The following is a 57671-nucleotide window of genomic DNA, read 5'->3' as shown; positions in this document are numbered from 1 at the left end:
TTCAAAATCACCAATATCGAAAACTTGAATAGGAATTTCAGCTTCAATGATTCGTTGTATGAATTCAAGCTGATCCGTCAGAACAGGAGCGTTCTCCCGCTTTGAGATTAGTACCATTTCGGTCTCGATGGGATCAAGAAATTCACCATACAGCTCATTATCCAAGGAGTTGACTACAGTCAGAGTAACTGCCTTTCCCAGTAAGATAGATGGGCTCTTGGACCACGGAACATTCAAGGCGCGTTCAAGCTTTTTCCGGTTAAGAGGCTCTTCAAGATAAGATATTAATTCAGCAATTTTATTTACTACATGCTGGTTGTCAGCCGGATCGCTCATGATCGGCTCCGGGCTGCCCTGAAATTCATAAAGCTCCATGACGGTTTTATAAGGTACAATATATTCTACAGGTGCTGATGGCACCAGCAATTCACCATAAATCGCCACCATCACGGCTTCTATGACAAAACGTCGTGACATGGTTATCCTCCTAGTATGACACATTCTGGCAGTAGCGTGATAATAAGGAGTATATCATTATTGTGTTTACAAATACAGCATTGGGCCGGAAAATGAATTAGTAGATAAGAAGTGGGGGGATGATTGTGGGATATGCTGACCTTAATCGCTAATCGATTGGATGAATATGCCGAGAGCCTGCTGTACAGATGATTATAATTAAGGAAGTGCACACATATTGAGACACTGGAAAGCTTATTTTAAATTTGTAAAGCCTTATACGAAATGGATTCTTTTAACTCTGGCGATCGGGATGGTTAAATTTGGTATTCCATCACTTTTGCCGCTGGTGCAAAAATACGTAGTAGATGATATTTTGCTGAATCAGACTCTTATCGTTAGCGACAAAATATCACATTTAATAGTTCTGCTCGGCATTTGCTTCGTACTGTTCGTTATCATTAGAGGGCCGATTGAATATGCGCGGCAATATTTTGCCCAGTTAATTACTGCTAGAATTTTGTTTGATCTGCGGAACAAGCTCTACAGTCACTTGCAGCGCTTATCGCTGAAATACTATCAGAATACGAAGGTGGGAGAAGTAATCTCTCGCTTTATTAATGACGCAGAGCAGACCAAAAATATCGTGGAAGTCGGTATGATGAATGTATGGCTTGATACATTCACGCTAGTGTTTGTGCTGGGTTTTATGTTCTATTTGAACCCGCTGCTTACACTTGTTGCGATTTCGATTTTTCCGCTGTATGCTCTGGCAGTGAAAATTTTATACAAACGTTTAAAAAAGCTGACGAAGGATCGTTCCGCTGCGCTCGCGGGGATTCAGGCTTATTTGCATGAAAGAATTCAGGGGATTTCCGTGATTCGCAGCTTTGCCTTGGAGCGTCATGAAGGTCGGCGGTTTCAAGGAATTAATGGTCGCTATCTGGACAAGGCTCTAGCACATAGTAGGTGGAATGCTTGGACTTTTGCTGTGATTAACACTTTGACGGATATTGCACCATTGCTTGTTCTCGGGTATGGCGGCTATGAGGTGATCAAGGGGAATCTTACGCTGGGGACCTTTGTTGCCTTCTTTGGATACTTGGATCGATTGTATGCCCCGTTAAAACGTCTCATTAACTCATCTACTATTCTGACTCAGGCTTCTGCGTCTTGGGAACGGGTACAGGAGCTGCTTGAAGAGCCTTATGACATGACCGACGCCAGGGATGCGGCGATTATGTCGCCTGGCAAGCATGGTATTGAGTTCAAGGATGTATGGTTCAAATATTCGGAGCAAGGTGATTGGGTGCTAAAAGATATCTCTCTACAGGTTAGCTCGGGACAAACCGTTGCTTTTGTTGGTATGAGCGGCGGAGGGAAATCGTCGCTGGTAGGACTTATTCCTAGATTTTATGATATTCAGAAAGGAACGCTTATTGTCGGAGGTAAGGACGTACGGGATTGGACGATGGAGAGTCTGAGAAATCAAGTCGGTATGGTGTTGCAGGACAATTTTCTGTTCAGCGGCAGTGTGCAGGATAACATACTTTTCGGAAAACCGGATGCGAGTGTAGATGAAGTGATTGCTGCGGCACAAGCGGCCAATGCTCATGAGTTTATTTTGAGCTTGCCGCAGGGCTATGATACAGAAGTTGGGGAGAGAGGCGTCAAGCTGTCCGGTGGACAAAAGCAGCGGATCGCTATCGCACGTGTTTTTTTGAAGGACCCATCAGTCCTTATTCTTGATGAAGCGACTTCGGCGCTTGATTTAGAGTCCGAGCATCTCATTCAGCAGTCGCTGCAGCATTTGTCACAGAGCCGTACGACTCTGATCGTAGCTCATCGTCTGTCAACGATTACCCATGCGGATCTCATTATTGTAATGAAAAACGGCATGATCGCAGAGCGTGGAACCCACGAAGAGCTGATGCAAATAGAAGATGGAGTATATTCTCAGCTTTATAATATTCAGAATTTGAATGTGTAGAGAAGATTGGGAGAAAGAAACCGGGATTATAAGAGGATGAAAGGACGAAGATCCCAATACACAAGTAACGGGATGCTGAATAGAGCATATTATTTTTTTGCGAAAAAGTGAAAGTTTGACATTGGCAATAAGTGAGCATTATACTGACAGATAAATAAGGACGAAGAACGTCCCGTGCCCTTTAATGAATCGAGGGTACGGGACTTTTTTATGCGAAGGAGGAGAAAAGGATGGGTTTCAAAGAGGAGCACAGTAAGTGGTTGGCAGAACATTTAAGCCGAAGGAATGGGGAACGGAAAGGGAGACTGGAGCGCGGACACGCCCATGGTGAGAAAATGTTTATGGAAAAGATCTGGTGGCCGATGTTTGGTAACTTTGATGGTTTACATCCAGAGTATGAAGTAACTCGTTGTTCCACCTAGCATTGTGCTACATCTTTCCAATCAACAGGGATAAGATCCCGGCGGCGATCAGCGGACCGACTGGTACACCGCGGAAGAAGGCGACGCCAAGCACGGTACCGATGAGGAGTCCGGCTACTACGGTTGGCTGGCTGCTCATCAGGCTTGCTCCGCGCCCGCCAAGCCAAGCGACGAGAATGCCTACGCCGATGGCAAGCAGTGATTTCCAGTGGAGGAACGACGACCATAAGGTCTGGATTGAAATTTTCCCGCTTGCTACGGGGGTCATTACACCGATTGTTAGTACGATAATGCCGATTGTTAGACCGTATTTCTCAAGCCACGGGAACATGTAATGCATATGCAGTACTCGGAGCAAAAGAAGTACGATCATAGCAAGGGTGATAGGCATGTTATTGCTGAATATACCTAGTGCGGCAAGCAGTAATAGTAGAAATGACGTAATGTCAATCTGGTTCATGTGAGTTCTCCTTACTTTGCCTAAGAGCTAAATGTAATTGTAATTGCAATTTTTTGAGACAGCTTAAGCTTATTGTCGTAAAGCTAGGATATGTTCCGCAATCATTTTTCCATGACCACGTCCGGTTTCTATAAATACTTCATTGGCGTTACGGCCTGATGCAATGACGCCAGCCACATATAGACCGGGAACATTTGACTCCATCGTATCAGGGTTGAATACAGGCTTCTCCATTTCATCTGTCATCTCAACACCAGCTTCGAACAGCAGCTTGCGATCTGGCCGAAATCCGGTTAGGGCGAGCACAAAATCGTTAGCAATAACGGTAACGTTACGATTCTCCAAGTATTCAACGGTGACTTCTGTTGGTTTGATATCAATAACACGCGAGGACAACATAAGCTTGATTCGCCCTCTATTCACCATACTATCGAAAATCGGTCTTACCCAAGGCTTGATATTATCAGACAAATCCTTGCCACGATATACAACCGTTACATCAGCCCCGACTCGAATTAGCTCCAAAGCTGCGTCTACTGCCGAATTGCTACCGCCGATTACAGTGACCTTCATTCCGGCATAAGGATGCGCTTCCTGAAAATAATGCGTTACCTTCTCACTATCTTCTCCAGGAATGCCTAACATATTTGGATGATCAAAATATCCGGTTGAAATCACGACATGATGAGTAGCATATTCCCATTGTTCCCCAGATCGGGTCTTTGAGTATACGATAAATGTTCCATCCGGCTGACGCTCGATTTTAGTCGCTTCCTCATATGCAGCGATTTGAACCCCATAATGATCACTTACCCGGCGATAGTAGGCAAGAGCCTCATGGCGAAACGGCTTCTCATTAGGTGATACAAAAGGGATATTTCCGATTTCCAGCATTTCAGGTGTACTAAAAAATTGCATATGGGTTGGATATGAATAAATGGAATGCACGATACAGTTTTTTTCAATTACGAGTGTATGTAAACCTCGACGCTGGCATTCAATAGCCGCTGATAGCCCACATGGGCCAGCTCCAATAATAATAACGTCTTGCATGTGAGTCCTCCTATAATGTCAAATTACATCTTCATTATGTTATTCAAACATTATCATCCTACAGCAAATGCACAAGAATATCCAGACGTGCACCTTGCCTTGTGCTCTGCTTCATGTCAGAGTTTGACAGACTACTATACAATAGAGGAAAGAGATAAGAGAAAAAATAGGAGAGAGATTAGGATGGAATGTAAAGCGATTTTGTTTGATTTGGATAATACGCTTATGGATCGGGATTGGACATTTCGGGAATTTGCCAAGCAACTGGTCAAGGAGTGTCTGAATGTACATGAACTAGAGGAACAGGAACGCATTGTTTCCTATATGGTTGAGCGGGATGCGGACGGTTATCGTCCTAAAGAAGGTTTTTTTCAGGAAATGATCGATCATCTTCCATGGTCCAGAAAGCTGGATATGGGCGAGCTTAAAGGGTTTTATGATAAAAACTATATGTCTCATGCAAAAGTGATGAACTACTCTCTTGAGACGCTTGAAGCATGCAAGAGCCATGGATATAAGCTCGGCATTATTACGAATGGATACAGTCATCTGCAGCATCGGAAAATAGATTTGCTTGAGCTTCGTCATTTTTTTGACGAAATTACCGTATCGGGCGACCTAGGCATAAAAAAGCCGGATGAACGCATTTATCGGACTGCACTTGAACGCCTAGGCGTATCGGCAGAGGAAGCGATTATCGTTGGAGACCATCCTGTAAACGACATTTGGGGAGCAGCGCAGGTCGGAATCCGCGGGGTATGGCTGCATCGTAATCATAAATGGAGCGATGATCTGCAAGGCGGAAAACCATGGAACGAAATAAACGAGCTGAATGAGCTGCTCCCACTGCTAAAAGGCCAGGTTCGGCAGGACATTTAGTTCAGTATGAAATTTGAAATGGTTGCAGCTCAGCTTGGCAACATGTTTGGTACTATGAGACAAGTATGCTTATTTGGTAGGAGAACGAGTTTAAAGAAGAAAGAGGCTCTCTAGCAGTCAGTTGACTGGTCGCTAGAAGAGCCTCTTTCTCATATTTTGTAAGGGGAGTTATTCTACAATTTAATTAATACAGGGAAAGCGCCAGAGAATCGAACTCGCTCTTACTGTGCAGGATCGCTTCAGAACCGTCAATTTCGATGCTAATCAGTGTACTAAGGCACTTTTTCAATGCTTGTTTGCCAGTGTGTAATTTATTTTCCAATGCACTGGTTAGCAGCTTCAAAGTACGCTGAACAGGTTGCTTGCTCTCAAGATCGAAATAGACAGGAACTTGATTGTTTTGAAAGTTAATTAGAATTCTCATCATAATCACCTCTATACAGTGGTCTCATGCTACTTATTGTAAAGTAGAATCCTTAAAAAAAGATTAAGATAACATTATAATTATATAAATGTTTTGTTACAGCTAAGAGAGAGGGGATCTCTCTTTTTATTATTTGTGAGTAATACGAATGGGAGCTAAAAAAAGTTTCACTTACTAGAAAAAAATATGCTTCAATTCCTAATTGATTGGGTATATTGTTACAAGTTACCATATTTTGTATCGATACAGAATAGGAAAACAGTGGTATGATGAAAACCGTCCGCAATATGGAGGAGCTAGCTGATTCAAAGATGAATAAATAGGTTTACAACAAGTAGTACTAGTTGAAACCAGAGCCAATGCCATTTATTGGAGGAGGTAAGCGGATGATCATGGCAAATACTGTGGAAAATGAATCGATGATGCTTGATTCAAAAGAATTGTATTTTCTGGCAAGCCTGCTGGAAACCGACCGCTTGCTGGGTGTGGATGACCCTTTCCGCGACTTTTTGATCGATACGGATTTGGGAGAATGGGAAGATGTTCGAAAGTCACTGATTTCAAAGGGATACCTCATTATCAATGACAACGAGGAAGGATGGGGGATGCCCCTGCATTTGTCCTCCAGTTTGAAAACAGCATGTAATGCAGAAAAGGCGTGCTGGCTGAAGTTTAGAACGGCAACTGAAACAATCGAACAATTTATGCATATTACAGATGAACGAATCGTAAATATGGAGCGATCCAATCGGGAGCCTTCGCTACATAGGATTGATGAAATTAGCGAGGTATGCAACGCGAGTGGAATGGTCGCAGGGAAAATTCAATGGAATAAGCAGACACCGGATAAGTTGCCTGCGCTGATGCTGTCTAAACGGCAGTTTGAGGAGGTTGCCAGCCACTCTGATGAGCTGGATGTGGAACAAATCCTGTCGGAATTGTCTAATGTACCGGATGATCAAGAAGCTATAATGGCGCTGGCGAAATGTCTTAAAACATGCTTATCACAGGGAGATCTTAGATTCTACGCCTGGAATGGAAGCAAATGGGACACTCAGAGTGCAAGATTTCTTATTAATCACCATATGAATTGGTTGATTCGAACGAGTACTAAGGAAGATGAAGACTGGTTAATTGCAACTCCTACACCAATGGAGCGATTTCTCGAAATACTACAGACTTGGTTCCATGTGACACCGGGATCAAGGCATCCCGATAGTGCCGGAGTGGTGAGCTAATTTATAATGATAATAGTGATGATTCCTGAAATGGGAGTCATCTTTTTTTATGCTCAAATACTTGCATAGTTTGATCAAAGTGTATATATTGTATATATACATTAAAAACAAAGTTTACACATGTAAAGGTGAGGGAAATTATGAATATTTTATTATCTCCGTCTTCCGGTGAACCCATATACCTACAAATTGTAAGGCAAGTTCGCGGAAGTATTTTGCAGGGAGAATTAACTCCGGGAACGCCATTACCCTCGATTCGGCAGCTCGCCAAAGATTTGCAAATTAGCGTCATTACAACAAAAAGAGCTTATAACGAGCTGGAGCAGGAGGGGCTAATCGATTCTGTGGTAGGTAAAGGTTCCTTTGTATCTGGAGGGAATCAAGAGTTTATTCGGGAGCAGAGGCTTCGTCTACTGGAGGACAAAATCAGGGAATTGCTGGAGGAATGCCGTAATATACCTATCGATGTTGAAGAGCTGGTTGAATGGATCAGGTTGGTGGAAAAAGAGGGAGGTCATAACAGATGAACGCTGTGGAAATTCGCAATGTGAGCAAAAGCTATAAGAACTACAAGTTATCCAATGTTTCTTTTCAAGTGCCGAATGGCTATATTACGGGCTTAATTGGTCCTAATGGGGCAGGAAAAAGCACGATTATTAAATCGATTATGGGGATGGTCATTCCTGATCAGGGAGATATTTCTGTTTTAGGCCAGCCTATTGATTCTGAGAGGGCGGATTATAAAGAGCAAATCGGGTATATTTCAGACGAAAATATCTACTATGACTATTTAACTTTGGCAGAGATGAAAAAAATCGTAGCACCATTCTACTCCAATTGGGATGAGGATCTTTATTTAAAGTACATGGATATATTCGAGCTTCCGGCTCGCAAAAAAATAAAAGAATGCTCTAAAGGGATGAAAACCAAGTTCTCCATCGCACTAGCGTTATCCCACCATCCTAAGTTGTTAATTATGGATGAACCGACTGCTGGACTTGACCCGGTGTTTCGTAGAGAATTGCTGGAGCTGCTTGCGGATTATATTTTAGATGAGCGAAATACGATTCTGTTCTCAACTCATTTGACGACGGATCTGGATCGAGTAGCTGACTACGTTACCTTTGTAAATAGAGGGCAACTCGTTTTTTCAGAAGCTAAAGATGAGGTTTTGGATCGGTATTTGATTGTAAAAGGTGGTCGTGAGCTGTTAGACGGGGATATTCGCAAGGAGTTTGTAGGTCTGCGTGAGACAGGAGTTGGTTTTGAGGGTCTTAGTAGGGATCGCGACCGGGTTGTATCACTGTTTGGAAATGATGTTATGTATCAGACGCCTACGCTGGAGGAAATCATGTATTACACCGCAAAAGGAGGAATAAAGCATGTCTAGCATATCCTTATTGATGCGAAAGGACCTATTGCTATTAAAACGTTATCTGTGGCTAATCGTAATCTATACGATCATTTTCTCGGGTTTCGTGCAAAAGGACAATTTGCTCTTATACAATTTTTTGCCCATGCTTTTGTTGATACTGGTCGTCAATAACGATATGCAGCCTTCGTCACAACAATTTTTGGGGACTCTTCCAGTTCGACGAAAAATATTGGTGTTGTCTAAATATGCATCTGCAGGCTCGCTTCTCATCATAGCTGGTATACTGGGTGGATTAGTGAACAGCTTGGCTCGATATTATTTAGATGGGAATATGTACTTTCATACGTTGCTGGTGGTAGGCAGCATTATATCCGGTTTGCTGTTTATGGCACTGTACATTCCGCTCTTTTACTGGATAGGGCCTAAGGGAGGGCAGTTTTTAAACATTGTATTGATCCTTTTTGTAATGATGGGAAATGGGATAGTAACAGGGATTTTATCAACAGAACAAACCATTATCATCATGGATTGGTTCAATAATCACCCTGTAGAAAGTGGAGTAATTTGTGGCGGTGCCATTATTGTCGCGATACTAACATCTTATGTGATCTCAACAGCTATTTTTAAGAAAAGAGATATCTAAGCAGTTTTTGCTGAAAATAGTCCAATCGAGAATTTACTAAATTATCCTCGACTAAGGGCTATTTTTTTATTTTATTACTGACATCGACATTTCGAGAACGTAATAAATGTAATGTGGATAAGTGAAAAAGCTGATTTTCAGAAAGGGAGTGTATGAAAATTCTTTTGTTGTAAAAATGACATCAATGTCATAAAATAATTATGACATTTATGTCATTTTTCTTAATTGACCTAATAAGTATAAAACTGGGGGTCGTTGTTATGACACAAAAAGCCAAATGGAAGAGGAAGCTTATCCTGCAAGGAGCTGCTAGTGTTTTTATACGTAAAGGCTATAATGCTACTACAATGCAAGATATTGTGGAAGAGTGTGGGATTAGCCGCGGCGGGTTATACCTTTATTTTGATTCGACAGAAACTATATTTTATACACTACTCATGGAGAACTCGCAGAGTATGGAACTGGATTTTATGCATATGATGGCTGAGAGTCAGAGTTTCAGGGAAATAATGGAGTGTTTCTTTGATGAACAGCAGGCAGAATTATTTCATGCAGAACAAAGTATGATGACTGCGACATATGAATTTTTCTTAGCGCATAAGAGCGAGCAGGATAAGCGGTTCCTGCAGGAGCAATATGATCGGTCTGTTACCAGTTTATTAAGAGTATTAGAGTATGGTGTTGCACGCAATGAGGTTCGTTTCCATGATCCGGAGCAAATCGTGAGACATATCATATTATCAATCGAAGGAATTCGGATTTATACAGTATCCGTTGGGGTATCACACAACATGATCGAAGGACAAATAGAGATGTTAAAGTCTCTTGTTATGGGCTTCGAGCATAGATTTGGAATGCGGGGAGACAGCGAATGCTAACCATACTTTCAGTCGATAAGGTGACCAAGCAATTCAGAAAGCATGAGGTTGTATTAAAGAATGTTACTCTCGATATCAAAGAGGGAACATTTACAGCTATGATTGGGGCAAGCGGCTCAGGAAAATCTACCTTGCTGAACATTATGTCAGGTCTTCTTAAGCCTACGAGTGGCAGCGTCTTATATAAGGGCAAAAATTTAACGATGTTTGATGATAATGAAATAGCGAACTTTCTCAGAAATGATGTTGGACTTATTTTTCAAAATTATTATCTGCTTTCCCATCTTACTGTAGAAGAAAATATTAATATTGGAATTTCTAATACTGGAAGACATTATGAACTGAATGAAATCAGTAAGGTATTAGGTATTGAGAATCTGCTCAGACATTTTCCCAGTGAGCTATCAGGGGGGCAACAGCAGCGAGTAGCTATTGCTAGAGCCATAATGAAGAAACCGAGTATTCTGTATTGTGATGAAGCAACGGGAGCGTTGGATGAAGCTAATAGTAAGAAGGTCATCTCTCTATTACACCGGATTCGCCAACAATACGGAATAACCATTATTTTTATTACTCATAATCATGAAATAGCAAAAACTGCGGACCGAGTTATTACGATTAAAGATGGAATGGTCTATCGTGACACGACTTGTACGAATCCAATATCTGTTAAGCAGATGAGTTGGGCGTAATCGTAATCCAGCTGCACTATTTAGGAGAAATGATATGAACCCTATCAGGAAGCAAATATATAAAAATTTATTGGCCAATAAGGGATATATTGCGGTCTTATTCTTAGTGGTGATCTTAACGACATTTATGTATTATTTTGTGGAGTTCTCGATTGATAGAAATGCTAAGAATCTACTGACTTATGTAAATGAACAGCAAAAGGAGCAATTTAGGTTTCAAGTTCGAACTGATATGGATGAAGTGCAGATTATTGAAGGGCTGAGACATGATTATGAGGTGGAGGCCCGAAGTATCAAGAAAATATCTCTGGATAACCGAAGTTATTTTTTTATAAATAGGCCAAATGAAATTGATCTTCCATACATTGTGGCCGGTCGATTGCCATTGATGGAGTCGGAGATTGCCCTCTTGCCGCAATTTATGCAGAGCAACGGTCTTGAGATCGGACAGTCCTTGGTGTTGGGGGATCGTTCGTACATCATTACGGGTTCTTTTTATTTACCGGATTACGAGGTCTTTATCCCATTTGGGGATATTCAGCAGGATGATCATCATGCAACATTTGCTATTGTAACTCCAAAGATCTATGAGCAATATATAGGAAAAGAAGAGCGATATTATGCGGGCAGGGTTAAGGACGGTAATCATTTCGAGGCAAAGATAGCTGATCTAAAAAATAATCCATCCTTCTCATATATAGCGACATCCAACGAAATAAATAGTCATTCGCAAATACTGCTTGGGCTGGACTCGAATAAAATACTTGCGCATACGTTTCTTGTCATATTAGGGTTGATCAGTTTGTTCTTGTATTACATGTTCTATAAACGATTTATGTTGCTTTATAAACAAGAGTTCGGCTGCTTTAAAGCGTTAGGATATACCAAACTGCAAATCAGCGCTATATTAATAAGGTTCTCTTTCGTGATATCTGCTGTAGGAGCGTTAGGGGGGCTTGTATTAGGTTATATTGGTTCATCTGTTTTGCTCCAAATGTATAATAGTAGCTATTCTTTTCCACATTTTGCACGAGGTATTAATATCAGTTCTTTTTGCTATGGCGTGGTAATTGTGATTGCAGCAAACGTTCTGATAACTTATGGCGCTGCGATTCAGTTTATGAAGCAGGATTCCTATACACTATTGAATAACATAGATAAAGCTCAAAACATGAGTGGGGCGAAAATCTTTGCTAATAAGGTGGCTAACCTGTTACCCCAGCGATGGAGACTTCCGGTTCGTGTAGTTCTACGTAAGTGGAACACATTATTTCTTAGCGCACTCACCATTTTAATTGTTAGCACTCTGTTTATTACGAGTTATTCATTATATATGTCTAGTAGTACGATCATTGAGTCACAAACCACTGGTAGAACTTATGAATATGATACTACATATGATAGCTACCAACAGGATGTGGAGAATTTACGGACTACAAGGATGTATTACTTGCATAAGGATGTACATATCTTGCAAGATGACCGTGAAATTCCTTTAGCAATGGTAGGGTTAGATTCACGGGGTTCGTTATTGGAATTGTATAATTTGAAGCATGAAGTGATCGATCTGAAGGATGTAAATGGAGTTGTAATTAGTCAAGGTATCAGCGAAATGTATGGAATAGGCAAGGGAGATAATCTAGAATTTATCATAGATCGGGAGCAATATAGTACCCATATCGCAGAGATCACTTTGAACGGTGACATGAATACGATGTATTTGGACAAAGCCACATTAGCCAAGAGCCTCGGAATTCCAAGTAATATGCATTCAGGTGAACTGAGCAATGAATTAAAGAGTGTCCTGAACAGCAGTGTCGTTACAACAACAGAAAAACGGGCTGTCTTAGAAAGTAATGCTGTTTCCAATCGTTCTAGTGCAGTTATTAATCAACTGGTTGGCGCACTAATTGGCTGCCTTCTGTTATATATCGTCGTATTACTTAATTTTCAGGATCGTACTCAGGATATGTCAATATTACGTCTGTTAGGTTATAAACCAAGTGAAATTAATTCTCTGTTAGTCGATGTATACAGGCCGATATTTCTCATCTTGTACTTGTTAATACTTCCATTCGCCATTAATATTTCTTATCAAATTCACCGATTGATATCGCTTCAAACCAATGATTATATTCCATTCTCCACAAATGGTTGGTTATTGTTGCTAGCCTTTGTTGCTATTATGTTACTGTACAGCTTGGTGGTATTCTTTTTTAAACGGAAGACTTACCGATTGATAAAAAAAGGCTATAACACTATATTGTTATAATTTATCTCAAAAAAATTTGATAATTACGGTAGATGATTATAAGTAGCTCCTTTTTGGGTAATCTTGAAGAAAGGTATAGAGATCTTCATATTTTATCCAATGAAAAAGGAGTGACTGTAATCATGATGGTAAACCAAATTAGCCATGGTCGTTTTTTTGGAAAGACAGCAATTGTTACCGGAGCCGGATCGGGAATTGGAAGAGCAGCGGCGATAAGGCTGGCAAGAGAAGGAGCAAAGGTCGCTCTTTTTGATTTGATTAATGAGAGCACTCAAAAAACGGAGAATTTTATAAATAATGTGTCAAATGGGGTATCCAAAGCTTTTGATGTGGATGTATCAGATCCGGTCAGAATGGAAAAGGCAGTGTCAGAGACGGCGGATTTGTTCGGCGGGATTGATATCGTATTTGCAAACGCGGGGATCAACGGGACATTAGCACCCATAGATGAAATGAGCTTGGAGGAATGGGAAAAAACGCTGCGTATCAACTTGAACGGTACATTTTTGACCGTTAAGCTTACAGTGCCCTACATGAAAGAGCGTGGTGGAGGAAGCATTATCATCACGAGTTCAATCAACGGAAATGATCGATACTCTGGATTCGGGATGTCTGCTTATAGTACAACAAAGGCTGGACAAGTTGCATTTGCAAAAATGACTGCGCTTGAGCTGGCTAAATATAAAATCAGAGTAAATACGATCTGTCCAGGTTCGATTTCCACGAATATTGAATCTAGTACAGAAATTAGCGATGAGCTTGAGGAAATTATTATTCCGGTGGAGTATCCGGAAGGATCACAGCCTCTGGCGGATGGACCAGGACAACCAAGACATGTTGCTGATCTGGTCGCATTTCTTGCCAGTCATGAAGCAGCTCATATTACCGGAGCACGAATCGTTATCGATGGAGCTGAATCATTATTATAAGAGAAAAATCTGCTTGAGGTTCTCAATACCATCCACAAATTTGACGCCATCGTTACCGAGTGAAAAGCGGAGCGATGGCGTTTTATTTAACGACGAGATCGCTGTATACTTTGATTCAATATCTAATAGGTTTTAGTGTGATAAAATATTATAAGTAAATAATTAATGCTATTTGCTGTTCTGATAATAATAACATGGGAGATTATGATGACCAGACCTTTGATGCCCATAGATGAAGTGATTCCTGAATTAAAAGAAGCGCTGAGCACATTCGGTGCAGCTGTGCTGACCGCGGAACCCGGGGCGGGAAAGACAACTCGTGTTCCGCTAGAATTGCTCAATGAACCGTGGATGAAAGGGCAGGGTATGATTCTACTCGAGCCTCGTCGTCTTGCAGCCCGTTCTGCGGCTGCTTATATGGCGAAGCAACTGGGTGAACCTATTGGGGAGACTGTGGGCTACCGAATTAGAACGGAGAGCCGCGTATCACCGAGAACGCGAATTACGGTTGTGACGGAAGGTATTTTAACACGTATGCTGCAGAACGATCCTGCTCTGGTTGGAACAGGATTGTTGCTGTTTGATGAATTCCATGAACGAAGCCTTCATGCTGATTTAGGGCTCGCGTTGTCCTTGCAAAGTCGGGAGCTGCTACGAGAAGACCTGCGGATTGTAGTGATGTCGGCAACGCTGGAATCAGCTCCGATCTCAGCAATGTTAGGAAATGCTCCTGTTATACAAAGCAGGGGGAGAAATTTCCCCGTTGATACCGTTTTTGTCGACGTTTCACAACAGGAAAAGCTGGAATCAGCGGTTGTGAGAACTGTACATAGAGCGCTTGGTGAGCATGAAGGAAGCCTGCTTGTGTTTTTGCCTGGCGTACGTGAAATTCGCCATGTTGAACGAGAGCTGGCTGGACGATTGCCAAGTAATGTACTGTTGACTCCGTTGTACGGAGCTTTGTCACAAAAGGAGCAGCAGCAGGCGATTGAAGCAGCACCGCCGGGAGAACGCAAGGTGGTGCTCGCCACCTCGATTGCGGAGTCGTCCCTGACGGTATCAGACGTGACCGTTGTCATCGATAGCGGTCTTCGGCGGACCGCGCTTTTTTCTCCGCGCACCGGGATGAGCCGACTCGTGACGATGCGGGCTGCTCGCGATTCCGCCGATCAGCGGCGCGGCCGCGCCGGGCGTACTGCAGCAGGCGTATGTTATCGTCTATGGAGCGAAGCCGAGGATCGGCTGCTGTCTGAGCGAACGCCTGCAGAGAAGCTGGAGGCGGACTTGACGCCTCTCGCTCTGGAATTGGCGGCGTGGGGCGTCTCGCAGCCTGAGGAGCTATTATGGCTTGATCTGCCGCCACAAGCACCATACCGTCAAGCTGTGCAATTACTGCAACAGCTGGGGGCGCTGGAATCATCCTTTGTGATCAGCACCCACGGAAAGCAGATGGCAGGTCTTGGCCTGCATCCAAGGCTGGCTCATATGCTGATTCGTGGACGCGAACTGGGACTTGGAACAGCCGCATGCCGATTGGCTGCTCTGCTGGAAGAGCGCGATCTCTTTAAAGGAGGAGCAGCGGGCAGCAATTGTGATTTGCGAAGTCGGCTTGCGATCTTGATGAGCTTGCAGGGTGAGGAAGGAATTCGGGATGGATTCCATTTACCGAATGATATTGATCGAGCTGATGTACAGCGAATGATTAGAGCAAGCCAGCAGTGGGAAAGAGCTTTAAGCTACGTAAATCAAGATGATCAGCATCATGTACAGGGCCAAAGTGACTGGGAGAGCTGCTGCGGGTTACTGGTTTCTTTTGCCTATCCTGATCGAATTGCCCGTCGCAGAGCGGATGGACGTTATTTGCTCAGAAGCGGAAGAGGGGCTGTGTTTGGAATGCAGCAGCATTTAAGCGTTGAGGAGTTTTTGGCGATAGCCGAAGTTGATGATGAGGGAGTGGAAGGACGGATCATGCTGGCTGCTCCACTGGCTGAGAAACAATTAACTACCCATTACCTGCAAGAGATGAAAGAAGAGAAAAGCGCGGTATGGGATGAGGATACGGGAACAGTAAGAGCCAGAGTCAGAGTGAGCCTGGGCGCTATTGTGATGAAGGATCAGCCTGATCCTGCGCCTTCTGATGAGATGATCGTTCAAGCACTTTTGAATAGTGTAAAAGAGTACGGCATGGATGTCTTGCCCTGGAATACGAAATCTCGCCAGCTTCAAGCAAGAATCAGCTTTATGCACACTCTTGATAACAAGTGGCCTAATGTATTAGATGAAGCCTTGGCCGAATCGGTTGAGGAATGGCTAGCTCCATATGTCACAGGTTTTCGTAAGCGGTCTGAATTTAAAAGCTTGTCCTTAACTATGATTCTGGAAAATATGCTGGGTTGGGGCCTTATGCAGGAGCTTAATGAAGAAGCGCCCACCCATCTGCACGTTCCAAGCGGCTCCAAAATACCAGTTCAATATGATGGACCTCAAGCCCCTTATGCAGCAGTTCGTCTACAGGAGGTGTTCGGGATGCTGGAGACACCGAGAATTGGTTATGGCCGTATCTCGATTATTTTACATTTACTCTCGCCAGCAAACAGGCCAGTTCAGGTTACTTCAGATCTAAACAGCTTCTGGAAGAACACATATTTTGATGTCAAGAAGGATTTAAAAGGTAGATACCCTAAGCACTACTGGCCAGATGATCCAATGGAAGCTGTTGCAACCCGAAAGGTTCGGCCGGATGCCAAAAAATCGTGATGGCTAATGGATCAGATGACCCGATTTTGCTTTTTCTACGGATTTAGCCGTGATTCTGTTTACAAATCCCTTTAGTCCAACGCCAAGAATCAATGTAATTGCTACGTAGATCAGAAGAATGGTGAAATCACGGATTACGATGTCCCGGACACTGCCGCCAACGGCTTCACGCATTAAACTTATTGCATATGTGAACGGAAGATACGGGTAAATAGCTTGGAAAAAGGGTGGGGTCACCTGAATCGGAAACGTTCCTCCCGAACCGGCTAACTGAAGGACAAGGAGTACGACAGCCATCGCTTTTCCAACATTGCCGAATACAGAGACGAATGTATAGATCATGAGCATGAACACTGCGCTGTTAAAGAGACCGAATAAGACGAACTGGATCGGATCAGCCGCGTAAGCCCTAAGAAATAGCAAATCGCCTACAGTTACGACCAGTGACTGAAGCAGAGCTATGGTTAAAAATGTAAGATACCTTCCAAAATATACATGGTAGCTTTTCATGCCTTCCTGCAGCCCATAAACCTGTACCGTCAGGAGAGACACAAGCAGAATTCCTCCTACCCAGAGAGATAGCGTGGTGAAGAAGGGGGACATGGCTGACCCGTAATTCGGAATAGGGTACAGTACATTTTCTACGAGCTTGACAGGTTCGGCAAAAAATTCACTCTCCTTGGCAAAGTCAATCGTCAGCAGATTAATCAAATCTTGTAGTGATGCTTCTTTTTCAAATTCGGCAATTCGGTTTGTTACATTTGTCAGCTTGCTCTCGGCTTCAGGTAAATGGCTCCGAACGATTTCGGCTTCATTTACAGCGACCTTTAGCCCTTTAGCAGCATCAACCAGAACCTTGTCTATGGCTGGAAGGTCTGAAATCGCTGATTGAAGAATTGCTCCTGCGTGATCTGCTTCCTTCTTGACAATAGTTAAAGCGGTTTGGATGGCAGGCAATATTTTTGCATCAAAGTTACCGTTGATCTGTTCTAAAGTTTTGGTAACTTGCGCTGACAATTTCGTGAAATCAGATAACGTGGCTTCTGCAGAGGTTTCAGCAGTTTCAATAACCTGTATCGTATTAGACAAAAGAGTCGACATTGTCTTGAAATGCTCACTGACCTGCTTAAGATCTTGTGAGACGTTCGTTAAAGCAGGACTATTGGCGTCACTACCAAGCCTTTGAAAAAGGGATGCAGCAGCAGCTGATGTATTTGAAGCGTTGGCTAATGTTGCTACAGTATTAACCGGCAAATTGGATGCGAGTGGCTTATTCTCATCTTGTTTTGATAAATCAATGGCCGTTAGCAGCAAATTTCCAATTTGATTTGCGGCTTCGGAGGTCACTTGAAGATGCAGCAGCATTTCCTTGATTGCAGGTGCGGTGGAGTCTATCACACCACCGCTTTGGTCTAGAAATTTAGATGTTTGCTGTGCGAATTGCTGGCCTTTTTTTGCTAGTTCGGCAGCATGAGGGAGCTCCTCTTTAACTTTATCTACAATTTTGCGGCTTGCATGAAGATCAGATACTGCTGTATCCGCGGCCTGATTGATTTCTGGAAACAGTTCCTCCAGCCGCAGGATCAAGCTTTTCATCTTAAGCAGCAGCGGCAGCTCTTCCTTTAATTCAACACCCAGTTTGTTAAAAATTCGGAAAATGGTGCCGTTTGCTGTTTTAATAAAATTCTGATTCACTTCGTTAATGATAGAGCTGGCTCCGGTAGACGTAATTTTAGGAGCGATTGCGTTAATTTTTTCGTTTACATAGTATAGGATTTCTGCTTTCTCAGGCTGATGTGTGAGGACGGTTGCGATCCGTTCAGAAAAATTGGAGGGGATGAGGATTACCGCATAGTAATCCCCATGCTTTACTCCTTTTAGAGCTTCGCTCTCGGAAGTAAATACCCAGCCGATTTTATGATTCTCTTTCAGAGAGGTTATGATTTCATCCCCGATTTTAATTTCTTGGCCCTTAACAGCGGCGCCTGTATCCTGATTTGCCACAGCTACCTTGATTCCGGACGTCTGACCGTATGGGTCCCAAGAGGCTTCAATATTGAACCAGGCGTAGAGTGAAGGAAGGATGATTAGCCCTGTAATAAGTATGGCAGCAGCCGAGTTCGTAACAATTCCTCTAATATCCTTTGCATAGATCGACAGTATATTTTTCACGGGATGGGTTCTCCATTTCGTAATAATCATGCTCATAAGCTTTGTCCATGTAGTATCCCGAACGAATTGAAAATATAATCACTGAACATTTGGCCCGCAATTTGAAGCTATTAAGGATGAAATAAAGAAGCTGTTGTAGAAACGTTGATAATGTCTTACAATTAAAACATACTAAATAAATAAGAAATATATTGTATAATTTATGATCATGCAGTAACATGAATATATATTCATAACTGAATAATGTGGGAATAGGTGTTCTAGCTGAGTATGGTTAGAACTTAATAGGGAAGTCCGGTGCAACGCCGGCGCGGTCCCGCCACTGTAACAGAGGAGTCTGATGCAATAGTGTCACTGGTGTATGTTAATACACTGGGAAGGCTGCATGACGACAATGATTCTGAAGCCAGGAGACCTGCCTGTTCTGACAGCACTGATGTACCTACGGGAGATAGGGAGGTGTTAAAGATGCAAGCCGTCGTGAACGATTCCGAAGGTCCTCTTTAGCCTTGCCCGCTAAGAGGACCTTTTTTATTTTGCTTCATAACAAGTCAGATGCAACCAGAAGAAATAAATCATTTACATGGAGGGAAACAAATTGAGCACAAAAATCAGTGGTAATTTGGGATATCCGCGAATCGGCGGAAATCGTGAATGGAAGAAAGCAATCGAAACATTTTGGAAGGGTCAGATTACTGAAGATGAGCTTCATGAGAAATTAACTGAAATCAGATTGAACAACTGGAAACTGCAGCGTGACAAAGGAATTGAATTAATCCCGGTAGGAGATTTTACTTATTATGATCATGTATTGGATACTGCGGTGATGTTTGGTATCGTACCTGAGCGTTTTGAGTATACCGGCGGCCCTGTTCCTTTACAAACCTACTATGCGATTGCGCGTGGTAATAAAGAAGCGGCAGCTAGTGAAATGACAAAATGGTTCAATACAAATTATCATTACATCGTTCCGGAACTAGGCTCAAGAGAACCGCAGCTTACCCGAAACAATCCCCTTGCTGCTTATGTTGAAGCAAAAGAGAAGCTCGGAATTGATGGTCGTCCAGTGATCTTGGGGCTATATACTTTTCTTAAGCTGTCCAAAGGATTTGGAGCTTCGGAATGGGATAGCTGGATTAGCAAGCTGCTGCCTTTATATGTACAAGTTCTACGTGAGCTCAAGGAAGCGGGAGCTAAATGGGTACAAATCGATGAGCCTGCTCTTGTAGCCACTGTATCCACTGAGGACCAAGAACGATTGAATCTGATCTATTCTACAATTGCGAAGGAAGTCCCTGGATTGTCAGTTATGTTACAAACTTATTTTGAATCGGTTGATCTGTATAAAGAGCTTGTAGCTTTGCCTGTACAAGGCTTTGGTTTGGATTTTGTACATGGAAAAGAGGCCAATTTACAATCGCTTCGCGAGTATGGTTTTCCGGCTGGCAAGACGCTTGGAGCAGGTGTGATTGATGGACGCAACATTTGGCGAGCGGATCTTTATCAAGGTAGTCAATTGCTGGATGAGCTCAGTAAGCTTACTGGTGATGCAGATCTTGTTATTCAGTCTTCATGCAGTCTGCTGCATGTTCCTGTCTCCGCACAAGCAGAAGACAAGCTTGAGACCGTACTGAGCAATGCACTTGCTTTCGCTGAAGAGAAGCTGGATGAAATTGTTGCGTTAAGCCGTGTGGCTGCAGGTCAAGAGCAATCGGATTTGTTCGATCAGAACCGTCAGGCTCTTGAAGCACTTGCATCTGATCCAGCGAGAGGCCGTAATCATGTCCGTACAGCTGTAGAGCAAATTACTCAGCAGCCTGCTGAACGGAGCAGTGCATTTGCAACTCGTAAGCTGAAGCAAAAAGAAAAATGGAGCTTGCCGTTCCTTCCAACGACTACGATAGGCAGCTTTCCGCAAACCGCAGAAGTTCGCTCTGCCAGACAGAAATGGCGCAAAGGCGAATGGTCTGAAGCGCAGTATGATGAATTTGTTCGTGAAGAAATCAGCAAATGGATACAAATTCAAGAAGAGATTGGAATCGATGTACTCGTTCATGGAGAATTTGAGCGTACAGATATGGTGGAGTTTTTTGGTGAGAAGCTGCCAGGGTTTGCATTTACAAAAGGCGGTTGGGTACAATCCTATGGTACGCGCTGCGTGAAGCCGCCTGTCATTTATGGAGATGTAGATTTTGATCAGCCTATGACTGTAAAAGAGACAAAATATGCTCAGTCGTTGACGAAGAAACCAGTCAAAGGGATGCTTACAGGGCCAATTACAATTCTGAACTGGTCCTTTGTTCGAAGTGATATTTCCCGTGAAGCAGTTGCATACCAAATCGCCCTTGCGCTTCGCAAAGAGGTTGAGGCATTGGAATCCGCAGGGATTGAAATGATCCAGGTGGATGAGCCTGCACTTCGTGAAGGTCTCCCACTGAAACGGAAAGACTGGGATAACTATTTGGACTGGGCAGTGAAAGCCTTTAAAGTATCTACATCAACAGTAAAAGATACAACACAAATTCATACTCATATGTGCTATTGCGAGTTCCATGATATTATCGATTCCATTGAGGCGTTGGATGCGGACGTTATTTCTATTGAAACCTCACGCAGCCATGGTGAGCTGGTTCACAGCTTCGAGGAGCATACGTATCCGCTCGGTATCGGTCTTGGAGTATATGATATTCATAGTCCACGTGTGCCTTCCGAAGATGAGATGATCGTCATGATCGAACGTGCGCTTAAGGTTCTTGATCCTGAGCTGTTCTGGATTAATCCGGACTGCGGCTTGAAGACGAGAGGCCTTGAAGAGACTGTTGATTCGTTAAAAAATATGGTGTCTGCTGCCAAGCGATACCGGGAGCAAATGAAATAGTAAATCGTTCAATTTGACAAATGGCCTGCTCGTCCTTTACTATATTTAAGAAAGTACTAGAGATAAAGTTAGTCATAGGACATCAGGAGGGAATTATTAATGGCACAAGTATTATTTGTCAAAGGGAACAACCGTCCGGTTGATCAATCGGTTACGGTCAAATTGTATGAAAGTTTCTTGAAAACTTACAAAGAAACTCATCCGGAAGATCAGATCAACGAACTTAACCTGTTCGAGGTTGAACTTCCATATTACGATAACGACATGCTTACTGGTTTGTACAAGCTGGGCAATGGATATCCATTGACTCCAGAAGAGCAAAAAGCAGCTGACATTGCGAATGGCTACCTGGAACAATTCCTTGCAGCTGACAAAGTGGTATTTGCATTCCCGCTTTGGAACTTCACAATTCCAGCTCAACTTCTGACTTACATGTTCTACCTGAACCAAGCAGGTAAAACATTCAAATACACTCCAGAAGGTCCAGTTGGACTTGTTGGCGATAAGAAGGTTGCTCTTCTTCAAGCCCGTGGTGGTGTATATTCTGTAGCACCTATGGATGCTGTTGAAATGTCTATGAAATACATGAAATCTTCGCTTAACTTCTGGGGTATCCAAAATCCTGAAGAAGTTGTCGTTGAAGGACATAACCAGTACCCGGATCGTGCAGAACAAATCGTACAAGACGGCGTAAAACGCGCTGCTGAGCTTGCTGCTAAGTTCTGATTTTGTAAGATTATGAAGTAGCAATTATTACAGGCTACCTGACAGATTATTAATCTGAGGGGTAGCCTTTTTACATAAAAATTATGTATATTCAAGAATGAGCGACAGGAGAGGGTGCAGTTGTTATGACTAAAAACGATCGCATGTTAGCCATTATTCTTGAACTTCAACGCAAAGAATTAACCCGGGCCGAGGATCTCGCTGCTAAGTTTGAAATTAGCAAAAGAACGATTTACCGCGATATTCAAGCACTCAGTGAAGCAGGTGTACCGATCATGGGATCTCCAGGCTATGGATACTCATTGATGGAAGGGTACTTTTTGCCGCCAGTAAGCTTTACTGTTGATGAGGCTGTAGCTTTACTGGTGGGTACTGATTTTGTTAAGCAAAAATTTGATTCAAACTATGTGAGCTATGCAAGCACAGCTCAAGGGAAATTAGAAGGGATTCTCCCGAAATCAATTCGTGATGATGCATTTCTTGTACGCAGGTCAATTAGGCTGCTTAACCCAGAAAATGAACAATTCGTTAGAGAAATGTCTGATTACTTGCAAAAGATACGAATTTCGATATTAGAGAAGAAAAAAGTAAGATTTCAGTATTATAAGTCTATTCCAGGTTCTGATGAAGAACGTAATAGTATACGTACGGTCTCACCACTTGGTATTGTCCTGCTGAATGGCAATTGGGTATTGTCTGCGATTTGTGATTTGCGGCAAGAGCTTCGTCATTTTCGCTTATCAAGGATGTGTGAACTTGAAATTCTGACGGATACATTTACATATCCCAAGGATTTTGATTTGCATAATTTTCATCCAGCGGATGATCGAAATATTAAGGTGCGCATTGCTACAACTAATGATATTGCGCGTAGAATGAAGGAAACAAACTACTACTTTATAAAGGCTACTGACACACTGTTGTCAGCAGGGGTCATGTATATTTAGGCCATAACCATTAATAAGAAAAGGGGAAAGCCAATGAATACGACCCAATCCTTACACCGCCTCGAAGATCTGACACATACTTATCTTGAAGAACTCCAGTTTATTACCTTAGAGCAATTGAACACTAGCCCTAATGAAGCGGAATGGTCGCTAGGGCAGATGTACCAGCATTTGATAAATAGTGCCTTGTATATGCAGATCAGTAACATTAACATTTGTCTAAATCAGGATCAGGATCACAATTTGGATGAGAATAACGAAGGTGAGAAAACTGATGCAGGACATCAGGTGTTCGAGCTTGGAGGATTTCCACCCGTACGAATCCATGTCCCCGCATCTCCTCAATACACACCAGTTAATCCGGAAAACAAGGAGCAGCTTATAGAGGGGATGAATAGAGTCTTGGTCAATATGAAGGAAATTGAACCGCGGCTTCAGCAATTCCCCTCGATGCATACAGTTCCTCATCCTAGTTTAGGATCACTCAATGCGGAGGAATGGTTTAGTCTCGTAGAAATGCATTATCGTCATCATTTGCATCAAAGGGATCGTTTATATGAATTTTTAATAATGTTGAGATAATATGATTATTGGTTAAGTGAGGCGCCAGACATCATGAGTTTAGTAAATTTATCAGCAGCCCATCCTAGAAGGTATGGCATATAGACAGAATAGAAGAAATTTTTAGAGAATATGGAGAAGCAGGCAGGATACTGTACTGCAATATTTAGCTCCGGTACTTATTTCATGTTATATAGCAGTTCATATGAAACGGCTGCCAACCATCAAGGAAGTCATTGCCATAGCAGCAGCGTTGGCAGGAACCTTTCTGCTCCGCGATCCTGGCAGTGGCGAAAGAATAAAATAGAAGAAATATGCAATGAAAGACATTACAGTGGATATGATAACTATATCTCTGAAATGTCTTTTTCTTGTTAGAAAAGGCGTTTTACATTGCGTTAACGAATATAATATAGATTATTATACTGACAGAGGAGAAGATCATCGATGAATTTTAACTTTGAATGGGAAATGGTCATAAAATTGTGCACGGCGTTATTATTTGGACTTTTTATCGGAATCGACCGTCAGCTGAAGCAAAAGCCGCTAGGCATTAAGACCAGCATGGTCATTTGTATAGCAAGCTGTCTTGTCACGATAGTCTCGATTGAAGCATTTGCCAAATTTGCAGGCCCGGATCACCCGAATATGGACCCGATGCGTCTGGCGGCTCAAATCGTAAGCGGGATTGGTTTTCTCGGTGCAGGTGCGATTCTCCGGCGCAGTAATGAAGGAATTTCCGGTCTGACCTCGGCTGCGATGATTTGGGCGGCGTCAGGGATCGGAATTGCGATAGGAACAGGCTTTTATGTAGAAGCATCGCTTGCAGTAATATTGCTTATCATCTCAGTCAATTTTGTTCCATATGTGATCAAATGGATTGGGCCCTATAAACTGAACCAACGCGATGTATCCATTAAAATCGTGATGGAGGATCACGGAGATGTAACCGAACTTATTCGAATCATTGAACGTAAAGATGAACATGGGCGTGAAGCCAAGTATACTCAGCATCGTATACGTCGTCTTAAAATTAAGGACTTGGATGAAGGTCGTCATCGGGTAGATATGGTGATTTCAGCTTCTGATAAAGAATATACGACTGAAATCTATCACTTTCTACGCAAAATCGAGCATGTCAGCAGCGTTGAGGTTGAAAATTTATAGTTGTTCTAAATTGACCCGTTTAACTTCAGTTAATATAACGGGTTTATTCTTTTCCTATATCTTGTGAGAATTAATTTCTATAGATAGAGAGGGGAAGAATGATGATGAAAGATAACGGGCTAAAGGATCAAATCAGGCGTAGTGGAGGTGCTGGTTCCTTCATTCGTTTGCTGAGGGAAGCAAAACCTTCGGTCGCACTGTTTACTACAGCATTGCTGCTTAGCGTCATTTCAACGCTTGTATCCTTAGTGATTCCTATGGTTACAAAAAATATAGTAGATGGATTTTCATTAGCCTCTTTGGATCGTACTCAGATTATTGCACTTGTGGCGGCGTTCACTCTTCAGACGCTTGCAGGGGGGATTTCTATTTTCTTGTTCAATTATATTGGACAGAAAATCGTTGCCGCTCTTCGTGATCGTTTGTGGAAGAAGCTGCTAGTACTTCCGGTTCGTTATTTTGATAATCATCACTCAGGTGAATCTGTAAGTAGAATGACAAATGATACTGGGGTTATCAAAACATTTATTTCAGAGCATTTAGCTAGCTTTTTCAGTGGAATTATTTCGATTATTGGCTCCATTGCAGTACTCTTGTACTTGAATTGGCAAATGACGTTGATTATGTTTATAGTAATCCCGCTATCGGCTTTGATCATAGCTCCACTCGGCAGGAAGATGTACAAAATTTCACTCGGAATGCAGGATGAAACAGCTTCACTAGCTTCAATACTGAATCAGGTTCTGAGCGAAATCAGACTGGTTAAAGCATCTAACGCTGAGGATAAGGAGTATGGCAACGGAAATAGAGGAATCACCAAATTATTATCGTATGGAATCCGTGAAGGACTAGTGATGGCGTGGATTGGGCCGATTGTGTCGGTAGTTCTTATGATGCTGCTCGTTGTAGTAATTGGATATGGCGGGATGCAGGTGTCAACGGGTGCTCTTACGGCGGGAGAACTGGTCGCATTTATTTTGTATTTAGTTCAAATCGTGATGCCAATGACGCAGTTAACGACGTTTTTTACCCAGTTCCAGAAATCTATTGGGGCAACGGAACGGATTATCTCAACGCTCGAGGAGGATGAAGAGAACTTTGGTTCCGGCAAAGCTGTTAAGGATGGCAATCATGCTGTAACCATTGAAAATCTATCCTTTGGATATAAAGATAATGAGCCGGTGTTGCAAAACGTAAGTTTTCGTATGGAGCCAGGTACGATTACGGCTGTAGTCGGTCCGAGCGGCAGTGGAAAAACTACATTATTTTCCCTTTTAGAGCGATTCTATCTTCCACAGGAGGGTCGGGTTGCGTTAGCTGATGAGTCTATCGAAGATTTTTCGCTTCGTTCCTGGCGTGAAAATATCGGATATGTTTCTCAGGATAGCCCGATGATCGCGGGTACGATTCGGGACAATTTATGTTATGGTGCCCAGCGGGAGATAAGTGACGAAGAGCTGCGCAAGGCGGCGGAAATGGCTTATGCTGATGGTTTTATTCAAGATTTGCCCGACGGCTTTGATACTGATGTAGGTGAACGCGGGGTGAAGCTGTCAGGAGGACAAAGGCAACGTATTGCCATTGCACGGGCATTGCTGAGGAATCCTAAAATTTTGATGCTTGATGAAGCTACCTCAAGTCTCGATAGTCACTCAGAGACGGTTGTACAGCAAGCATTGAATAATTTGATGCAAGGACGTACAACTATGGTAATTGCTCACAGACTGTCTACAGTGGTTGGAGCTGATCAAATCGTTTTTATCGAAAAAGGAAAAGTGACCGGAAAAGGAACGCATGAACAATTATTGCAGCATCATGCGATGTACCGCAAATTCGCAACACAGCAGCTTCAGCTTGCTGAGAAGGCTTAACATGAAACAAAGGAATGAATGAAATGGCAAAAATTCTTGTGGTTGATGATGATCCTCATATTAGGGAGCTTGTTAAGGTATTTTTAGTTCAAGCTGGTATGGAAGCTGTAAGTGAAGCAGGTGATGGAATCGAGGCCCTTTCTGTTCTGGAGAAGGAGAAAATAAATCTTGTCATTCTGGACATTATGATGCCCAATATGGATGGCTGGGATTTGTGTGTCGAGATCAGGCGGTTATATGATTTACCATTGCTTATGCTATCGGCAAAAGGCGAAACCAGGCAGATTGTGAAGGGTTTTGATCTTGGAACGGATGATTATTTAGTGAAGCCGTTTGAGCCTGCCGAGCTTGTTGCCAGAGTCAAGGCGCTTCTTAAACGTTATCAGGTGATAGCTTCACAAATTGTTTCTATTGGTGAGCTTCAAATGAATCGGAAAACCTTTGAAGTTACAAAGGGGCGGGACAGCTTTACGCTGCCCCTTAAAGAATTTGAGCTGCTATTCCGGTTAGGGAGCAATTCTGGCAGAACTATGTCTCGGGAGAGCCTGATTGAGGACATATGGGGCTATGATTTCGAAGGGAATGAACGAACGCTCGATGTGCATATTAATCGACTTCGGGAGAGGTTTCCTGAGGATCGGTTTCATTTTAGAATTAGAACGATTCGTGGGCTTGGATATCGACTCGAAGCAGGAGAGAGCTAATGAAAGTTTGGAAAAAAATATGGTTCGTACTTAACAATATCCTGCAGTTCACGATCGTTATACTGATCCTGTCTGCATCATGGACAGGCGCTACCTATATAACCCGTGCGGTATATCAGAGAGTCGGAACACCTTCATGGGATTATATCGTTCAGTTGATCGATGTGATAGTTGGAGTGGTCATATTTTTTATAGTGATGATACTGATCGGGTTATTATATCGGAACAAACAGGTTGCGATCCTCACCTCTATCATAGAAGCGATGCGGAAAATATCTAAAGGGGATTTTTCAGTAAAGCTGGAGGATAAGCCAAGCGTATTCGGAGAATACGAAGAATACAAAAAAATAATTAATAGTGTGAACGAAATGGCCAGAGAGCTGTCCAGAATGGAAACGATGCGACAGGATTTTATTTCTAATGTATCTCATGAAATTCAATCCCCACTAACTTCTATTAGCGGCTTTGCAAGTGCTCTTCGAAGCTCGGAATTGTCTGAAACGCAAAGAACGCATTATTTGGATATCATCGAGGGGGAAAGTCGCAGATTGTCTCAGTTAAGTAATAACCTGTTAAAGCTTTCCTCACTTGAGGTGGATAACATTTCCTTTGCAATGAACCGTTTTCGTCTGGATGGGCAAATTCGATCAGTAGTATTGGCAAGTGAACCTCAGTGGATGAATAAGGGTGTGCAGGTAGATTTGGAGCTGGGGTCTGTGGAAGTAGAGGGAGCAGAGGATCTATTAGTTCAGGTATGGAGTAATCTACTGCATAATAGCATCAAATTTACCCCTAATGAAGGCACAATAACGCTAACCCTGAAAAAAATAGGTCAATTCGCTGTAGTTACTGTAGCAGATAATGGGATCGGTATTTCTCAGAGCGATCAGCTTTACATATTTGAACGCTTCTATAAAGCAGATAAATCCAGAAATCGTAATGAGGGTGGCAGTGGGCTTGGATTATCCATTGTAAAAAAAATCGTCGATATTCATCATGGAACCATTACAGTATCATCCAAGTCAGGTGAAGGAACTGTGTTTACAGTAAGGATACCTCTATAATGATAATTTTGTCATCATTTGGATGATTACTCATGATATCATATTCTCGTGGTATTATGATGTAGAGTAAGTTCATATAAAAGGATGAGTATACGAATGGGTAAACAAATTCTAATCGTAGATGATGATGAGAAAATTGCTAAGCTAATAGAGATTTATTTACTGAACGAAGGTTATACCGTATTTAAGGCTGATGATGGTTATAAAGCACTTGAGATGATGGATATAGAAGCGATCGATCTGGTGGTTCTTGATGTTATGATGCCAGGACTCGATGGCATTACGGTTTGTCTTCGAATAAGAGAGACGAGAACAACTCCGATTCTAATGCTGAGTGCAAAAGATGGAGATATGGATAAAATTACCGGATTGATGACGGGTGCTGATGATTATATGGTCAAGCCCTTTAATCCATTAGAGTTAGTTGCAAGGGTAAAGTCATTGTTAAGAAGAGCTTCCTATGCTGTTTCCGTTCCTCAGCAGCAGCAGGAGCATATTATTAAAATATCCTCACTTCAAGTGGACAAGGAGACGCATACAGCGACAGTTGAAGGGAACGCTCTTAAACTTACGCCGATAGAATTTGGCATCCTCTATTTGCTTGCGAGTCATCCTGGGCGCGTATTTAGCTCGGAGGAAATATTTGAGCTGATTTGGAAGGATAAGTATTTCGAGAGCAATAATTCGGTTACCGTTCATATTAGCCGACTGCGAGACAAGCTGGAGAAAGAAATGGATGGGGAGAAGCTGATCAGGACAGTATGGGGGGTTGGCTATAAAATTGAAGGCTAGCCTACGTTTTGTTACTTGGTTGTTCTGGACTATTGTAACTTCATTAGTTTCCTTGCTGCTGCTTGTATTTCTTGCAAAACTGTTCTATGTTATGTTCCCGGATATTACATTGTATTCTATTCTGACATGGATCAATTACAATATCGGGTTCCCGGAAGTATATTATTATGCAGGAGTTCCGTTATTGCTGCTGTTCGCTTTATATTTCTATAGACGCAGTGCAAGACGGCATGAAAAGAAATATTTGCAACAGCTGATCGAGGAGGTCCATCAGGTTGAGGAGGGCTCTGTTACCAAAATTACGATTGAGAACGTAGGGCAATTAGGACAGCTTGCTACGGATATTAACCGTATGGTGGATCGAATTCGAATCTCGATGGAGGAAGAGCGGCGCGCTGAACAGACCAAAAATGAATTGGTCACGAACGTTTCCCATGATTTGCGAACACCGCTTACCTCAATTACCGGATATCTTGGACTTATTGAGCAGGATAAATACAGAGATGAAGTGGAACTTCGTTACTATGTAAATATGGCTTATGAAGAGTCCATCAGGCTGAAGCAGCTTCTTCAAGACTTGTTCGAATATACGAGATTACAAAATAAAGAGATGCAGCTCGTGAAAAATAGAATTAATCTGGTCGAGATGATGCATCAGATTACGGCTCATTTTGGCTGGGAGCTTCAGGAGCATGGCATGGAATGTCGTGTTTTTATGGGAGGACAGCAGCTGTTTATTATCGCCGATGGGGATAAACTGCGGAGAGTATACGAGAATCTTATAACGAATGCAATTCGCTATGGCAGCGAAGGCAAATATATTGATATTCGTGGACGAGTTGAAGGCCGTGAGGTCATCACGGAGGTCATTAATTACGGTGAGCCTATACCTGAGGCTGACTTGCCGCATTTGTTCGATCGATTCTACCGGGTCGAGAAATCCCGCTCCACGCATACCGGAGGCTCGGGCATTGGGCTTGCTATTGCCAAGCATATCGTGGATCTGCATCATGGCTCCATTACCGTAGAAAGTGATGAGGGCAGGACGATGTTTACGGTTCGACTCAGGTTGGATACGGAAAGCAGCTTGTGATGCGCAACCAAGTGGCTGTTGGCGTGAAATGTAAAAAATCAAGGGGCTGTCCCAAAAGTTATCTAAGATAACTTTGAGTTTGAGGGGCGCTTCTTAGCAATGGAAAGGCAAAATATCAGGAAAAGCTGCAAAAATACAGTTTTATAAAAGTAGCCATGAAAGGATGAACCATATTCCTGCAAAAATGCAGGAATATGGTTCAGAATAGACTAGTTTGAGGAGAATCCTTAGAGAAAGCCTGCACATTTACAGGAATTTCAGGAATTCCGCAGCATGACACTATTACACATGAGATACGGGCATAGAATGTGGCGGGGTCAAGCAGTGCAGGAATCAACTTACTTGCACCGCTATTTCTAGTTTTGACACTAAACCTACTTTTGGGACGGCCCCTTATTATCTTCTAATAACTATGCTTTGGAAAGCTTGCGTTTCTGGTAAAGCATCAATCCTATTGCAAAGTATATTACTGTAAGAATACTAATCATAAAAATATCAAAAAGGATGTCAGTTATGCCTGCTCCATAGTTCAAGATTTGATTGAATGCATTTGCGGTATGGGTTAGCGGCAAAATATCCGGAATCCCTAATGAATGCCCGTTGATGTTAATCATATTCATTTTCGGAAGCGGAAACATACTGCCCGAGAAAAACATTAGAATAAAGAAAGGAAAGCATCCAACGGTCAAGACATCGTAAACTGTATTAAGAAAGCTTGCTACAACAAGGCTTATCGCAACCATAGAAAAGCTTGAAATGATTCCGACGAAAAGTACAGCGCCAAATTCGCCTGCGGGGCTATACCCTAGCCCAAGTGCTGTCCAGTAGGAAAGAACAAGCGCCGCGATAGCCACTACGGCTTGCACAATACATATACCCGATAGAAAATTAAACGCTCCGAGACGACTTAGCTTCAGTCTTGTCAGTGTATTTTTTTCGTTTTCTCTCACAATTGAAGCTGATGCTGTAAAAAGAATCATTAAAACAGCCAGAGATATTAAGCCTGGAACATACCATTCAAATTCGTTCAAAGGCGGTTTTATTTCAACAAAGGTTTCGGAGATGGCTGACGGAAGAGTTATTTTCGCAGAGTTCAGTCCTTGTTTAAGTATGACATCAGAAACCATTACTGCCGCGACCGTATAACGTGTATTTCCCATACTGCCATACAAGTTGATATCAGCTGGATTCGCCATGTTTTTAGCATCGGCTTCAGAAATGATGCTTGAATAATCGTTTGGAATTATAATGCCGATATCTAATGTTTTATCTTTAACTTTTACCCTTAATTCATCTTCATTGCTTATATGGCTTAAATTAAACAGCTCAAGGCCATCTTGACCCGTAGTATTCTCAAGCATTTTTACCAGCTCAGTTGATGATTTGCCCTCATCGAAATTTAAGATTCCGACTTGATATGTAATTGCTGCTCCGCCATAAAATAGCTTTATTAAGAGTATAAAAAAAGGGGAAAACGCCAAGACCATTGCTAACACTTTCCAATCTCTTGTATTTTCCTTAAATGATTTTATTACAGAAGCAATTAGTTTCATTCACGAAGCCCCCTTCCGGTCAATGAGATAAACGCATCTTCGAGCGTGCGCTTTCGAATCGTTATATTCTTTACAGGTATCTTCAATGCTTGTAATGTACTATTTATTATTGGAATCAGCTCAAGCACATGACTTGCCCCGAGCAGCAAAAAACCGTCGGAATACTTTTTCTCGGTAAAACTCGGCGGGATGGAATTGAGCAGCCTGTCGATTTGATCTTTATTTATTTCGTTTATTTCTATCTGAATAATATCTCCCATACCGGATTTTTCTTTGAGCTTTTCGGGCGTATCTATTAAAAGTATCTTTCCGTGATCCATTATAGCTACTCTGTCCGAGAGCCTGTCAGCTTCATCCATGTCATGCGTTGTAAGTATTACAGTTTTTTGTTTTGCCAACTGTCTTATGAAATCACGGACCAGAATTCTGCTTTGAGGATCAAGCCCTGCCTGGGGCTCGTCAAGTATGATAAGCTCCGGATCATGGATCAAGGCCAGCGCAATATTCAGTCTTCTTTGCATTCCTCCGGAAAGAGTCTGGGCAAGCTTATTCTTTTTGCCTTCAAGCCCAAGGCCTTCCAAAAGATGTATCGCCCTTTGACCAGCTTCCCTGGAGGAAAGTCCGTAGGACATCCCGACAAATTTCAATTGCTCAAGACAGGTTAGCCGCTCCCATATAACAATATCCTGAGGGCATAATCCTATCATGCCTTTGATTTGATTGTAGCCTGTTGATATGGGAATTCCGTCAAAAATCAGATTACCGGCATCAGCCCTTAGAAGGCCGCACAGCATTTTGATGGTTGTGGTTTTTCCGGCACCATTTGGCCCGAGCAGCCCGAAAATTTCTCCCTTATACACTGAAAAGCTCACTTTATCTACTGCCTGCAGTTCTCCGTATTCTTTACTCAGTCCTTCTACAGAAAGAAATATCTCATGCTCCATCTTTTCATCGCTCCCTTCGTCTAATAAATTTAACCTGCTAAATACCAAATAGCTTATCTACAAACTCAAAAGCAATTTCTCTATTGTCATGGTCACCTGGAAGCATGAAATTAGTTACCCGAAAGAAGGATAAGCCGTAGATCATAGCCAAAAGGGTGTATGCGGCTCTCTTTTCATCAAGTTCGTTAATTAGATATTCCTTCTTTGCATAGCTGATCAAGGAAGAGATCCCTTCAACATCCTCAAAGTAAACTTCTCTTACAATATTTTTTAAGTCCTCGTCATTCGCCGCTTTTGATATAAATTGCACAAATATCTTTGCAATCTTTTCCTGGGGAAGATGAATCTTTTCGATCCCGTCCAAATCGGAAACATTGATCATATCAGGACTCTCATTATCCATGCGGGGCAGGGAAACATCGACCACGGCTTTAACCATTTGCAGCGGCTGCATATCTTTTGTAATCAAGCTGCTGATTTTCAGCTTATAGGATGCAAGGAAGGCTTTAAGGCTTTCCATCATCAATTGTTTTTTGGATTTAAAATAATAAGCGATAATTCCTTTAGAAAATCCTGCTTTGGCAGCAACCATATCCAGTGTGGTTTTGTCTATGCCAAACTCACATATGCATTCCAGAGCAGCATTAATAGTTTCAGCTCTGCGTATTGGCTCCATTCCTACCTTAGGCATTTGCTCACCCTTGCTTTTTTTATTTTGACCAGTCAGTATAATATATATCTTAATATTATTTTGTTGTCAATTGCAGAGTGTTTTAAGAAAAAAGCATTGAAATCTTAAGGAAATCTTAATAATTTCTTATCCGTAATGCAAACTCTGAACGACATAATTAACTACGGAAGCAAGGCTGAGTGGTTGAAAGAGGGGTTTACATATTGTTTAGAAAAAAAATATTTTTGCTTGTTATCTTGATATTGTGTGTGTTTCTTGTTACCGATAAATTTTCTTGGGCTTCAATAAAGCAGCATTCGGTTTCTTTTTTTGATCAGGTGAAAAGCGCTTCTCAGAGTCGAGCCAAGATCGAGCTTGCAGATTTGGAGGGAGAAGCTGTTCTGATCATGGATCGTGAGACAGGTGAAATTATATATAGTGATCATGAGAAAAAGAAAATGTATCCGGCTAGTACGACAAAAATTTTAACAGCCTTGATATTGCTGGAAAAGGGTAATCCGGATGATTTAGTGACTGTTGGTAATGAGGTAGGGATCCGAACATCTGGAGAAAGCTCCGCAGGATTACAACCAGGCGATGTGTTAACCGTACGCGATTTGGTTGCTGCTATGATGCTGCCATCAGGCAATGATGCGGCCAGAGCTGCTGCTGTATATGTAGCTCGCAAGGATACGGGGGAAAAGCTTGATCCGGAGGAGTCTGTAGCCTATTTTGCCAAACTGATGAATAAAAGAGCTAAAGCTATCGGTGCAAAAAAGAGTCATTTTGTAAATCCACACGGCTTGCACGATCCCGATCATTACACAACGGCTTATGACATGGCTCTCATTGCTAAAAAAGCGATGGCTAATGCAGAGTTTCAATCCATCGTTGGAGAGAAAGTGCATCAATCAGAGGATCAGGGTCAAGGTGGCTTTATTTACGAGAATCGCAACAAATTGTTGAATGATAAAGATGAGTGGTATTTTCAAGGCGCAAATGGCGTGAAAACCGGATATACGGAGAAAGCCGGATATTGCCTGGTCGGCTCAGCAATTCGTGATCAAAAAGAACTGATTACTGTCGTACTTCATTCTACTGAACAAGGCGTCTGGTCAGATACCGTGAGATTGCTGAACTATGGTTTTCAAAAATGATGAGTGGGAGAGGCAAAACATATGAATATTTTATCAATGGACGTGTTATATCGTGAATATAAACAGGATGTATATTGTTATTTGATGTACTTAAGTCGTAATCATCATGATGCCGAGGATTTAATGCAGGAGACGTTTGCTCGGGCATGTAACAAGCTTGAAGTGAACGAGGGTAAGAAGACGAAGTCTTGGTTGCTGCGCGTCGCTCACAACGCTTATATTGACAAGCTCCGCAAGGAGAGCAGATCGTCTGCATATGAAAATGAGTTCTTTTACAATTACCCAAGTGAGGATACTCCAGAGAGTGATATGGTCCGGCAAGAGAATCGAAAAGAATTGTATAAACATTTGTCACTTCTTTCTCCAAATCAGCAGCATGCGGTTCTTTTATATGATATACATGGTTTTTCTTATCAGGAAAGTGCCGATTTGATGGGCGTGTCATTGTCTCATTTTAAAATACTGCTATATCGTGCGAGACAAAGACTACGTAGTGGAAAAGTATCGGCTTAATAGATTTGTATTGTTGAACCGTCCTAAATTGATTGGACGGTTTTTTTGTGCGTTGTCTCGTTTTACGGACGATTTAAAGTCGTTGTCTTTTAATCCTTCAAAACCTAACATGGAAAATGTAAACAGATATTTGATAAGAGATAGATATCATCGATTTGAAGAGGTGAGGAGTATGAGAACGGTAAGTGAATTAGAGGATCGGTTGAGTGGGCCATCTGATAGGCTGGTAAGTGATCTATCCGCGCTGGATGGAGATATTCTGATCCTTGGTGTTGGAGGGAAAATGGGTCCAAGTCTGGCTAAGCTCGCTAAACGGGGAGTGGTGGCAGCAGGTAAAAATGCACGGATTATCGGGGTCTCTCGATTTTCATCAGGCCATTTACAAAAAGAGCTGGAAAAGGCGGGTATAGAAACTGTATCTGCTGATTTGCTTGATGAGAAGGCACTTGATGGTCTTCCTGAAGCCCAAAATATTATATACATGGCGGGTAATAAATTCGGAACGACTGGCAAGGAATATTTTACTTGGGCGATGAATGCGTATTTGCCTGGTCGCGTAGCCGAGAGATACAGTCACTCGCGAATCGTATCCTTTTCCTCCGGTAATATCTATCCTCTTACCCCGATCGAGCTGGGGGGAGCTTCGGAAGAAACTGCTCCTGCTCCAATCGGTGAATATGCTCAGTCATGTCTGGGGCGAGAACGCATTTTTGAATATTTTTCACGTAAAAATAACACACCGATTTTAAATTTTCGCTTAAATTATGCGATTGATATGCGATATGGCATTTTGCTGGAAATCGCTTCAGCTGTAAAAGAAGGCAGACCCATTGATTTGAATATGGGACTCGTAAATGTAATTTGGCAGGGAGATGCCAATGAGATGGCGATTCGATCGTTAGGGTTATGCGGTACACCTGCTGTTACTTTGAACGTAACTGGTCCCGAAACCGTATCGGTCAGATGGTTGGCTGAACGATTTGGCGAAGCCTTTGGCACACGTCCCCAGTTCACTGGAACGGAGCAGCCGACAGCGCTGCTTAATAATGCTTCGACGTCACATCAACTGCTTGGATATCCTAATGTATCGTTAAGACAGATGATGGAGTGGACGATTTCATGGGTTGAAGCCGGAGGAGATACGCTGGGCAAGCCGACACATTTTCAGCAGCGGGAGGGTGTCTTTTAATGGGAGAAGAGAATGTCCATGAATTATTTCAGCGAGGCACTGTCATTCCAGCGCATCCGCTTGCACTAGATGCTTCACGAAATCTGGATGAACGGAGACAAAGAGCATTAACAAAGTATTATCTTGCGTCCGGAGCGGGGGGCATCGCCGTTGGTGTCCATTCCACACAGTTTGAAATCCGTGAACCGGGGATAGATCTTTTGGAGCCTGTGTTAAGGCTGGCTTCTGAGGAAGTAGAGGCGGCGGGTCTGGATACACCTTTCATCAAAGTTGCCGGAATATGCGGACCGACTAAGCAAGCCGTCGCAGAAGCAAAGTTAGCGGTTAGCCTTGGTTATCATTTTGGACTAGTAAGTAATGGCGGGTTGGGCGAGTGGAGCGAAAGTGATCTCCTGCATAGAATGGAAGCGATTGCAGAAGTCATTCCGGTTATAGGCTTTTATTTACAGCCAGCGGTTGGCGGGACACGGCTCAGTTATTCCTTTTGGCAAAGTTTGGCGGAGCTTCCCGGCGTTCAGGGAATCAAAATGGCGCCATTTAATCGTTACCAGACGCTGGATGTCGTTCGAGCCGTTTGTGAATCAAGTCGTAGAGATGACATAGCACTTTATACCGGAAATGACGATAACATCGTTGCTGATTTGCTTACAACCTATCGTTTTAACGTGAATGGAACATCTGTGGAGAAGCGCATTGTTGGCGGACTGCTAGGTCATTGGGCGGTATGGACCTCCAGGGCGGTAGATATGTTTAATGCTATTGTGGAGATGCGCGAGCAAGGAGAACCTATCCCGGTTGAATGGCTGACAAGAGGTCAGGAAATTACCGATGTGAATGCGGCTTTGTTCGATCCGTCGCATGATTTTCACGGAAGCATACCGGGTATTCACGAGATTTTGCGGCGACAAGGATTGCTTGCAGGCCGCTGGTGTCTGAATCGGGATGAGGAACTGTCGCCAGGTCAGTTGGCAGAAATCGATCGGGTATATGAAGCGTATCCGCATTTGAATGATGATGCTTTTGTGCAGCGTCATCTTAAAAAATGGCTGGGGTCATCATGAAATACCGATCTGTCTTCGATATTATCGGTCCGGCGATGATCGGTCCTTCAAGCTCACATACAGCAGGTGCAGCCAGAATTGGCCGAATGGCAAGAAATATGCTAGGGGAAACACCGAAACGTGCGGACATCTTATTTTGCGGTTCCTTTGCACAGACTTATCGAGGTCATGGAACAGATGTAGCTATTGCAGGCGGGCTCATGGGCTTTGATACCTTTGATACGAAAATTAAAGATGCGTTATCGATCGCAAAGGATGTAGGCCTTGAGATTAACATTTCTACCGTTGACCTTCCTGATGAGCACCCAAATACAGCCTGGATTACGATGAGTAACGACAAGGAATGTATAAAGATTAAGGGCATTTCTCTGGGTGGTGGAAAAATAGAAATAGTAGAGTCGGGTGGGTTCGATATGTGCCTGACTGGAGACGCCTGGACGATGCTCGTTTTTCATCGTGATCATTACGGCATGATAGCAGCAATAGCAAGTGTTCTGGCAGATCATCGAATTAATATAGGCAAGATGGAGATGTACCGGACCGCTAGAGGACAGGAAGCTCTGTTGGTAATTGAAACGGACCAAGGAATTGATATGGAGACTTCACACAAAATTAGCAGTATTCAAGATGTTGGACGTGTATCGGTCGTACCACCGCTCTAGTCAGCATAGCAAGATAGTGAGGAGGGTTAACCGATGAATTTCCGTACGATTGAAGAATTGGTGCTGCTCGCGGAGAAGGAAGGCAAGCAGATTTCAGAGATTATGATTCTGGAGGAAGCAGAAGCATCTGATATGACTCCTGAGCAAATTACGAGCAGAATGAGCCTGCATTTGGATACGATGGAAAAGGCGGTCCAACGTGGCCTCTCAGAAGAGGTCATTTCAAGAAGCGGGTTAGTTGGTGGAGATGCACGTAAGCTGCAGGGGTACTTAAAACAGGGAACAAATGTATCAGGCAAAAGGATGCTGGAGGTTGTGAGCCGTGCTATTGCTACAAACGAAGTGAATGCGGCGATGGGAACGATCGTAGCGACGCCAACGGCCGGAGCCAGTGGTGTAATTCCGGGCTGCTTGTTTGGGCTATCCGAAGAAATGAACGTTGACCGAGATCAAATGCTTCGATTTTTGTTCACAGCAGGAGCGATTGGATATGTCATTGCAAATCAATCCTTTATCTCCGGAGCAACTGGTGGTTGTCAAGCTGAGGTAGGCTCGGCATCTGCTATGGCTGCAGGCGCTATTGTAGAAATGGCAGGCGGTACGCCGGGGCAGTTAGCTCAAGCGGTAGCTATTGCGCTCAAAAATACGCTGGGTCTTGTCTGTGACCCTGTAGCAGGACTGGTTGAGGTTCCTTGTGTGATGCGCAATGCAATGGGAGCTGCAAATGCCATGGTGGCAGCAGATTTAGCACTTGCCGGAGTGACAAGTGTGATTCCGGCGGATGAAGTGATCGGAGCCATGTACCGTATCGGTCAGGCGATGCCGGGTACGCTGAAAGAAACAGCGCTTGGCGGGCTAGCTACAACACCGACAGGAGAAGCAATTCGAAAAAAATTGTATAACGAATTCCCTGATGAAGACAAGGAGGACATATAACGCAAAATGACTTCTAAATCAAAAGGAATGAGACGATTTTTTTGGGACACCGGGGACAGGGATTTTATCGTGGAGACCTGTAAGGAACTGTGGCCAGAGGAAGTAGCAGAGGTGCTGCATCGTGCGGATTTAGCTTGTCAGAAGACGTTTGTTTTCACGCATAGATGGGATATGGAGCGTTGTGAGACAGAAGTAGCTTTTGCAGATCATTTAGATTGGAATCACAGGCACAATGGTGACTTGGAATGGCTGGTGATGCTGAATCGGGCCAGATATATGAGTGAATTGGGGCAGGCATACTGGTTAACTGGGGAGGAGAAATACGCAGAAGGATATATATTTTTGCTGCGTGACTGGATGAATCAAAACCCTCTAACTGAGGAGGAGGTAGTCTCAAGCGCTGATCGGGCATACAACGTCAAGGATACCTGGCGTAAGCTGGATAGCGGAATTCGGATTACTAATTGGTTAAAAGGTTATCAATGTGTTTGCAAATCTCATTTATGGGGTGAGGAAGAGGAAGTATTGTTTTTGGAAGCCGTGCAGAGACATGGGATGTATTTGAGCATTGCGTACACTCCGCATGACAGACAGAGCAATTGGGGGTTTCTCGAAAGCAACGGACTGTTTCAGCTTGCTCTGTTGTATCCGGAGCTGGAAGGTTCGGGAGCTTGGCTAGATATAGCTGTCAAGCGTATGCAGGAAATGTGCCATATACAGATATTTGCCGACGGAATGCACAATGAGCAGTGCAGTATGTACCATCATGAGGTGCTGCATTGTTTGTTCGAAACGGTATTGCTGGCGAAAGTGAACGATTACGAACTGCCCCCAATACTAATGGAAACTCTGAATCGAATGTTTGGTGCATCATTGTCTTTTGTTCAACCTGATGGCCATCAGCCCATGCTGGGAGATAGTGACGGGACAGATATTCGTGATGTTCTGACCAGAGGGGCTGTAATGTGCCAGCGTGGTGACTTGAAGAAAATGGGATATGCTTTCCTCGACTACGAAGGGATCTGGTATTTTCAGAATCAGGGCTATGAATTATATGAACAAATGGAAGAGCAGGAGCCTTCCTATTCTTCAATAGAGCTGCCTCAGAGCGGTTACGCCTTTATGCGAAGTGACTGGTCCAAAGATGCACGTTACTTGTGGTTTGATGCCGGGCATATGGATGTCATCCGGGCTCATGGACATGACGATTTATTGCATCTCAGTCTCTTTGGTTATGGAAGAGAGTTTTTGACGGACCCTGGTCGTTATACCTACATGGAGCAGGAGGCGCGTCGATATTTTAAGGAATCATTTCAGCATAATACGTTATCTGTTGATGGGGTATCCATTTCAAGCTATGTAGACTCATGGAAATGGAACGACATGGCTGAACCTTATGACCGCTTCTGGAATACATCGGATGAGTTCGACTATGTGCAGGGGAGTCATGATGGTTACCTAAGATTAAGCGAGCCCGTTCAGGTTCGCCGTCAAATCCTGTTCGTCAAACCGGATTATTGGATTGTGGTTGATACATGCCGTTCAAATGGGCAGCATGATTATACGTTGCCTTTTCATTTTGCCGAAGGTTTGGCGATCAGGGTTGAGCAGGATGGTGGAATCCTCGCGTTCGAGCCCGATAGGGGGCCATCACTTCGGATTATACCCATTGTGGCATGCCAGACGTTAATTGGCTCCGCTTGGGTGTCTCGAAATTATAATGAGAAAACCCCGTCACTTAAGGCAGAGTTCCGTCGACGAGGAAGCGGGTTTACGAAATTTGTGACTGTATTATATCCCTCTCGAACTCTTGACTCGGAGCAAGAGCAGCCGCTGATCTCTGAGGTTGAAGTGTTAAATAGCTACGGTAATAGAGTTCCGTCAAATCTCGCTACTGCTCTATCTATTAGACATGGTCAACGGGTGGATACCGTATTGTTTTCCCATCAAGGACCTCGCGGCTACAGGTTTGCAGGACAGCATATGAGCGGGGAAGTGCTGCTATTGAAGGACAATGCCGTCTTGGGAACCAGTGCCTCCTATACCGTAAAAATCTAGCATAGTGAATGGGACACAGTCATACTCATTAGCAAGTGTAAGGAAATATTAGGTCAATTAACGGACCTTGACCGTTAAAGTGTCGGTACCTTAATTTAGGTATAAGTTCACAAAAAAACCAAAAATACCTATACGTGATGAATAAGAGCAATCTGAATACAGGTGGACAATTCAATGATTAGGGGGACATCTAATGAAGCGTCAGATTAAAACCTGGGGTACTTTATTGCTTGGTTTGGTTATGGTATCGACGTTTGTATTAGCGGCTTGTTCAACCAACAACGGAAATTCAAAAGGTAATGAACAGCCTGGACAAAAGGTAGGACAAAATTCAGAGAAGAAAGATGAACCAAAAACTGAAGAGAAGGTTGAACTCAAGCTGGGGTACTATTCATCCGCCACTACCGATGCCAAAATGCTTGAGCTGATCAATAAATTTCAGGAATCCCATCCTAACATTATGATCAAGACAGAATCCTCCCCATACAATCAATTTTTCCAGAAGCTGGATACGGAAATCGCTGCTGAAAGCGCACCTGATTTATGGCTGTCCGACGGGGTGTTAGTACCGAAATATGCCGAGCGCGGCGTGCTAAAAGATTTGACGGAGCTGATCGAGAAAGACTTGAACAAGGATGATTATTATGGGTTGGAGTTCAATAAAGACGCGAACGGGAAATATTGGGGCGTACCACAAGGGATTCAAATCGCAGTCCTCTACTATAACAAAGATCTGTTTGATGAAGCCAAGGTCGATTATCCGAACGAAAATTGGACCTGGGACGATCTAAAAGCGGCGGCAGAAAAATTAACGAAGGATTCCACTGGAAAATATGCTATCGATCCTGCGTTTGACAAGAAAAAAATCAGCCAGTATGGATTAACATTTTTCAGCATTACTGAAGGCTGGATGACAGTGCTGAAATCGTACGGCGGTGGAGTGCTTGATGGAACGCTTAAGAAGTCAGTTATAAATACACCTGAGAATAAGCAGGCAATGGATTGGATCGTAGACGGGATGCAGCGGGAGTTGCTGCCAACGCCATCCGATCTGAAGAGTTTCCCGTCCAACATGGCGCCATTCCCTAGTAAAGCAGCAGCGATGAGAATCGGGATCTATGTCCGGACGATTGATGCTAATGCAGCAGGGTTGAATTACGATGTAACACTGCTGCCAAAAGGACCAAGCGGTAAACGCTTCTCGCCGGTTATTGCGAACTCTTGGGTGATCAACAAAAATGCAACTGGAGCCAAAGGTGATGCAGCTTGGGAATGGGTGAAGTATTGGGCCACCGTTGATGAAGTGCAGCAGGAATGGGCAGCACTCGGTGAAGCGGTTCCAGTGAAAAAATCCGTTGCGAATTCTGAACAATTTTTAAGCGGCGCACCTGCTAATAAGAAGGCGTTTCTGGACAGCTTTGAGTTTGCAGGAACACTGGACGTGAACGCGGTGTGGAGTGAATGGGTAGGCAAATTCGGCGACAGCATCAATCGGGCATTTGAAGGAGAGATCACGGTAGATGACGCATTGAAGCAAGCTGATACGGATGTTCAGAAGGTACTCGATGAATTTTATAAGAAATAAAATAATATCTGATGGAGGCAGGGTTCTGATCTGTTCAGAGTCCTGCGCTCCAAAACCAATGAATTCAACAATGACAGACTTCCCGGAAGTAATGAACTTATAACACTAACAGAAAGTGTGATACGTATGGTTGAGACTACGGGAACTACAAGTAATAAGAAAGCACGGAAAAAAAGGTTAAATAGTGACGGCAAGTGGGGGCTCATCATGGTAACTCCCTACCTCGTACATTTTATTGTTTTTGTACTTGGTTCTTTGCTGGCATCTCTTTATTTCAGTTTTTCGAATTACGATATTCTGAATCCGCCTAAGTGGACTGGATTAGACAATTACACCAAGCTGTTTAATGAGCCTGTATTTTGGAAGGCATTAAAAAATACTTTGTATTTCACGATATTATTTGTGCCGCTGCAGACTATTCTGTCACTGATCCTGGCTGTTGCTCTGAATCAGAGACTAAAGGGATTGAAAATATTCAGATTGTCGCATTTCCTACCCGTAATTTCTTCATGGACAGTTATTATGTACGTGGCTGACGCCATCTTCAATCCTCGTTTCGGGTTCGCAAATTCGCTACTGGTCAAGCTGGGACTTGATCCGCAAAAATGGCTGCAGGATGAACACCTCGTCATACCTCTTCTTGTCTTGATTGCGGTCTGGAAAGGAATCGGCTACATTATGGTGATTTTCCTTGCTGGTCTACAAAATGTTCCCTCCGAGGTATACGAAGCCGCTGAAATTGATGGAGCAGGGACATTTCGAAAATTCCGGAATATCACTGTACCGCTCATTTCGGGAACTACTTTTCTCGTGTTAATTCTAAGCACCATTTCTACTTTTCAGGCTTTTGAACAAATCTATGTCATGACCGGAGGAGCTATGGATGCTTCGTCCGCAGGTGGTCCGAACAAGGCAAGTCTTGTGCTGATGATTTATTTGTATCAGGAAGGCTTCTCATTTCTTCGTATGGGTTATGCATCTGCGATTGCCTGGGTGCTGTTTGTCATTCTGTTCATTTTGACGGTAATTCAAATGACTCTTCAGAAGAAATGGGTGCATTACGAATGATGAAGCTGGGGTGTGCCGCATTCAAGAGAGGGGAGACCGCGACATGAAACTGAACTCGCTTCGTAAAATCGCAGGATATGTGGTCATCATAATCAGCTCGCTTGTGATGACGATCCCATTTCTTACAACGCTGTTCAATTCTTTAAAGTCATATGTTCAATATACACAAGTTCCACCCAAGTGGTTTCCAGATCCTATTCAGTGGAGCAACTATGCCGAAGTGTGGAAATTGGGGCCTTTTGGACAATATACTCTGAATAGTGGCATCGTAACTGTTCTGTCGGTAGTTGGTGCATTAATATCTTGTTCTATGGTCGGTTATGCATTCGCAAGATTGCAATTTCCTTTTAAAACCACATTATTTCTTGTTGTGCTAGGCACGATGATGATCCCTCCTGTCGTTCTGATCATTCCACAATTTGTCATTTTTAAATATATGCATATGCTCGATACACTCACCCCTTTATGGATTATTGAATGGCTCGCCCAGCCATTTGGCATATTTCTAATGAGGCAGGCGTTTCTCGGAATTCCACGTGATTATGAGGAATCTGCCAAGCTTGATGGATGCAATCCTATGCAAATATACTGGCGAATCTTTTTGCCGATGAGCAAGCCTACCTTTGCCACTCTTGCTGTGTTCACGTTTATGTCCAAGTGGAACGAGATTTTGGCGCCAGCGATATTCGTGACCTCGAAGGAGAATTTTACACTTCCGATCGGTATTCTCTCAATGGCTGGGCAATGGTCCGGTAACGAGCAGTACATGGTTGCCGCCGCGTTAATGAGCTTAGTTCCAATCCTGCTTGTCTTCCTGTTTGCGGAGAAATATTTTGTTCAAGGAAGCAACTCAGCGGGGATTAAGTAAAATCAATGGACAGGGGGAAGGATGGAGTGGCTACTTATCGAGCTGCCCTAATTGGAGCAGGAATTATCGCTAGAAATCACTTGGATGCGTTAGGCCAGCTTCAGGAGCTGACCGCATCAGCGGTGGCAGACACAGATGAACTCAAAGGTCGCCAGGTTGCGAGCGAGTATGGAATCACCCACTATCCTGATTATAAAGAGATGGTAATCAAGGAACGGCCTGATATCGTGATCATTGCGCTCCCGCATCACTTGCATGAAGCTTGCGCTGTATGGTGTGCGGAGCAAGGCTGCCATTTGCTTCTGGAGAAGCCGATGGCCCTGAATGTATCGGAGTGCAATGCGATTCTGGAAGCTGTTGCTTCCTCTCGCGTCAATCTGATGGTCGGACATACCCAGCATTATTGGCCAGCTAATTTGCAAGCAAAAGAATTGATCCGGAGCGGTAAGCTTGGCAAGCTGATCGCGATTCATGATACACGTCATCTATTTTATTACGGAGACAGTCGACCCTCATGGTTTTTTGATAAGGATAAGGCTGGAGGCGGTATTCTGATGAATCTTGGCGCTCATTCCATTGACAAAATACAGTGGCTGACCGGCAGTAGAGTGAAGAGTGTGAAAGCCAGTCTAACCTATGAAGGTCGAATAGGAGATGTTGAGGGCAGCGGCTGTATTTTTCTGCAAACCACAAGCAACGTAACGGCGGTCATCATTCAGTCGGGTTATGAAGGAGTTGCCAAGGATGAGACAGAGCTCATATTTAGCAATGGAATGGCCAAGCTGATATCGGCAAAAGGCTTGTGGGTCAGCAAAGGCGGGCAATATGAGCAGGTTAAGCCTATTGTTAAAGAGGACCCGTTTGTTTTGCAGTTTAAAGATTTGCTTCGTGCTATACAGTGTGATCAAGATCCGGATAGCTCCGGGGTGTACGCCAGATCAGTTATTGCAGCGCTGGAGGCCGTCTATCACTCTGATGAAAAGGGGGTAGAGATTTCTGTTGAGCCTAAGTAAAGACGATGGCATCGGACAGGATTCCAAGATTCGTTACAGCATGTGCTCTACTGGATTAAAACAGCATTCCTTAGAACAGGTTCTGGAAATCGCTAGTGATTGCGGGCTTCAGGGTATAGAAATCTGGAGCGGGCATATCGAGGAATATTTGAGCCGCGGTCACCATCTAATTGAGCTGAAAAGCCAGCTATCAAGCTATCTGCTTGAGGTTCCCGCAATCAGTGGTTATACGTATTTATCCAGAGACGGGGATTATAAAGAGGAACTGAATCAAATTGTCATTGCCGCACAATGGTGTAGAGCACTGGAGTGTCCAAGAATCCGCACTTTTTTAGGTCATACTTCCTCACAGGTTATTCTCGCCAGTGAATGGGAGCAGAGCATCCATCGTCTAGATAAAGCGCTTGACCTGTGTAACAGCTATGATGTGAAGCTTGCGGTAGAAATTCATAACAATACATTTGCTGACACATCAGACAGCCTGACTGCGATGTTCAGAGATATCAAAGCAACTGGTCTTGAATTGATTTTTGACGGATTTAACCTGTTTGTAGATTCTTTGGAGCCGATTCCTGTGCTGGAGCAGTTTTACACCAAGATACATCATGTTCACTTCAAGGATTACAGGTGGAATCATCAGGACTGGGGCCAAAGCGTACCAGTTCCAGTATTGCAAGGAGATGCGAATCACAACGCAATATTAAACAAGCTGCTGGAGCTAGGATATGTAGGGATGATCTCTTTTGAATACTTTGGGGATGATGCTGTCACGAATACTAGGAAATCACTTCTGGAAGTACAGGATTATATAAAAAAATATGATTTCGAAAATAGTAAATAGCGCTGGGGGTGGCGACATGATGGCGAACATGAGAGTAGCGGTCATCGGTCCACAGGATTTGGTAGAGTCGGTGCTAGAGATCGGTTCATACTATGCAGATTTGTCCATGTTTGCGGCGCCTTATGTTCATGAAAGGGATACGCTTGAAGTAGTCGCCAGGGTGATGGATCATGCAGACATTTTATTGTTCACGGGACCAATACCGTATCAAATTGCTCTGTTGGCTGCACCGGATAAACCGATGGTTCATGTACATTATTCCGGGACTGCGCTGTATAAAGTGTTATTCGACTATTACCGTCAGGAAATCAAGCTCTTTAACGATACCCTTCGGATCAGCGTTGATGTATTGCAGTGCAAGGAGGTAGAGGAGCCTTTACAGGAAATTGGATTACCGTTTGGCGAAATGTATGTCAAAACCTATGAAACTGGAATGGGTAACGAGGAATTGGTTCGTTTCCATTATGATCTATGGCGAAAAGGCTGTGTCGACGCTACTGTGACCTGTGTGACTTCCGTGTACAAGAGTCTTCAGCAACTTGATGTACCCGTGTTTCGTGTAGTGCCAACGAGGTCCTCAATGAGAGATTGTCTGAATCGGGCCCTGCTTGAAGGCAAAAGTCTGCGCTATAGCAGCACACAAATTGCAGTAGGCATTATGAATGTTGACAATTTTACGAAGGTAGCAAAGGAAGCCGCCTCTGAATACGAGATTCAACGTAAAAAGATCATTTTGCAGCAAATTGTGATCGACTTCGGCGAGGAGACCCAGTCTCTGATTAAATGGAGCGATTCGGACGAGGTGTCCTTCATTACGACTCGCGGCATTATTGAGCAGGTTACCCACAAATTTCAGGATGCTCCGCTTTTACTTGAAATTATGGAGCGTTTGCAATGGAATGCAAGCATCGGAATCGGGATAGGCCGAACAGCCAATGAAGCAGAGGGAAAAGCCAGAGAGGCTCTTTTGAAGGCCAAATCAGGTGGCGGTGGAAATTGTTATTTGATTATGCAGGACGGCATCGTTTATGGACCGATGGGCTCTGAGCTGACGCTTGAATATTCGGCACGGAGTGAAAATCCCGAGCTGCTCTCACTTGCCAAAAAGATTGGATTAAGCGTTGGAACAATTAATAAGCTCATCTCACTCTGCCGTCGACTCGGAACTTCAACATTAACTGCTTCTCAGCTAGCGGAAGGCTTCGGGATTACACTTCGCAGCGCACGAAGAATTATGGCTGTGCTTGAAAAATACGAAATGGCGCGCATCGTTGGAGAAGAACAGCCTGCAGGACGGGGACGGCCCAGACAGATTTACACCTTGAATCTGGAAGGAGTTACTTATGAATAGAGGAAGCTTTCTCCCGATGAGCGATTCACTAGAAGAAGAAATCGTATCGATCCGTCGTCACCTCCACCAGTATCCTGAGTTAGGCTTTAATGAACATCTCACATCACTTTATGTAGCAGACTATTTACGCAAGCTTGGTCTTCATGTTCGATCTGGCATAGCGGGGACGGGGGTAGTTGCATTATTGGATAGCGGCCGTCCAGGGCCTTGCATCGCTGTTCGTGCGGACATGGATGCCTTGCCATTGCAGGAGTTGACAGGTCTCCCGTATGCTTCACTTCATGAGGGAGTAATGCATGCCTGCGGACATGATGGCCATATGGCAATGGTTCTAGGCGCAGCTCGAATGCTTACGGATGCAAAGGCACAATTAAGCGGTTCCGTTAAGTTTATTTTTCAGCCGGCCGAGGAAATGCTGGGTGGTGCCCGGCATATGATCGATGCCGAGGTGCTGGAATCGCCGCGCGTAGACGGGATCGTCGGCCTTCATTTATGGCCCGACCTTCCAACTGGCGTCTTCGGTGCAAAAAGCGGGACCGTGATGGCAAGCATGGATCATGTGGACATCACGGTCCAAGGCAGAGCCGGGCATGGCGCTGCCCCACATCAGGGCGTCGATGCGATCATCGCCGCTGCCCAACTGCTCACAGCGCTGCAGGTGCTCGTCAGCCGTGAAAGCGATCCGTCTGAGCCCGTTGTGCTCAGCATGGGCTCGATTCACGGCGGAAGCTTGCCTAACATTATCGCGGATACGGTGGAAATGCGCGGCACGGTCCGCGCTATTGATCAGGGTACGCGGGAGAGAATGAAACGCCGCGTGACAGGGCTGGCTGAGATGGTCTCTTCAGGGATGAATGCAAAGGCTGAGGTGAAATACGAATTCGGCTATCCTCCTACAGTTAACGATGCTCATCTCATTGACTTAGCAGAGGAGACATTGTCGTCATTATACGGTAAGACAGCTATTCAGCATCTTCCACACTCCCAGATGACCAGTGAGGATATGGCTTACTACATGGAACAAATACCCGGAGTCTTTTTATTAGTAGGAGCTGGGGGAAAGGTAAGTGGGAAATATCCTCTGCATCATCCACAAATGACCATTGATGAGAAGGCGCTTGGATTAGGTGCGGTATTTTTAGCAAACTTTGTTTCGAATTATCAGGAAAGAAAACAGAACTGTTGAATACAATTTTGTTGTAAGGGCTTAGAGTATCAAATTCGTGATAGGGGGACAAAGATGAATTGCAGCCTGATCCTGCCCATCACGCCTGTTGTGTCCAGGTTGGAGTGCAGTCGAATTGTCCATGATTACGAGCGATTTCGTGATGGACTTCCTTCTGAAATAGAATCGTATTTGCTTGAATCCTACGGCCTTGATGTCTCCTCACGCTACGGTCCTCGTAAAATCACGAATCCGTTCGGCAAGGCGTCGGGCCAATTATCGTTAAATCTGCATCAGGTAAAGGCCGATGTCAACGCTGGTTTAGGTTTCGTAGTACTTAAAACGGTAATCGCTGAAAACGGTTATGGGCAGCGTTCGATGGAAGAGTGGGCGATCAAGGAAACACAGATGATGATTAGCCAAATTATCGGCAAGGAAACAGGCGAAGTCGGCTGGAATGTGACCTGGCAGGGACGAGGCTGGTATGGCTCACTTGAAGAGTACATAACATTCCTGTCAGAAGCGTTACAGCTTGGCAAAAGTTCCAGGACAGTCATTGTTCCCTCTTGTAAATTTCACTTGCCAGGACCCGAGGAATCCCATTTTCATATGGACGAGTATGGCTATACGATAAGGCGTTTTAATGAAGCCTGGAAGGCTTCTGGAATGGAAGATCCGCTGCAATTGGAGAAGGATTTCAGTCCGACTCTGGCCGGATCAGATCGTGCACGGCAGCAGAATACGATACTGCGCTGGCTTGGTGAGGTAGTTCCCTGTATGAGATCAGCGCTGCCAGCTCATGACCTTCGAGTGGGAATCAAAGTGATGAACACGATCTTTAATGACGAGTTTCAGATTGACGCTCTTCATACTTTAATGTCAGGTGTACGACAGCGACCGGATTATATTGTGTATGCTAATCGACTGTATGATCATGGACGAAGCTTCGCCGGGAGGATCGGTGCAGCCTACGGTGGACCAGACCTCAGCATACGAAATTTACGTATTTTACATGAGCTTCGACGTCAGGAGATTGAAGGAGAGCTTGCTTATACTGTCCCGATTTTATCTGGTACGGGGAACATTCATAGCGGAAAAATGGCATTGGAATACGCTTTGCGAGGCGTAGAAAGCATGCAGATGCACACCATGTTCCAAAAGCCGCTTAGTGCCTACAGTATGAGAAGGGGCTCAAAAACGGAGCGTGGACTTCATGATTTATATTTTCATCCGGAGACCGGTCTAGTTGCTTGGATGCTGCATTTGCGACACGCTGAGGAAATTGTAAACGGTGAAGGGATTACTACGTTTCAGGACATTGCCAGATGGTATCGACATCAGGGAAGACGTTTCTTTCAGAAATAGCATTTTGTAATAATATTGTTCGTGGGAGAAGGGATTCGATGTCGAAATCAATGATGGACAAAGTATTGAGGATTAGACAAAAAATAAGTGGGGGCATGGTTCCTGCTGTACCTGTTCCAAGATATAGTGATGGGAGCATTCACCACGATGCTCAGCTTGCATATGCCGATTATTTAAGTAAAATGCAGATTTCAGGCGTTGCCGTGTGGTCTCATACGGGGAGGGGGTTATATTTAAACGCGACCGAGCGTCAAGAGGTGTTGATGTCATGGAGGTCTGCACTAGGTCAGGATAAGGTGATCGTTGCAGGTGCAGGTGCGCGGTTTACCGGATCACTTCCTTTTGCTGAGCAGTTGAAGCAATGGAAGAGAGATGCATTTCGTATGGCCGAGCATGCCGTGGAATTGGGTGGGGATGCCCTGCTTGTATTTCCCCCTGTAATTTACAAAGAGCTCCCGCATAACGAGAGGGACAGAAGCATTGTCGATTACCATCGTGAATTGTCCCGGCTGGGAATTCCGCTTATTTTATTTTATTTGTATGAACAAGGCGGGGGGATGGATTATTCCGATGAGGTACTACATCAGCTGTTGTCACTTCCTTCTACGGCAGGAATAAAAATGGCTACACTAGACCGTGTGATGACGCTGCAGCGTGTATCTTCACTTGTTACCAGGGAGTACCCTGACCGTCTACTTATTTCCGGAGAGGATCGGATGTTTGGGTACTCACTTATGCGCGGTGCAACAAGTACTTTAATGGGGTTAGGTGCTGCTTATCCGAATATTCAAGGCGATTTAATTACTTCATATCAAGAAAAAAAATACGAGTTGTTCATGGAACTGTCTTCCCGAATTGATAGTTATGCTGAAGTGACATTTACAGAGCCGATGGATCAATATATTTTAAGGATGTTATGGAGCCTGGTATGTGCGGGGGTTATCCCCAGGGAGGCGGCTAACGACATTGTCGGATATGTATTGAGTGAAGATGTGATTGATCAACTGTATAGTACCATTCATAAGTGCCGGTTATATTAACTCAAGTTCTTACTTACTGAAGGGCTTTATTTTCTCCGCTAATTTAATATCTTCAGAGTAGTCCTTTTTAACTGAATCAACAGTATAAGTAATTTGCACTTTTAAGATAGTGTCCTCTGTGACAACAGTATCATGAAATAAAGTTCCTTCTCCGATATATTCCGTCAGGTGAGTTTCACGTCGATGAAATGGATCGCCTCCAATTCCAGTATCCAGAATTCTTTTCCCGTGAATCGTACCGGTAATAAGAATCCCATCAAATTGTTGATAAGTTCCTCCGAGTTCTAAATAATAATTAGGAGCAAGGTAAAGTTGGCCGTTAAATGCAACCAGATTGATATCTTTAATACTGAAATCTCCAGTTTCAATATCAAAACTATACTCAATCGGTTTTTGATTTAATTTGGCAAGACTAATTACTAGAAGTGTTGCGAGAGTAATAGTCAGAACGGATAGCATTGCTATGATAGTTGTTTTTCTCACATTCATTTTCACAGCCTCCTGATCATACATTGTTATACCAATTTATAATATGTTTAAAAATATCTCCGTGAAAAAAAATATAGAATTTGCTCTTGCATCCAAAATATTTCTTTCCGGTAAGTTAAATTAATATTAAAATGTCGTAATTCTTGGAAAAATCAGATTTGTGGTTCATAATAGAAATCGTGGAAGTTAACCCATCACAAGGAGGATATCATTCAATGCCTAACAATTTGCAAGATACAGTCACATTAAACAACGGAGTAAATATGCCCTGGTTTGGACTTGGCGTATACAAAGCAAAGGAAGGTAGTGAAGTGATTGATGCGGTTAAGGCCGCGATTCGCGCCGGATACCGCAGTATCGATACTGCAGCAGTATATGGCAACGAAGAAGGCGTAGGACAAGCGGTCAGAGAAGCGATGGAAGAGAATGGCTTGACTAGAGAGCAGTTATTTGTTACTTCCAAGGTGTGGAATAGTGAGCAGGGCTATGAAACAACGCTGCAAGCTTTTGAGAACAGTTTGAAAAAGCTGGATCTGGATTATATTGATTTGTTTTTGGTTCACTGGCCTGTAAAAGGTAAATATAAAGAAACGTGGCGCGCACTTGAAAAAGTGTATAAGGAAGGCAAGGTTCGTGCGATCGGCGTAAGTAACTTCCAGGTTCATCATTTGGAGGATTTGCTCGAAGATGCCGAAGTCGTTCCTACGGTCAATCAGGTGGAATTCCACCCGCAGCTCGCTCAACCGGAAGTGTTGAAATATTGCCAGACCAAGGGCATTCAGCTTGAAGCATGGGCTCCGCTTGGCCAAGGAAGATTTGTAGATCATGATATTATTAAGCCTATTGGGGAAAAATACGGTAAAACACCAGCACAGGTTATTTTGCGTTGGGATTTGCAAATGGGTGTAGTAACCATTCCGAAGTCTGTAACTGAATCCAGAATTATCGAAAATGCTGACATTTTCGACTTTGAATTGAGCGGGGAAGATATGCAAGAGATTGGTGCTTTGAATCAGAACAAACGCTTTGGTTCAGACCCTGACAACTTCAATTTTTAGAGGAAGCTCAAAAAATCAGCTTTTGATCACGAAGCAATTTAGATAGAGAGTTTGGAGAGGATGTAAATGAGCCAATCAGCTACGATCAAGCCTGTATCAACAGCACTTACGGTATACCCGATCCTGTTCGCGATCAGCATCGTACACATGCTGAACGATACGATGCAATCCGCTATTCCTGCGTTGTTTCCCGTGCTGCGTGAATCGTTGAGCTTGACGTATGGCCAGATTGGCTGGATATCGTTTGCTATGAATATCACGGCTTCGGTATTTCAACCGCTAGTTGGTATATATTCGGATGTACGACCCAGGCCTTATATTTTGCCGCTTGGGGTGTGCTTTACTTTGATCGGGATCGTAATGCTTGCGTATGCGCCATTTTACGCCTTCATTTTAGTGGCTGTAACATCGATCGGTTTAGGCTCTGCGGTTTTCCATCCGGAATCTTCTCGTGTAGCGTATTTGGCAGCAGGAGATCGAAGAGGATTAGCTCAGTCAATTTTTCAGGTAGGTGGTAACATTGGTACGTCCTTGGGACCGCTTATGTCGGCGCTTATTTTTATTCCGTTAGGTCAGCATAGCGTCGTCTGGTTTGCTATTGCGGCGATCATCGCGATCCTGATTCAATTTTATGTTGCAAAATGGTACGGATCACAGGATTTGCGACCCCGTCCGAAGCGCCCTGCAGCTAAACCTGTGTCTAGTGAAGCAGGCGTAAATTCAGGGCTAAGCAAACGTAAAGTGGGACTAGCTATTACAGTACTTGTATTACTGCTGTTCTCGAAAAACGTGTATTCCATTAGCATTTCAAGTTTTTACACGTTTTTCCTGATGGATCATTATGGGGTAGCAAAGGATACGGCGCAATGGTACGTATTTGCTTTTTTAGCAGCAGCTGCAGTAGGAACTTTTTTTGGCGGACCAGCCGCGGATAAGTACGGACGCAAAAACATCATTTGGCTGTCCATATTGGGCGCAGCACCTTTCTCGTTGCTGTTACCCTATGCCAATATGTTCTGGTCTGTTGTGCTTGTTATTCTGGCGGGGTTCATTATGTCATCCTCTTTCGCCATCATTGTTGTCTATGCTCAGGAATTGTTGCCTGGCAAAGTTGGACTTGTATCAGGGTTGTTTTTCGGGCTATCCTTCGGATTAGGTGGACTTGGGTCGGCGGTTCTCGGTAATTTTGCTGATCAGGCTGGTATTGCGGCTATCATGCAAATTTGCTCATATTTGCCTCTGATTGGCTTGCTAACTGTATTTTTACCTAAAGATGAAGCATTAAGAAATTGAACTCAACCACAGCACATTAAAGGAGCAGTCCCTAAAAGGGACCACTCCATAAGTTGATTAGTGAACTGTATAGTTGCTTCCATAATTGTTATCCCAATAGGTTGAACCGGCAGAGGAGTAAGCAATGGCATATTTCACTTCAGTTGCTCCTGGTACATTAAAGCTGTAAGTCCATAATTCTACAGTATTAAAATTGTTTGAACTATTGACGTAGGTTGCATATCCTTCATGTGTAGTTGCCCAATTGTCAGTTGTATAAACAATTTTTACAGTTTTAGTCGGGTTAATATTTTTGACATAGACAGCACCACTAAACGTATCGGTGTATAAAAAGTCATATGCTTTTATCACATCTACATTACCTAAAATAGCGGAGTTTGGAAAAACAGTATTAGGCTCATTGTAGTAATTAAGTGAGTTGTTGTTATCCCAATATGTGTTGCCGTTTACAGTGTACTTAATTGCAAATTTAACAAAGTTAAGATTTTTTAATTCTGGATGATTAGTTGTTAAGGAGCTAGTATAAATGGAGAAATTCCATTTTTCATGTGTTGAGCTTGTTGGAGCGACATACTGAGCATCTATGTCATACCACGTAACATCGTCGGTAGTGTAATGAACAGTTACAGATTTTGCATATCCAAGGTTCGCAACTTCAATATTACCTGTAAAGGAGTAAAAACTGAATCTATCCCTAACAATTTGAGAATCAATTAGTTTTACCTCATTTCCTGATGCAGAGGCTGAACCGATAAATGAAACTATAGAGATGATTGCAGACAACATGAATAAGGTTAGTATTCTTCTCATTTTTATCATAGTAATCTCCTCTTTCTTTATAATTTACTCCAACAGTATGTTTCTCCCTTATGACTATGAAGCAATGATGTTGATCAAATAGTAACATTCGCGCCTGCCCACACCTCCTTTTTTGAAACATAATGAAAGTTACATGAAAACTATGAAAATATTTACATGTACAATATATATAATTAGTCAAAATATGTAAATGAGTATAAGGTAATAAAAAAATGAACAATTAGGCATTAATTCATGGGATATAAGTCTGGCTGGTATTTATTCATTCGTGATCGTGATATAATTAGCTCGTGAGAAATTCGTGGAAAAATAGTCAATAAATTGTGTAAGTATATAAATGAGCAGTGAGTGATGAGGGCTGCTCTATTTTGCTAACCGGATTTAAGAAAGTGAATTGAGCTTGTGTTAACAAGATAATATCAGGAGGGACTATGGTATTTGTACGCCAGTTGTTTCGATTCGGTTATATGCAGGCGTTGTGCTGCATTTTTCCGGTCATCATATTTGGAACGTTAGGATTGACCAAGCTAGTAGAAGTTCCAGGATTGCCGAGATATGATCTGATACTAATCATATGTCTGCTAGCTCAGATTGGAATGGTTGCTTTTCTGGAGACGCTGGATGAGCTCAAGGTAATTTGTCTTTTTCATCTAATCGGACTGGCGCTGGAATTGTTTAAGGTACATATGGGTTCATGGTCGTACCCTGGGGAGGGATGGAGCAAGATATTTGGCGTTCCTTTGTATAGCGGTTTTATGTATGCGAGTGTAGCGAGTTATATTTGTCAGGCTTGGCGGAGACTTGATCTGCAAATTACGGGTTGGCCACGATCGATTTGGACAATTCTGATTTGCGCTGCGATTTATGGCAATTTTTTCACGCATCATTTTATCGGAGACTATCGCTGGATATTGACAGCCTTGCTCGCAGTGATATTTTTTCGGACCAAAGTGTACTTTAAGCTGCACGAGAGAACTTATTGGCTGCCCTTAATTTTATCTTTTTTGTTGATCGGATTTTTTATATGGGTCGCGGAAAATATATCAACCTTCCTTGGAGCGTGGAGCTACCCCGATCAGGAGCATGTGTGGCGTATTGTCCATATTGGGAAAATCAGCTCATGGTTTCTGCTTGTCGTGATCAGCGTCATCATAGTTGCTCAGTTAAAGCATGTCAAAAAGGGAATGGACAATACCCGCAAGCTGGAGTCTAACCCCAAAATGGATTCATAGGAGAGTTGATAAGATGAATAAATCCAAAGGTTATGTGTATTATTTGTTATGGATATTAGGTGCTCTTATACTGCTTTATTATGGAAATATGTTCTTGACAATGATGGTGCAAAAGAAAGATGAGCTATTTAAGGTTGAATACAGTTTACTGGGGAACATTCTTTATGCATTTGTCATAGGAATTTACTTGAGTTTATTAAATGGATTGCCGATTCGTCGAAAGTTTTTTAGACCTCTTTTCTTTTTCATATTTTTACCGAGCTTTATACTGATGATCTATCCGGTTATAGCTCTATATCTTGAACTACCCTACTATATGATGTACCTAAAGCTGATACATCATGAGGGATTCTTTTTCTTCTCCATGTTATGCGGGTTAACATTTATGAAAAGTCTGTTTAGCAGCAAATAAAAATGAGGTGAAATGATGGGAAAGGTTCTGATACTGGGGGGTACAAGGTATTTTGGCAAAAGATTGGTGAATCAGCTTCTTAAGAATGGTAATCATCAAGTGACTGTGGCTACGCGCGGCTTAACTAAAGCAGAATTTGATGGCCCGGTAGACCATTTAATCATGGATCGTAACGAAGAGTCGTCATTAGTAGAGGCTGCTCGATCGGGATATTGGGATCTCGTATTTGACAATATTTGTTATTCGCCGGATGAGGCGCTGGCAGCAACTACAGCGTTTGATGGTTATGTTGGAAAATACATTCTGACATCTACGCTAAGTGTATATGACTTTGGGAAATCTCCTCTGGTGGAATCGGATTTTGATCCATATGTGTATGATCTGAAAAGGGGAGGAAGAAGCGATTTTAGTTATGGCGAAGGTAAAAGACAAGCTGAGGCAGCTTTTTTTCAGAAGGCTAATTTCCCGGTAAGTGCGATACGAATACCTATAGTTCTTGGTCCTGATGACTATACACGCAGGCTCCATTTTCATGTGGAGCGAGTAATGCAAGGAACGCCAATTGGCATATCAAATCTTGAGGCTGAAATGTCTTATATTACTTCGGAAGAGGCAGCTGATTTTTTGCTATGGCTTGGCGGCACATCACTTACTGGTCCGATAAACGCCTGCTCAAATGGAAGTATAGCGTTAGGTGGGCTATTAGAAATGATAGAATCTATCGTTGGCAAGAAGGCCATCGTGGCCGAAAACTCTAAACAGGAGGATGAATCACCTTTTGGAGTGCCTACGTCCTGGATAATGGATACAGCAAAAGCTCAAGCAGCAGGCTACAATTTCACAACGTTAAGTGATTGGCTCCCACATTTGATTTCACAAATCGCAG

Annotated in this window: 53 protein-coding genes and 1 riboswitch (2 of these 54 only partly in view); of the genes, 43 read left to right on the top strand and 10 right to left on the bottom strand. The window is 43.2% G+C overall.

Features of this window, described 5'->3' with window-relative positions:
• Positions 1–477, bottom strand: partial view of an ADP-heptose synthase gene (locus BLS49_RS01320; RefSeq protein ID WP_091226061.1) — the 5' portion only. The gene continues 33 nt to the left of window position 1, outside the view; only the first 477 of its 510 coding nucleotides appear in the window; it begins with the start codon at positions 475–477; its stop codon lies off the left edge, out of view.
• 217 nt (positions 478–694) lie between these two features.
• Between BLS49_RS01320 and BLS49_RS01315 the strand changes: the two genes are divergently transcribed.
• Positions 695–2446, top strand: coding sequence for an ABC transporter ATP-binding protein (locus tag BLS49_RS01315; RefSeq protein ID WP_091226059.1), 1752 nt, complete (start codon positions 695–697; stop codon positions 2444–2446).
• A gap of 230 nt (positions 2447–2676) precedes the next feature.
• Positions 2677–2868 (top strand): hypothetical protein, encoded by a 192-nt coding sequence (locus BLS49_RS01310; protein ID WP_091226057.1) that lies wholly within the window; start codon positions 2677–2679, stop codon positions 2866–2868.
• 7 nt (positions 2869–2875) lie between these two features.
• On the opposite strand, the gene BLS49_RS01305 is transcribed toward BLS49_RS01310, so the two are convergent.
• Positions 2876–3328 (bottom strand): DUF441 domain-containing protein, encoded by a 453-nt coding sequence (locus BLS49_RS01305; RefSeq protein ID WP_091226056.1) that lies wholly within the window; start codon positions 3326–3328, stop codon positions 2876–2878.
• 69 nt (positions 3329–3397) lie between these two features.
• Positions 3398–4381, bottom strand: coding sequence for a YpdA family putative bacillithiol disulfide reductase (locus tag BLS49_RS01300; RefSeq protein WP_091226052.1), 984 nt, complete (start codon positions 4379–4381; stop codon positions 3398–3400).
• 183 nt (positions 4382–4564) lie between these two features.
• On the opposite strand from BLS49_RS01300, the gene BLS49_RS01295 reads away from it, so the two are divergent.
• Positions 4565–5260 (top strand): HAD family hydrolase, encoded by a 696-nt coding sequence (locus BLS49_RS01295; RefSeq protein WP_091226050.1) that lies wholly within the window; start codon positions 4565–4567, stop codon positions 5258–5260.
• A gap of 184 nt (positions 5261–5444) precedes the next feature.
• Here the strand turns inward: BLS49_RS01295 and BLS49_RS01290 are convergent, their stop codons facing one another.
• Positions 5445–5684, bottom strand: a complete 240-nt coding sequence (locus BLS49_RS01290) for a hypothetical protein (protein WP_091226048.1) — start codon at positions 5682–5684, stop codon at positions 5445–5447.
• A gap of 386 nt (positions 5685–6070) precedes the next feature.
• Between BLS49_RS01290 and BLS49_RS01285 the strand changes: the two genes are divergently transcribed.
• From BLS49_RS01285 to hrpB, 9 genes are all read left to right on the top strand, one after another.
• Positions 6071–6922: a hypothetical protein gene (locus BLS49_RS01285; protein WP_091226046.1), complete on the top strand. Its 852-nt coding sequence runs from the start codon at positions 6071–6073 to the stop codon at positions 6920–6922.
• 140 nt (positions 6923–7062) lie between these two features.
• Positions 7063–7449: a GntR family transcriptional regulator gene (locus BLS49_RS01280; protein WP_091226044.1), complete on the top strand. Its 387-nt coding sequence runs from the start codon at positions 7063–7065 to the stop codon at positions 7447–7449.
• Entirely contained in the window at positions 7446–8312 is an 867-nt protein-coding gene (locus BLS49_RS01275) for an ABC transporter ATP-binding protein (protein WP_091226042.1), read from the top strand. The genes BLS49_RS01280 and BLS49_RS01275 overlap by 4 nt, the downstream gene beginning before the upstream one ends.
• On the top strand, positions 8305–8940 hold the full coding sequence (locus BLS49_RS01270) for an ABC-2 transporter permease (protein ID WP_091226040.1): 636 nt from the start codon (positions 8305–8307) through the stop codon (positions 8938–8940). Before BLS49_RS01275 ends, BLS49_RS01270 begins: the two co-directional genes overlap by 8 nt.
• A 260-nt stretch (positions 8941–9200) precedes the next feature.
• Positions 9201–9818 (top strand): TetR/AcrR family transcriptional regulator, encoded by a 618-nt coding sequence (locus tag BLS49_RS01265; protein WP_175471266.1) that lies wholly within the window; start codon positions 9201–9203, stop codon positions 9816–9818.
• The gene (locus tag BLS49_RS01260) at positions 9812–10510 is read left to right on the top strand and encodes an ABC transporter ATP-binding protein (protein WP_091226036.1); all 699 of its coding nucleotides are present in this window, start codon (positions 9812–9814) and stop codon (positions 10508–10510) included. The genes BLS49_RS01265 and BLS49_RS01260 overlap by 7 nt, the downstream gene beginning before the upstream one ends.
• A gap of 34 nt (positions 10511–10544) precedes the next feature.
• Positions 10545–12782 carry an ABC transporter permease gene (locus BLS49_RS01255; protein WP_091226034.1) on the top strand — a complete coding sequence of 746 codons (2238 nt, stop codon included), beginning with the start codon at positions 10545–10547 and terminating at the stop codon, positions 12780–12782.
• Positions 12783–12904: 122 nt separating this feature from the next.
• A complete protein-coding gene (locus tag BLS49_RS01250) occupies positions 12905–13711 on the top strand; it encodes an SDR family oxidoreductase (protein ID WP_091226032.1) in 807 nt (268 codons plus the stop codon).
• Positions 13712–13918: 207 nt separating this feature from the next.
• A complete protein-coding gene (gene hrpB / locus BLS49_RS01245) occupies positions 13919–16468 on the top strand; it encodes an ATP-dependent helicase HrpB (protein WP_091226031.1) in 2550 nt (849 codons plus the stop codon).
• 3 nt (positions 16469–16471) lie between these two features.
• Here hrpB and BLS49_RS01240 read toward each other — a convergent pair whose 3' ends face one another.
• The gene (locus tag BLS49_RS01240; protein WP_091226029.1) at positions 16472–18640 is read right to left on the bottom strand and encodes a YhgE/Pip domain-containing protein; all 2169 of its coding nucleotides are present in this window, start codon (positions 18638–18640) and stop codon (positions 16472–16474) included.
• A 236-nt stretch (positions 18641–18876) separates the two neighbouring features.
• Positions 18877–19077, top strand: a riboswitch (cobalamin riboswitch).
• A 161-nt stretch (positions 19078–19238) separates the two neighbouring features.
• Between BLS49_RS01240 and metE the strand changes: the two genes are divergently transcribed.
• The 10 genes from metE (at position 19239) to BLS49_RS01190 (ending at position 30443) form a co-directional block, all read left to right on the top strand.
• Positions 19239–21518 carry a 5-methyltetrahydropteroyltriglutamate--homocysteine S-methyltransferase gene (gene metE, locus BLS49_RS01235; protein ID WP_091226027.1) on the top strand — a complete coding sequence of 760 codons (2280 nt, stop codon included), beginning with the start codon at positions 19239–19241 and terminating at the stop codon, positions 21516–21518.
• Between the two features lie 99 nt (positions 21519–21617).
• On the top strand, positions 21618–22244 hold the full coding sequence (locus BLS49_RS01230) for an FMN-dependent NADH-azoreductase (protein WP_091226025.1): 627 nt from the start codon (positions 21618–21620) through the stop codon (positions 22242–22244).
• Between the two features lie 125 nt (positions 22245–22369).
• A complete protein-coding gene (locus BLS49_RS01225) occupies positions 22370–23191 on the top strand; it encodes a helix-turn-helix transcriptional regulator (RefSeq protein ID WP_091226023.1) in 822 nt (273 codons plus the stop codon).
• Between the two features lie 33 nt (positions 23192–23224).
• Positions 23225–23773, top strand: coding sequence for a DinB family protein (locus BLS49_RS01220; RefSeq protein WP_091226022.1), 549 nt, complete (start codon positions 23225–23227; stop codon positions 23771–23773).
• Between the two features lie 426 nt (positions 23774–24199).
• A complete protein-coding gene (locus BLS49_RS01215) occupies positions 24200–24919 on the top strand; it encodes an MgtC/SapB family protein (protein ID WP_091226020.1) in 720 nt (239 codons plus the stop codon).
• Between the two features lie 101 nt (positions 24920–25020).
• Entirely contained in the window at positions 25021–26790 is a 1770-nt protein-coding gene (locus tag BLS49_RS01210) for an ABC transporter ATP-binding protein (protein WP_425432099.1), read from the top strand.
• Positions 26791–26813: 23 nt separating this feature from the next.
• Positions 26814–27494, top strand: a complete 681-nt coding sequence (locus BLS49_RS01205; protein ID WP_091226018.1) for a response regulator transcription factor — start codon at positions 26814–26816, stop codon at positions 27492–27494.
• Positions 27494–28558, top strand: coding sequence for a sensor histidine kinase (locus tag BLS49_RS01200; protein WP_091226017.1), 1065 nt, complete (start codon positions 27494–27496; stop codon positions 28556–28558). The genes BLS49_RS01205 and BLS49_RS01200 overlap by 1 nt, the downstream gene beginning before the upstream one ends.
• A gap of 96 nt (positions 28559–28654) precedes the next feature.
• A complete protein-coding gene (locus BLS49_RS01195) occupies positions 28655–29350 on the top strand; it encodes a response regulator transcription factor (RefSeq protein WP_091226014.1) in 696 nt (231 codons plus the stop codon).
• Positions 29340–30443: a sensor histidine kinase gene (locus BLS49_RS01190; RefSeq protein ID WP_175471265.1), complete on the top strand. Its 1104-nt coding sequence runs from the start codon at positions 29340–29342 to the stop codon at positions 30441–30443. The genes BLS49_RS01195 and BLS49_RS01190 overlap by 11 nt, the downstream gene beginning before the upstream one ends.
• 410 nt (positions 30444–30853) lie before the next feature.
• Here BLS49_RS01190 and BLS49_RS01185 read toward each other — a convergent pair whose 3' ends face one another.
• The 3 genes from BLS49_RS01185 to BLS49_RS01175 are packed head-to-tail and all read right to left on the bottom strand — an operon-like array spanning position 30854 to position 33631.
• Entirely contained in the window at positions 30854–31996 is a 1143-nt protein-coding gene (locus BLS49_RS01185; protein WP_091226013.1) for an ABC transporter permease, read from the bottom strand.
• Positions 31993–32940, bottom strand: coding sequence for an ABC transporter ATP-binding protein (locus BLS49_RS01180; RefSeq protein WP_091226011.1), 948 nt, complete (start codon positions 32938–32940; stop codon positions 31993–31995). Before BLS49_RS01180 ends, BLS49_RS01185 begins: the two co-directional genes overlap by 4 nt.
• 37 nt (positions 32941–32977) lie before the next feature.
• Positions 32978–33631 carry a TetR family transcriptional regulator gene (locus tag BLS49_RS01175; protein ID WP_091226010.1) on the bottom strand — a complete coding sequence of 218 codons (654 nt, stop codon included), beginning with the start codon at positions 33629–33631 and terminating at the stop codon, positions 32978–32980.
• A 203-nt stretch (positions 33632–33834) separates the two neighbouring features.
• On the opposite strand from BLS49_RS01175, the gene BLS49_RS01170 reads away from it, so the two are divergent.
• The 16 genes from BLS49_RS01170 (at position 33835) to BLS49_RS01095 (ending at position 51482) form a co-directional block, all read left to right on the top strand.
• Entirely contained in the window at positions 33835–34767 is a 933-nt protein-coding gene (locus BLS49_RS01170) for a D-alanyl-D-alanine carboxypeptidase family protein (protein ID WP_091226008.1), read from the top strand.
• A gap of 21 nt (positions 34768–34788) precedes the next feature.
• Positions 34789–35280 (top strand): RNA polymerase sigma factor, encoded by a 492-nt coding sequence (locus BLS49_RS01165; protein WP_091226006.1) that lies wholly within the window; start codon positions 34789–34791, stop codon positions 35278–35280.
• A 172-nt stretch (positions 35281–35452) separates the two neighbouring features.
• Positions 35453–36469 carry an NAD-dependent epimerase/dehydratase family protein gene (locus BLS49_RS01160; RefSeq protein ID WP_091226004.1) on the top strand — a complete coding sequence of 339 codons (1017 nt, stop codon included), beginning with the start codon at positions 35453–35455 and terminating at the stop codon, positions 36467–36469.
• On the top strand, positions 36469–37530 hold the full coding sequence (locus BLS49_RS01155) for a dihydrodipicolinate synthase family protein (RefSeq protein WP_091226002.1): 1062 nt from the start codon (positions 36469–36471) through the stop codon (positions 37528–37530). The genes BLS49_RS01160 and BLS49_RS01155 overlap by 1 nt, the downstream gene beginning before the upstream one ends.
• Positions 37527–38192 (top strand): L-serine ammonia-lyase, iron-sulfur-dependent subunit beta, encoded by a 666-nt coding sequence (gene sdaAB / locus BLS49_RS01150; protein ID WP_091226000.1) that lies wholly within the window; start codon positions 37527–37529, stop codon positions 38190–38192. The genes BLS49_RS01155 and sdaAB overlap by 4 nt, the downstream gene beginning before the upstream one ends.
• A 33-nt stretch (positions 38193–38225) precedes the next feature.
• Positions 38226–39128 (top strand): L-serine ammonia-lyase, iron-sulfur-dependent, subunit alpha, encoded by a 903-nt coding sequence (gene sdaAA / locus BLS49_RS01145; RefSeq protein ID WP_091225998.1) that lies wholly within the window; start codon positions 38226–38228, stop codon positions 39126–39128.
• 6 nt (positions 39129–39134) lie between these two features.
• Positions 39135–41186: an alginate lyase family protein gene (locus BLS49_RS01140; RefSeq protein ID WP_091225997.1), complete on the top strand. Its 2052-nt coding sequence runs from the start codon at positions 39135–39137 to the stop codon at positions 41184–41186.
• 193 nt (positions 41187–41379) lie between these two features.
• Positions 41380–42771, top strand: coding sequence for an ABC transporter substrate-binding protein (locus tag BLS49_RS01135; RefSeq protein WP_175471264.1), 1392 nt, complete (start codon positions 41380–41382; stop codon positions 42769–42771).
• A 126-nt stretch (positions 42772–42897) separates the two neighbouring features.
• Positions 42898–43839 (top strand): carbohydrate ABC transporter permease, encoded by a 942-nt coding sequence (locus tag BLS49_RS01130; RefSeq protein WP_091225995.1) that lies wholly within the window; start codon positions 42898–42900, stop codon positions 43837–43839.
• Positions 43840–43882: 43 nt separating this feature from the next.
• Positions 43883–44707, top strand: a complete 825-nt coding sequence (locus BLS49_RS01125; RefSeq protein ID WP_091225993.1) for a carbohydrate ABC transporter permease — start codon at positions 43883–43885, stop codon at positions 44705–44707.
• A 26-nt stretch (positions 44708–44733) separates the two neighbouring features.
• Positions 44734–45720 (top strand): Gfo/Idh/MocA family protein, encoded by a 987-nt coding sequence (locus BLS49_RS01120; RefSeq protein WP_245742225.1) that lies wholly within the window; start codon positions 44734–44736, stop codon positions 45718–45720.
• Entirely contained in the window at positions 45707–46561 is an 855-nt protein-coding gene (locus BLS49_RS01115) for a sugar phosphate isomerase/epimerase family protein (RefSeq protein WP_091225990.1), read from the top strand. The genes BLS49_RS01120 and BLS49_RS01115 overlap by 14 nt, the downstream gene beginning before the upstream one ends.
• A 16-nt stretch (positions 46562–46577) precedes the next feature.
• Positions 46578–47912 carry a helix-turn-helix domain-containing protein gene (locus tag BLS49_RS01110; protein ID WP_091225988.1) on the top strand — a complete coding sequence of 445 codons (1335 nt, stop codon included), beginning with the start codon at positions 46578–46580 and terminating at the stop codon, positions 47910–47912.
• A 16-nt stretch (positions 47913–47928) separates the two neighbouring features.
• Positions 47929–49098, top strand: coding sequence for a M20 metallopeptidase family protein (locus BLS49_RS01105; RefSeq protein ID WP_245742224.1), 1170 nt, complete (start codon positions 47929–47931; stop codon positions 49096–49098).
• Positions 49099–49152: 54 nt separating this feature from the next.
• Positions 49153–50442 carry a hypothetical protein gene (locus BLS49_RS01100; protein WP_091225985.1) on the top strand — a complete coding sequence of 430 codons (1290 nt, stop codon included), beginning with the start codon at positions 49153–49155 and terminating at the stop codon, positions 50440–50442.
• Positions 50443–50480: 38 nt separating this feature from the next.
• Entirely contained in the window at positions 50481–51482 is a 1002-nt protein-coding gene (locus BLS49_RS01095) for a dihydrodipicolinate synthase family protein (protein WP_175471263.1), read from the top strand.
• Between the two features lie 9 nt (positions 51483–51491).
• Here BLS49_RS01095 and BLS49_RS01090 read toward each other — a convergent pair whose 3' ends face one another.
• A complete protein-coding gene (locus BLS49_RS01090) occupies positions 51492–51971 on the bottom strand; it encodes a hypothetical protein (RefSeq protein WP_091225982.1) in 480 nt (159 codons plus the stop codon).
• Between the two features lie 215 nt (positions 51972–52186).
• Here BLS49_RS01090 and BLS49_RS01085 point away from each other — a divergent pair, with 215 nt between their 5' ends.
• Together BLS49_RS01085 and BLS49_RS01080 are read left to right on the top strand one after the other, a co-directional pair.
• Positions 52187–53029 (top strand): aldo/keto reductase, encoded by an 843-nt coding sequence (locus BLS49_RS01085; protein WP_091225980.1) that lies wholly within the window; start codon positions 52187–52189, stop codon positions 53027–53029.
• Positions 53030–53095: 66 nt separating this feature from the next.
• Entirely contained in the window at positions 53096–54322 is a 1227-nt protein-coding gene (locus BLS49_RS01080) for an MFS transporter (RefSeq protein WP_091225978.1), read from the top strand.
• A 57-nt stretch (positions 54323–54379) separates the two neighbouring features.
• Here BLS49_RS01080 and BLS49_RS01075 read toward each other — a convergent pair whose 3' ends face one another.
• Positions 54380–55141, bottom strand: coding sequence for a carbohydrate-binding protein (locus tag BLS49_RS01075; RefSeq protein WP_091225977.1), 762 nt, complete (start codon positions 55139–55141; stop codon positions 54380–54382).
• Positions 55142–55572: 431 nt separating this feature from the next.
• On the opposite strand from BLS49_RS01075, the gene BLS49_RS01070 reads away from it, so the two are divergent.
• The 3 genes in view from BLS49_RS01070 to BLS49_RS01060 are tightly spaced (at most 13 nt apart) and all read left to right on the top strand, a layout consistent with a single transcriptional unit that may run on beyond the window.
• Entirely contained in the window at positions 55573–56373 is an 801-nt protein-coding gene (locus BLS49_RS01070) for a DUF817 domain-containing protein (protein ID WP_091225975.1), read from the top strand.
• Between the two features lie 13 nt (positions 56374–56386).
• Positions 56387–56785, top strand: a complete 399-nt coding sequence (locus BLS49_RS01065) for a hypothetical protein (protein WP_091225973.1) — start codon at positions 56387–56389, stop codon at positions 56783–56785.
• 12 nt (positions 56786–56797) lie between these two features.
• Positions 56798–57671, top strand: partial view of a Rossmann-fold NAD(P)-binding domain-containing protein gene (locus BLS49_RS01060; RefSeq protein WP_342707155.1) — the 5' portion only. The gene runs 8 nt beyond the window's last position; the window shows 874 of its 882 coding nt (coding positions 1–874); the start codon lies at positions 56798–56800; its stop codon lies beyond the right edge, outside the window.

The organism is Fontibacillus panacisegetis (genome assembly GCF_900102215.1).
GTDB lineage: Bacteria > Bacillota > Bacilli > Paenibacillales > Paenibacillaceae > Fontibacillus > Fontibacillus panacisegetis.
The sequence above is the reverse complement of the archived record's forward strand: the minus strand, read 5'-3'. Positions and strand labels throughout refer to the sequence as shown.

Bases quoted from the DNA above. Each gene is read 5' to 3' on its own strand.
- BLS49_RS01310 (WP_091226057.1), top strand. From the start codon at position 2,677: ATGGGTTTCAAAGAGGAGCACAGTAAGTGGTTGGCAGAACATTTAAGC.
- BLS49_RS01305 (WP_091226056.1), bottom strand. From the start codon at position 3,328: ATGAACCAGATTGACATTACGTCATTTCTACTATTACTGCTTGCCGCA.
- BLS49_RS01300 (WP_091226052.1), bottom strand. From the start codon at position 4,381: ATGCAAGACGTTATTATTATTGGAGCTGGCCCATGTGGGCTATCAGCG.
- BLS49_RS01295 (WP_091226050.1), top strand. From the start codon at position 4,565: ATGGAATGTAAAGCGATTTTGTTTGATTTGGATAATACGCTTATGGAT.
- BLS49_RS01290 (WP_091226048.1), bottom strand. From the start codon at position 5,684: ATGAGAATTCTAATTAACTTTCAAAACAATCAAGTTCCTGTCTATTTC.
- BLS49_RS01285 (WP_091226046.1), top strand. From the start codon at position 6,071: ATGATCATGGCAAATACTGTGGAAAATGAATCGATGATGCTTGATTCA.
- BLS49_RS01280 (WP_091226044.1), top strand. From the start codon at position 7,063: ATGAATATTTTATTATCTCCGTCTTCCGGTGAACCCATATACCTACAA.
- BLS49_RS01275 (WP_091226042.1), top strand. From the start codon at position 7,446: ATGAACGCTGTGGAAATTCGCAATGTGAGCAAAAGCTATAAGAACTAC.
- BLS49_RS01270 (WP_091226040.1), top strand. From the start codon at position 8,305: ATGTCTAGCATATCCTTATTGATGCGAAAGGACCTATTGCTATTAAAA.
- BLS49_RS01265 (WP_175471266.1), top strand. From the start codon at position 9,201: ATGACACAAAAAGCCAAATGGAAGAGGAAGCTTATCCTGCAAGGAGCT.
- BLS49_RS01260 (WP_091226036.1), top strand. From the start codon at position 9,812: ATGCTAACCATACTTTCAGTCGATAAGGTGACCAAGCAATTCAGAAAG.
- BLS49_RS01255 (WP_091226034.1), top strand. From the start codon at position 10,545: ATGAACCCTATCAGGAAGCAAATATATAAAAATTTATTGGCCAATAAG.
- BLS49_RS01250 (WP_091226032.1), top strand. From the start codon at position 12,905: ATGATGGTAAACCAAATTAGCCATGGTCGTTTTTTTGGAAAGACAGCA.
- hrpB (WP_091226031.1), top strand. From the start codon at position 13,919: ATGACCAGACCTTTGATGCCCATAGATGAAGTGATTCCTGAATTAAAA.
- BLS49_RS01230 (WP_091226025.1), top strand. From the start codon at position 21,618: ATGGCACAAGTATTATTTGTCAAAGGGAACAACCGTCCGGTTGATCAA.
- BLS49_RS01225 (WP_091226023.1), top strand. From the start codon at position 22,370: ATGACTAAAAACGATCGCATGTTAGCCATTATTCTTGAACTTCAACGC.
- BLS49_RS01220 (WP_091226022.1), top strand. From the start codon at position 23,225: ATGAATACGACCCAATCCTTACACCGCCTCGAAGATCTGACACATACT.
- BLS49_RS01215 (WP_091226020.1), top strand. From the start codon at position 24,200: ATGAATTTTAACTTTGAATGGGAAATGGTCATAAAATTGTGCACGGCG.
- BLS49_RS01210 (WP_425432099.1), top strand. From the start codon at position 25,021: ATGATGAAAGATAACGGGCTAAAGGATCAAATCAGGCGTAGTGGAGGT.
- BLS49_RS01205 (WP_091226018.1), top strand. From the start codon at position 26,814: ATGGCAAAAATTCTTGTGGTTGATGATGATCCTCATATTAGGGAGCTT.
- BLS49_RS01200 (WP_091226017.1), top strand. From the start codon at position 27,494: ATGAAAGTTTGGAAAAAAATATGGTTCGTACTTAACAATATCCTGCAG.
- BLS49_RS01195 (WP_091226014.1), top strand. From the start codon at position 28,655: ATGGGTAAACAAATTCTAATCGTAGATGATGATGAGAAAATTGCTAAG.
- BLS49_RS01185 (WP_091226013.1), bottom strand. From the start codon at position 31,996: ATGAAACTAATTGCTTCTGTAATAAAATCATTTAAGGAAAATACAAGA.
- BLS49_RS01180 (WP_091226011.1), bottom strand. From the start codon at position 32,940: ATGGAGCATGAGATATTTCTTTCTGTAGAAGGACTGAGTAAAGAATAC.
- BLS49_RS01175 (WP_091226010.1), bottom strand. From the start codon at position 33,631: ATGCCTAAGGTAGGAATGGAGCCAATACGCAGAGCTGAAACTATTAAT.
- BLS49_RS01165 (WP_091226006.1), top strand. From the start codon at position 34,789: ATGAATATTTTATCAATGGACGTGTTATATCGTGAATATAAACAGGAT.
- BLS49_RS01160 (WP_091226004.1), top strand. From the start codon at position 35,453: ATGAGAACGGTAAGTGAATTAGAGGATCGGTTGAGTGGGCCATCTGAT.
- BLS49_RS01155 (WP_091226002.1), top strand. From the start codon at position 36,469: ATGGGAGAAGAGAATGTCCATGAATTATTTCAGCGAGGCACTGTCATT.
- sdaAB (WP_091226000.1), top strand. From the start codon at position 37,527: ATGAAATACCGATCTGTCTTCGATATTATCGGTCCGGCGATGATCGGT.
- sdaAA (WP_091225998.1), top strand. From the start codon at position 38,226: ATGAATTTCCGTACGATTGAAGAATTGGTGCTGCTCGCGGAGAAGGAA.
- BLS49_RS01140 (WP_091225997.1), top strand. From the start codon at position 39,135: ATGACTTCTAAATCAAAAGGAATGAGACGATTTTTTTGGGACACCGGG.
- BLS49_RS01135 (WP_175471264.1), top strand. From the start codon at position 41,380: ATGAAGCGTCAGATTAAAACCTGGGGTACTTTATTGCTTGGTTTGGTT.
- BLS49_RS01130 (WP_091225995.1), top strand. From the start codon at position 42,898: ATGGTTGAGACTACGGGAACTACAAGTAATAAGAAAGCACGGAAAAAA.
- BLS49_RS01125 (WP_091225993.1), top strand. From the start codon at position 43,883: ATGAAACTGAACTCGCTTCGTAAAATCGCAGGATATGTGGTCATCATA.
- BLS49_RS01110 (WP_091225988.1), top strand. From the start codon at position 46,578: ATGATGGCGAACATGAGAGTAGCGGTCATCGGTCCACAGGATTTGGTA.
- BLS49_RS01105 (WP_245742224.1), top strand. From the start codon at position 47,929: ATGAGCGATTCACTAGAAGAAGAAATCGTATCGATCCGTCGTCACCTC.
- BLS49_RS01100 (WP_091225985.1), top strand. From the start codon at position 49,153: ATGAATTGCAGCCTGATCCTGCCCATCACGCCTGTTGTGTCCAGGTTG.
- BLS49_RS01095 (WP_175471263.1), top strand. From the start codon at position 50,481: ATGTCGAAATCAATGATGGACAAAGTATTGAGGATTAGACAAAAAATA.
- BLS49_RS01090 (WP_091225982.1), bottom strand. From the start codon at position 51,971: ATGAATGTGAGAAAAACAACTATCATAGCAATGCTATCCGTTCTGACT.
- BLS49_RS01085 (WP_091225980.1), top strand. From the start codon at position 52,187: ATGCCTAACAATTTGCAAGATACAGTCACATTAAACAACGGAGTAAAT.
- BLS49_RS01080 (WP_091225978.1), top strand. From the start codon at position 53,096: ATGAGCCAATCAGCTACGATCAAGCCTGTATCAACAGCACTTACGGTA.
- BLS49_RS01075 (WP_091225977.1), bottom strand. From the start codon at position 55,141: ATGATAAAAATGAGAAGAATACTAACCTTATTCATGTTGTCTGCAATC.
- BLS49_RS01070 (WP_091225975.1), top strand. From the start codon at position 55,573: ATGGTATTTGTACGCCAGTTGTTTCGATTCGGTTATATGCAGGCGTTG.
- BLS49_RS01065 (WP_091225973.1), top strand. From the start codon at position 56,387: ATGAATAAATCCAAAGGTTATGTGTATTATTTGTTATGGATATTAGGT.